The 57,671-nt window shown below is 53.4% G+C and carries 51 protein-coding genes and 1 tRNA gene; 19 read left to right on the forward strand and 33 right to left on the reverse strand.

Annotation, left to right across the window (positions count from 1 at the left end; translation table 11 throughout):
- Positions 1-565: 565 nt before the first annotated feature.
- Together ahpF and ahpC are read right to left on the reverse strand one after the other, a co-directional pair.
- Positions 566-2,179, reverse strand: a complete 1,614-nt coding sequence (gene ahpF, locus JW499_RS16125; RefSeq protein ID WP_205211549.1) for an alkyl hydroperoxide reductase subunit F — start codon at positions 2,177-2,179, stop codon at positions 566-568.
- Positions 2,180-2,271: 92 nt separating this feature from the next.
- On the reverse strand, positions 2,272-2,835 hold the full coding sequence (ahpC, locus tag JW499_RS16130; RefSeq protein WP_205211550.1) for an alkyl hydroperoxide reductase subunit C: 564 nt from the start codon (positions 2,833-2,835) through the stop codon (positions 2,272-2,274).
- A 147-nt stretch (positions 2,836-2,982) separates the two neighbouring features.
- Here ahpC and JW499_RS16135 point away from each other — a divergent pair, with 147 nt between their 5' ends.
- Positions 2,983-3,879: a hydrogen peroxide-inducible genes activator gene (locus JW499_RS16135; RefSeq protein ID WP_205211551.1), complete on the forward strand. Its 897-nt coding sequence runs from the start codon at positions 2,983-2,985 to the stop codon at positions 3,877-3,879.
- Positions 3,880-3,921: 42 nt separating this feature from the next.
- On the opposite strand, the gene trmB is transcribed toward JW499_RS16135, so the two are convergent.
- The 8 genes from trmB to ftsY all read right to left on the reverse strand — a co-directional run bounded on the left by trmB (position 3,922) and on the right by ftsY (position 10,513).
- Positions 3,922-4,650, reverse strand: a complete 729-nt coding sequence (gene trmB, locus JW499_RS16140; protein ID WP_205211552.1) for a tRNA (guanosine(46)-N7)-methyltransferase TrmB — start codon at positions 4,648-4,650, stop codon at positions 3,922-3,924.
- Positions 4,651-4,755: 105 nt separating this feature from the next.
- Positions 4,756-5,553, reverse strand: coding sequence for a thiazole synthase (locus JW499_RS16145; RefSeq protein WP_205211553.1), 798 nt, complete (start codon positions 5,551-5,553; stop codon positions 4,756-4,758).
- 60 nt (positions 5,554-5,613) lie between these two features.
- Positions 5,614-5,814 carry a sulfur carrier protein ThiS gene (thiS, locus tag JW499_RS16150; protein WP_091354657.1) on the reverse strand — a complete coding sequence of 67 codons (201 nt, stop codon included), beginning with the start codon at positions 5,812-5,814 and terminating at the stop codon, positions 5,614-5,616.
- 16 nt (positions 5,815-5,830) lie between these two features.
- Entirely contained in the window at positions 5,831-6,211 is a 381-nt protein-coding gene (locus JW499_RS16155) for a DUF423 domain-containing protein (RefSeq protein WP_205211554.1), read from the reverse strand.
- A 121-nt stretch (positions 6,212-6,332) separates the two neighbouring features.
- Entirely contained in the window at positions 6,333-7,190 is an 858-nt protein-coding gene (rpoH, locus tag JW499_RS16160; protein ID WP_091354653.1) for an RNA polymerase sigma factor RpoH, read from the reverse strand.
- Between the two features lie 284 nt (positions 7,191-7,474).
- Complete coding sequence (gene ftsX, locus JW499_RS16165) at positions 7,475-8,494, reverse strand: permease-like cell division protein FtsX (protein ID WP_205211555.1); 1,020 nt, start codon at positions 8,492-8,494, stop codon at positions 7,475-7,477.
- Complete coding sequence (gene ftsE / locus JW499_RS16170) at positions 8,484-9,146, reverse strand: cell division ATP-binding protein FtsE (RefSeq protein WP_205211556.1); 663 nt, start codon at positions 9,144-9,146, stop codon at positions 8,484-8,486. The genes ftsX and ftsE overlap by 11 nt, the downstream gene beginning before the upstream one ends.
- 77 nt (positions 9,147-9,223) lie before the next feature.
- Positions 9,224-10,513 (reverse strand): signal recognition particle-docking protein FtsY, encoded by a 1,290-nt coding sequence (gene ftsY, locus JW499_RS16175; RefSeq protein WP_205211557.1) that lies wholly within the window; start codon positions 10,511-10,513, stop codon positions 9,224-9,226.
- Between the two features lie 164 nt (positions 10,514-10,677).
- Between ftsY and JW499_RS16180 the strand changes: the two genes are divergently transcribed.
- The 3 genes from JW499_RS16180 (at position 10,678) to JW499_RS16190 (ending at position 13,701) form a co-directional block, all read left to right on the forward strand.
- Positions 10,678-11,913, forward strand: coding sequence for a peptidase M16 family protein (locus JW499_RS16180; protein ID WP_205211558.1), 1,236 nt, complete (start codon positions 10,678-10,680; stop codon positions 11,911-11,913).
- 36 nt (positions 11,914-11,949) lie between these two features.
- Positions 11,950-12,558 carry a 16S rRNA (guanine(966)-N(2))-methyltransferase RsmD gene (gene rsmD / locus JW499_RS16185; protein ID WP_205211559.1) on the forward strand — a complete coding sequence of 203 codons (609 nt, stop codon included), beginning with the start codon at positions 11,950-11,952 and terminating at the stop codon, positions 12,556-12,558.
- A gap of 429 nt (positions 12,559-12,987) precedes the next feature.
- Positions 12,988-13,701 (forward strand): DUF5677 domain-containing protein, encoded by a 714-nt coding sequence (locus tag JW499_RS16190; protein WP_205211560.1) that lies wholly within the window; start codon positions 12,988-12,990, stop codon positions 13,699-13,701.
- Between the two features lie 193 nt (positions 13,702-13,894).
- Here JW499_RS16190 and JW499_RS16195 read toward each other — a convergent pair whose 3' ends face one another.
- The gene (locus JW499_RS16195; protein ID WP_205211561.1) at positions 13,895-15,157 is read right to left on the reverse strand and encodes a M48 family metallopeptidase; all 1,263 of its coding nucleotides are present in this window, start codon (positions 15,155-15,157) and stop codon (positions 13,895-13,897) included.
- A 185-nt stretch (positions 15,158-15,342) separates the two neighbouring features.
- On the opposite strand from JW499_RS16195, the gene coaD reads away from it, so the two are divergent.
- Both coaD and JW499_RS16205 read left to right on the forward strand, forming a co-directional pair.
- Positions 15,343-15,822 (forward strand): pantetheine-phosphate adenylyltransferase, encoded by a 480-nt coding sequence (gene coaD / locus JW499_RS16200; protein ID WP_091354627.1) that lies wholly within the window; start codon positions 15,343-15,345, stop codon positions 15,820-15,822.
- Between the two features lie 40 nt (positions 15,823-15,862).
- The gene (locus JW499_RS16205) at positions 15,863-16,111 is read left to right on the forward strand and encodes a YfhL family 4Fe-4S dicluster ferredoxin (protein WP_091354625.1); all 249 of its coding nucleotides are present in this window, start codon (positions 15,863-15,865) and stop codon (positions 16,109-16,111) included.
- A gap of 54 nt (positions 16,112-16,165) precedes the next feature.
- Here JW499_RS16205 and JW499_RS16210 read toward each other — a convergent pair whose 3' ends face one another.
- Genes JW499_RS16210 through JW499_RS16225 form a run of 4 tightly spaced genes read right to left on the reverse strand, consistent with a single transcriptional unit; the run spans position 16,166 to position 20,731 of the window.
- Positions 16,166-16,678, reverse strand: coding sequence for a DUF501 domain-containing protein (locus tag JW499_RS16210; protein ID WP_205211562.1), 513 nt, complete (start codon positions 16,676-16,678; stop codon positions 16,166-16,168).
- Positions 16,679-16,710: 32 nt separating this feature from the next.
- A complete protein-coding gene (locus JW499_RS16215) occupies positions 16,711-17,679 on the reverse strand; it encodes a M14 family metallopeptidase (RefSeq protein WP_205211563.1) in 969 nt (322 codons plus the stop codon).
- Positions 17,680-17,739: 60 nt separating this feature from the next.
- A complete protein-coding gene (gene recG, locus JW499_RS16220) occupies positions 17,740-19,821 on the reverse strand; it encodes an ATP-dependent DNA helicase RecG (protein ID WP_205211564.1) in 2,082 nt (693 codons plus the stop codon).
- 1 nt (position 19,822) lies between these two features.
- Positions 19,823-20,731 carry a hydrogen peroxide-inducible genes activator gene (locus tag JW499_RS16225; RefSeq protein WP_205211565.1) on the reverse strand — a complete coding sequence of 303 codons (909 nt, stop codon included), beginning with the start codon at positions 20,729-20,731 and terminating at the stop codon, positions 19,823-19,825.
- Positions 20,732-20,784: 53 nt separating this feature from the next.
- Between JW499_RS16225 and JW499_RS16230 the strand changes: the two genes are divergently transcribed.
- A complete protein-coding gene (locus tag JW499_RS16230; RefSeq protein ID WP_205211566.1) occupies positions 20,785-21,648 on the forward strand; it encodes an SDR family oxidoreductase in 864 nt (287 codons plus the stop codon).
- A gap of 37 nt (positions 21,649-21,685) precedes the next feature.
- Here the strand turns inward: JW499_RS16230 and JW499_RS16235 are convergent, their stop codons facing one another.
- The 6 genes from JW499_RS16235 to hemB form a co-directional block, all read right to left on the reverse strand.
- Positions 21,686-22,438, reverse strand: a complete 753-nt coding sequence (locus JW499_RS16235; RefSeq protein WP_205211567.1) for an ABC transporter permease — start codon at positions 22,436-22,438, stop codon at positions 21,686-21,688.
- Complete coding sequence (locus JW499_RS16240) at positions 22,435-23,127, reverse strand: ABC transporter permease (RefSeq protein ID WP_205211568.1); 693 nt, start codon at positions 23,125-23,127, stop codon at positions 22,435-22,437. Before JW499_RS16240 ends, JW499_RS16235 begins: the two co-directional genes overlap by 4 nt.
- Before the next feature lie 68 nt (positions 23,128-23,195).
- Positions 23,196-23,954 (reverse strand): ABC transporter substrate-binding protein, encoded by a 759-nt coding sequence (locus JW499_RS16245; RefSeq protein WP_205211569.1) that lies wholly within the window; start codon positions 23,952-23,954, stop codon positions 23,196-23,198.
- A 73-nt stretch (positions 23,955-24,027) separates the two neighbouring features.
- Positions 24,028-24,801, reverse strand: coding sequence for an ABC transporter ATP-binding protein (locus JW499_RS16250; RefSeq protein ID WP_205211570.1), 774 nt, complete (start codon positions 24,799-24,801; stop codon positions 24,028-24,030).
- A gap of 299 nt (positions 24,802-25,100) precedes the next feature.
- A complete protein-coding gene (ppk1, locus tag JW499_RS16255) occupies positions 25,101-27,326 on the reverse strand; it encodes a polyphosphate kinase 1 (protein WP_232846470.1) in 2,226 nt (741 codons plus the stop codon).
- Between the two features lie 50 nt (positions 27,327-27,376).
- Positions 27,377-28,387: a porphobilinogen synthase gene (gene hemB / locus JW499_RS16260; RefSeq protein ID WP_205211571.1), complete on the reverse strand. Its 1,011-nt coding sequence runs from the start codon at positions 28,385-28,387 to the stop codon at positions 27,377-27,379.
- A gap of 215 nt (positions 28,388-28,602) precedes the next feature.
- Here hemB and elbB point away from each other — a divergent pair, with 215 nt between their 5' ends.
- The 3 genes from elbB (at position 28,603) to JW499_RS16275 (ending at position 32,512) form a co-directional block, all read left to right on the forward strand.
- Entirely contained in the window at positions 28,603-29,256 is a 654-nt protein-coding gene (elbB, locus tag JW499_RS16265; RefSeq protein WP_205211572.1) for an isoprenoid biosynthesis glyoxalase ElbB, read from the forward strand.
- A gap of 111 nt (positions 29,257-29,367) precedes the next feature.
- Positions 29,368-31,116 carry a putative bifunctional diguanylate cyclase/phosphodiesterase gene (locus tag JW499_RS16270; RefSeq protein ID WP_205211573.1) on the forward strand — a complete coding sequence of 583 codons (1,749 nt, stop codon included), beginning with the start codon at positions 29,368-29,370 and terminating at the stop codon, positions 31,114-31,116.
- A gap of 172 nt (positions 31,117-31,288) precedes the next feature.
- Positions 31,289-32,512 (forward strand): GGDEF domain-containing protein, encoded by a 1,224-nt coding sequence (locus JW499_RS16275; RefSeq protein ID WP_205211574.1) that lies wholly within the window; start codon positions 31,289-31,291, stop codon positions 32,510-32,512.
- Here JW499_RS16275 and JW499_RS16280 read toward each other — a convergent pair.
- Positions 32,509-33,453 carry a LysR family transcriptional regulator gene (locus JW499_RS16280; RefSeq protein ID WP_205211575.1) on the reverse strand — a complete coding sequence of 315 codons (945 nt, stop codon included), beginning with the start codon at positions 33,451-33,453 and terminating at the stop codon, positions 32,509-32,511. The two genes, JW499_RS16275 and JW499_RS16280, sit on opposite strands and share 4 nt — an antisense overlap.
- A gap of 136 nt (positions 33,454-33,589) precedes the next feature.
- Between JW499_RS16280 and JW499_RS16285 the strand changes: the two genes are divergently transcribed.
- Complete coding sequence (locus JW499_RS16285; RefSeq protein WP_205211576.1) at positions 33,590-34,558, forward strand: DMT family transporter; 969 nt, start codon at positions 33,590-33,592, stop codon at positions 34,556-34,558.
- A 45-nt stretch (positions 34,559-34,603) separates the two neighbouring features.
- Here the strand turns inward: JW499_RS16285 and JW499_RS16290 are convergent, their stop codons facing one another.
- The gene (locus JW499_RS16290) at positions 34,604-35,074 is read right to left on the reverse strand and encodes an Lrp/AsnC family transcriptional regulator (protein ID WP_205211577.1); all 471 of its coding nucleotides are present in this window, start codon (positions 35,072-35,074) and stop codon (positions 34,604-34,606) included.
- A gap of 211 nt (positions 35,075-35,285) precedes the next feature.
- Here JW499_RS16290 and JW499_RS16295 point away from each other — a divergent pair, with 211 nt between their 5' ends.
- Positions 35,286-38,813, forward strand: a complete 3,528-nt coding sequence (locus JW499_RS16295) for an indolepyruvate ferredoxin oxidoreductase family protein (protein WP_205211578.1) — start codon at positions 35,286-35,288, stop codon at positions 38,811-38,813.
- 30 nt (positions 38,814-38,843) lie between these two features.
- Complete coding sequence (locus JW499_RS16300) at positions 38,844-40,043, forward strand: amino acid aminotransferase (RefSeq protein ID WP_205211579.1); 1,200 nt, start codon at positions 38,844-38,846, stop codon at positions 40,041-40,043.
- Positions 40,044-40,165: 122 nt separating this feature from the next.
- Here the strand turns inward: JW499_RS16300 and hisF are convergent, their stop codons facing one another.
- The 3 genes from hisF to hisB form a co-directional block, all read right to left on the reverse strand.
- Positions 40,166-40,939 carry an imidazole glycerol phosphate synthase subunit HisF gene (gene hisF / locus JW499_RS16305; RefSeq protein ID WP_205211580.1) on the reverse strand — a complete coding sequence of 258 codons (774 nt, stop codon included), beginning with the start codon at positions 40,937-40,939 and terminating at the stop codon, positions 40,166-40,168.
- A gap of 89 nt (positions 40,940-41,028) precedes the next feature.
- Positions 41,029-41,676: an imidazole glycerol phosphate synthase subunit HisH gene (gene hisH / locus JW499_RS16310; RefSeq protein ID WP_205211581.1), complete on the reverse strand. Its 648-nt coding sequence runs from the start codon at positions 41,674-41,676 to the stop codon at positions 41,029-41,031.
- On the reverse strand, positions 41,677-42,270 hold the full coding sequence (hisB, locus tag JW499_RS16315; protein WP_205211582.1) for an imidazoleglycerol-phosphate dehydratase HisB: 594 nt from the start codon (positions 42,268-42,270) through the stop codon (positions 41,677-41,679).
- Positions 42,271-42,520: 250 nt separating this feature from the next.
- On the opposite strand from hisB, the gene JW499_RS16320 reads away from it, so the two are divergent.
- From JW499_RS16320 to JW499_RS16335, 4 genes are all read left to right on the forward strand, one after another.
- A complete protein-coding gene (locus tag JW499_RS16320; protein ID WP_205211583.1) occupies positions 42,521-44,665 on the forward strand; it encodes an AsmA family protein in 2,145 nt (714 codons plus the stop codon).
- A gap of 4 nt (positions 44,666-44,669) precedes the next feature.
- On the forward strand, positions 44,670-45,743 hold the full coding sequence (gene mutY, locus JW499_RS16325) for an A/G-specific adenine glycosylase (protein ID WP_205211584.1): 1,074 nt from the start codon (positions 44,670-44,672) through the stop codon (positions 45,741-45,743).
- A 57-nt stretch (positions 45,744-45,800) separates the two neighbouring features.
- Positions 45,801-46,073 carry an oxidative damage protection protein gene (locus JW499_RS16330; protein ID WP_205211585.1) on the forward strand — a complete coding sequence of 91 codons (273 nt, stop codon included), beginning with the start codon at positions 45,801-45,803 and terminating at the stop codon, positions 46,071-46,073.
- Positions 46,074-46,290: 217 nt separating this feature from the next.
- A tRNA-Phe gene (locus JW499_RS16335) sits at positions 46,291-46,366 on the forward strand.
- An 864-nt stretch (positions 46,367-47,230) separates the two neighbouring features.
- On the opposite strand, the gene JW499_RS16340 is transcribed toward JW499_RS16335, so the two are convergent.
- Positions 47,231-48,106, reverse strand: a complete 876-nt coding sequence (locus tag JW499_RS16340; RefSeq protein WP_205211586.1) for a DUF3800 domain-containing protein — start codon at positions 48,104-48,106, stop codon at positions 47,231-47,233.
- A 603-nt stretch (positions 48,107-48,709) separates the two neighbouring features.
- On the opposite strand from JW499_RS16340, the gene JW499_RS16345 reads away from it, so the two are divergent.
- Entirely contained in the window at positions 48,710-49,471 is a 762-nt protein-coding gene (locus JW499_RS16345) for a PRC-barrel domain-containing protein (protein ID WP_205211587.1), read from the forward strand.
- Between the two features lie 347 nt (positions 49,472-49,818).
- Here the strand turns inward: JW499_RS16345 and JW499_RS16350 are convergent, their stop codons facing one another.
- A complete protein-coding gene (locus JW499_RS16350; RefSeq protein ID WP_205211588.1) occupies positions 49,819-50,649 on the reverse strand; it encodes a phytanoyl-CoA dioxygenase family protein in 831 nt (276 codons plus the stop codon).
- Positions 50,650-50,732: 83 nt separating this feature from the next.
- On the opposite strand from JW499_RS16350, the gene JW499_RS16355 reads away from it, so the two are divergent.
- Positions 50,733-51,644 (forward strand): LysR family transcriptional regulator, encoded by a 912-nt coding sequence (locus JW499_RS16355; RefSeq protein ID WP_205211589.1) that lies wholly within the window; start codon positions 50,733-50,735, stop codon positions 51,642-51,644.
- A gap of 78 nt (positions 51,645-51,722) precedes the next feature.
- Here JW499_RS16355 and JW499_RS16360 read toward each other — a convergent pair whose 3' ends face one another.
- From JW499_RS16360 to JW499_RS16380, 5 genes are all read right to left on the reverse strand, one after another.
- A complete protein-coding gene (locus JW499_RS16360) occupies positions 51,723-53,612 on the reverse strand; it encodes a putative bifunctional diguanylate cyclase/phosphodiesterase (RefSeq protein ID WP_205211590.1) in 1,890 nt (629 codons plus the stop codon).
- A 263-nt stretch (positions 53,613-53,875) separates the two neighbouring features.
- Positions 53,876-55,714 carry an SLC13 family permease gene (locus JW499_RS16365; RefSeq protein WP_205211591.1) on the reverse strand — a complete coding sequence of 613 codons (1,839 nt, stop codon included), beginning with the start codon at positions 55,712-55,714 and terminating at the stop codon, positions 53,876-53,878.
- Between the two features lie 137 nt (positions 55,715-55,851).
- A complete protein-coding gene (locus JW499_RS16370) occupies positions 55,852-56,523 on the reverse strand; it encodes a hypothetical protein (RefSeq protein WP_205211592.1) in 672 nt (223 codons plus the stop codon).
- Positions 56,507-57,094, reverse strand: a complete 588-nt coding sequence (locus JW499_RS16375) for a cyclin-dependent kinase inhibitor 3 family protein (protein WP_205211593.1) — start codon at positions 57,092-57,094, stop codon at positions 56,507-56,509. The genes JW499_RS16370 and JW499_RS16375 overlap by 17 nt, the downstream gene beginning before the upstream one ends.
- A 47-nt stretch (positions 57,095-57,141) precedes the next feature.
- A complete protein-coding gene (locus JW499_RS16380) occupies positions 57,142-57,666 on the reverse strand; it encodes a hypothetical protein (RefSeq protein WP_205211594.1) in 525 nt (174 codons plus the stop codon).
- Positions 57,667-57,671 lie beyond the last annotated feature (5 nt).

The following is a 57,671-nucleotide window of genomic DNA, read 5'->3' on the forward strand; positions in this document are numbered from 1 at the left end:
TTCTTCCTCTGCTCTATCTCTTCCTCGGTGCTCTCTGTGTCCTCTGTGGTAGAACCACTTTTCACGCATCCGTGTTCCCCAACGAGATTACAAAAACAGGGACAGGTATCTTTAAAACACGCTTCTCGTTCATTTTAAATATGGGTTTTATTTCTGATATGGGATAGCCAGAAACCTGCTTGAATGGCTACACGACCCTGATAACCGTGTTTTTCAGCCAGTTCTCCGCCTCAGCTGTTATAAACTGATAACCGATTACCCCGGGCCAAGCGTTTAAAATGCTCAGGCGGCTTGAGCTGCTCGCCGCTGGCGGGCGATTTTTTTGGGATAGAGCATTTCAAATTGCGTCGCGTTGCTGAGCCAGTCTTTCTGATCTATTTCGAGCCTTTTTAATATAGGTGGCAGGTGCATAGCAATTGTTTTGAAGAATGCCTGTCTCTGTTTATTCTATAAAGGCCAGGTCGAGAAGCGCTGTGTGATTGTGTTTGTCATAACGCGTTTTAACCGGCCGATCTGACCGGTTAAAACGTTGTGGAAAAGTACAGTTCTAAGGCGTGCTATCCGCTTACGCGACAGAAGCACTCAGCTCATTCTGCGCTGCGTAGGCCCGGTCAAGCTGCTCGCCTTCCGCCAGCAGGAACTCAAACGCAGACAGTGCCGCTTTAGCGCCCTCGCCCATTGAGACGATGATCTGTTTGTAAGGCACCGTCGTGACATCGCCACAGGCATAGATTCCCGCTTCTGAGGTGTGGCACTTTTCATCAATGATGATTTCGCCTGCTCTGCTCAACTCAAGCAGCCCGTCGAGGAACTGACTGTTGGGCACCAGGCCGATCTGCACGAAGACACCATCCAGTGCTAAGCGCTGCTCTGCCTCGCTCACCCGGTCCACATAGCTGATCGCAGAGACCTTACCGTTGGTGGCCTGAATCTCTTTGGTGGCAACGTTTTTCAGTATCTCGATGTTGGCTTTAGCGCAGGCCTTTTCCAACAACACCTTATCGGCTCTCAGCTCTGGCATAAACTCGAATACGGTGACGCTTTTGACGATACCCGACAGGTCGAGGGCCGCTTCGATGCCGGAGTTTCCGCCACCGATAACCGCCACATCCTTACCCTTGAAGAAGGGGCCATCGCAGTGAGGGCAGTAAGCCACACCGTTACCGATATTCTCTTTTTCACCGGGAACGCCCAGCTCACGCCATTTAGCACCGGTGGCCACGATAATTACTTTGGTCTGTATCTGCTCGCCCGAACTCAGCGAGACCGTTTTAATATCGCCCTGCTTAATATCGGTGACCTTCAGGTACTCTTTGATGTTGATATCATACTCATCCATATGTGCCTGCAGGGCGCTGGAGAGCTGAGGACCGGTAGTTTTGGTCACGGAAATCAGGTTTTCAATATCCATGGTGTCTTTCACCTGACCACCAATACGATCCGCAATCAATGTTACTTTCAAACCTTTACGGGCACTGTAGATCGCCGCACTGACCCCGGCAGGTCCACCACCGATTACTGTGACATCCTGCAGTGGCAGCGTTTTCACCTGCTTTGCCGGCTGCCCCTGAGAAGCTCCCCGTTGTAACAGTTTCTCAATCAATTGCGCCGCATCCACTTTACCATTGGCGAACAGTTCGCCATTCAGGTAAACACTGGGAACGCCCTGAATATCCCGTTCGGCAATAATCTCAGGATAGAGACCACCGTCGATCATCTCCGCAGAGATATTTGGATTCAGCAGGGCAAACTGATTCAGGGCCTGAACCACATCCGGACAGTTGTGGCAGCTAAGGCTGATAAACACCTCAAACCGGAGGGTTTCCTGAATGCTGCTGATGGTCTGTCTGATACTGTCATCCAGCTTCAGATCGGTTCCCGAAGCGTGCAGAATCGCCAGAATCAGTGAGTTAAACTCATGGCCCGCCGGAATACCTGAGAAGCGGATACCGGTGTCCTCGCCATCCGCTTTTAACAGAAAACTGACCGGACTTCTTAAGATCTCCGGCAGATCTGACTCTTCCAGGCTGAGGTTATCGCTCACACCCGCCAGGTCGGTGAGAAAGTTCACCAGCTCCGGACGTTTACTGTGAGCACCGGTCTGCAGAACAAACGTCACCGGCTTTTTCATTAACGCGGTATAACCCTTTACCGTTTGTAAAATCTCTGTTGTTAACATGACGGAAGCTCCTGTTTCCTATAAATCTCTGCTGTGCACCGGCTCAGGTTCGACCGAGCCGGTGCGTTGCGGATAAACGGTCTGACCGGCTGTTATATTTTGCCTACCAGATCAAGTGACGGCGCTAATGTAGCCTCGCCCTCTTTCCAGGCTGCCGGGCACACTTCACCGGGGTGGGAAGCAACATACTGAGCCGCTTTAATCTTGCGCAGTACGTCAGTGGCATCGCGGCCAATCCCTTCTGCAGTGATCTCCATCGCCTGAATGATCCCCTCTGGGTCGACGATAAAGGTACCCCGGTCGGCCAGGCCCTGCCCTTCACGCATCACTTCGAAATTACGGGTGAGGGTACCGGTCGGGTCGCCAATCATGGTGTATTGAATCTTGCCGATGGTCTCGGACGATTCGTGCCACGCCTTGTGAGTGAAGTGTGTATCGGTAGAGACTGAGTAGATCTCTACACCCCGGGCTTCAAATTCAGCGTAATGATCCGCCAGGTCACCCAGTTCGGTGGGGCAGACAAAGGTGAAGTCAGCTGGGTAGAAGAAGAACACTGACCATTTACCCTGCAGGTCCTGTTCTGAAACATCGATAAATTCACCCTGTTTAAATGCACTGGCGGTGAATGGTTTAATCTGTGTGTTGATAAGTGCCATGCTGGCCTCCGGTATCTTTTAAGTGTTTGTGGTTGTTGAAAAGATGAACCCAGTATATGAGCCAGCAATCGATACATAAAATTGAATAAATATATCTTTATGATCTATTATTTAGAACAACAAACCATTTAATGAGATGAAGCACCCATGATCTCAACCAAACAACTGCTCTATGCACTGGCGGTGGAGAAAACACTGCACTTCAAGAAAGCTGCAGAAAATTGTCATATCAGTCAGTCAGCGCTGAGCACTGCGCTGAATGAGCTGGAAAAACAGTTAGGTGTGCAGATATTTGAGCGTGATAACAAGAAAGTATTAGTCACCCCGCAGGGCGCGGATGTGTTGCAGCGGGCACGCAGCATCATGGTTCAGGTGAATGAACTGCAAGCCATTGCAGAGAATCAACAGCAGCCGCTGAGCTACCCGATCACGGTCGGGGTGATACCAACCATTGCCCCCTTCTTACTGCCGGAGGTCTTTCCGCTACTGAGCACGCAATACCCTCACGCCCGGCTGAATATTGTCGAGGAGCAGTCCCATGTGCTGGTTGATATGGTCAGACGGGGTGAGATCGATACCGCTATTTTAGCCATGCCGTTTCCGTGCGACGGCTTGTTAACCCTGGAGTTCTGGCAGGAGGATTTCTACTGGGTTGCGCTGAAAGGCGATAAATATACCGATCAGCAGGAGATTAGCAGCAATGAACTGGCGCAGAGCCATCTGATGCTGTTGAAGGAGGGACACTGCCTGAAGGATCACGCTCTCACTGCGTGTAAACTGCCGGCACAAACCGCCAACCATGGTTTTGGTGCCACCAGTCTGAACACGCTGATACAGATGGTGAAAGGCAGAATCGGCACAACCCTGATTCCGCAGATGGCGCTTAAACAACTGACACAACAGAACCAGTCCCTCAGCGCCATCCATCTGCAGGAACCGGGACCACACCGCCGGATCGTATTTGTCATACGGCCAAACTACACCCGTATGAACAGCATCGACGCCCTCATGGCGTTATGCAAAAAGGCGCTGGAGGGTAGCTGAGTACTTGCCCGGCTCCGCTACTCTATAGTGCGGTCAGCGGCCTTAGGTCCGCTCAAACATCAGGTCCCAGACACCATGACCGAGGCGTTCTCCGCGTTTCTGGAATTTAGTCACCGGGCGCCACTCTGGCTGAGGCGAATACTGCCCCTCACCGGCTACATTGCGGTAACCCGGTGCAGCGGACATCACTTCCATCATATGCTCGGCGTAGTTTTCCCAGTCGGTGGCCATATGGAATACACCACCGACTTTAAGTTTCTTGCGGATGGTCTCAGCAAACGCCGGCTGTACAATGCGTCGCTTATGGTGCTTTTTCTTATGCCACGGATCGGGGAAGAAAAGTTGCAGAGTGCTCAGACTGCCATCGGGGATACAGTTGGCCAGCACCTCAATTGCATCATGACAGAACACCCGGATATTGGTCAGGCCCTCTTTTTCAGCGTTACTCAGCAGACGGCCGACTCCCGGGCGGTGTACCTCGATACCGATATAGTTGTTCTCCGGCTGAGCTTTAGCCATCTCGATCAGCGAGTCGCCCATACCGAAACCGATCTCCAGCACCACCGGGGCTTCCCGGCCAAACACCTGTGCCAGATCCAGCATGCCGCTATCCGGCTCCAGCCCCATCAGCGGCCACTGAGTCTCCATCGCCTTTTGCTGACCTTCGGTCATCCTTCCGGCGCGCAGTACAAAGCTTTTCACGGTGCGCATATACTTTTCTCCGGTCGACTGCTCCGGGGTCTGCTGTTCAGTTTTGTTCTCTTCTGACATCGGTCTGGCTTCTCACTTAAAACAAAGCAGCCTGATCAACGGACCAGGCTGCTGAAATCTTTCATCTGATCAGACCGCCTTGCGACGATCTCATTGTTAAATCAATTATTTACCGACAATCGTGCCTTCCATCGGCGAGGAGGCGCTGGCATATTTCTTCCGTGGCATCCGTCCGGCCAGAAACGCTTCACGACCCGCCTCAACCGCCTTGCGCATCGCCGAAGCCATCAGAATCGGGTTGCGGGCACCGGCAATAGCTGAGTTCATCAGCACGGCCTCACAGCCCATCTCCATCGCCACAGCGGCTTCTGAAGCGGTACCGACACCGGCATCCACCAGTACAGGTACTTTACAGTCTTCCATAATCACATTGATATTATGCGGATTGAGGATACCCAGACCGGAACCGATCATCGATCCCAGCGGCATAATAGAGACACACCCAAGAGACTCAAGCTCTTTCGCGACAATGGGGTCATCACTGGTATACACCATTACTTTGAAGCCATCACGCACCAGAATATCCGCTGCTTTAATGGTTTGAACCACGTTTGGATAGAGGGTTTTCTGATCGCCCAGCACTTCCAGTTTAACCAGATCATGGCCATCCATCAGTTCCCGGGCCAGCATACAGGTGCGCACCGCATCTTCGGCATTAAAACAGCCTGCCGTATTGGGCAGAATGGTGTATTTATCCGGGGAGATCACATCCAGCAGATTCGGCTCATCCGGGTTCTGACCGATATTGGTGCGACGTACCGCCACGGTGACAATCTCGGCACCACTGGCTTCAATCGCCAGACGGGTCTCTTCCAGATCACGGTATTTTCCGGTACCAATCAGTAAACGGGACTGAAAGCTGCGGCCGGCAATAATCAAAGGATCGTTCAGTTGTTCAGACATTATTCTCTACCCAGTTAAATTCTGTAATATTCGCTCAGATACACATCGCGGTCGGACCGGTCAGCCGCCGCCAATCGCATGCACCACTTCTACCCGGTCGCCTTCCTGCAGCAGGGTTTCAGCATGCCGGCTGCGGGGCACGATCTCCAGGTTCAGTTCGACTGCAACACGACGCTCACCCAGTTGCATCGTGTCGATCAGACCCGCCACAGAGGTGTTTTCCTGAACCTCCAGAGTGTCACCATTTACCTGTATCAGCATTGAGATTGATCCATTTTTATTCACTTAACTGCCGGATAGCGATCCGGCCAAGATTTAACCAGCCCGCCAGAAACAGCACGCCGCCCACCGGGGTTATCGCGCCCAGCCAGTGCTGACCCGAGAGCGCCAGTACATAAAGGCTGCCGCTGAAGAACACGATGCCCGCCATAAACAGTACTGCGGTCTGACGTAAGCCCCGTTCGGACTGACGCAGCATCAGCACTCCTACACCAAACAGCGCCAGGGTATGAAACATCTGGTACTGAATACCGGTTTGCAACACTTCATATAACCGCTCGCTCAGCTGTGTTCTGAGCATATGCGAGGCGAAGGCTCCCAGGGCAACGGTGATAAAACCGCTCAGCGCGGTGCATAGAATGACAAAACGGGCAGACATAACAGCTTCCGGAACATTGAGGTGGCTATTCTAACAAAGCTTAACGGTGGCGATAAGCAATAAAAAAGCCGCGCTCAGCAGAGGGCGGCTTGATAACCGGCAACACCAGAAGCCTGGGTGATCAGGCTTCCAGCATCGCTGTTTTAATCTTTTTCATAGCGTTCTTTTCCAACTGACGAATCCGCTCGGCAGACACTTCATAGCGGGCGGCCAGCTCGTGCAATGTGGCTTTCTCTTCACCCAGCCAGCGCTGTACCAGAATATCGCGGCTACGCTCATCCAGCTGCTCCATCGCTTCGCTCAGACGCTGGTTGGAATCAGCTTCCCAGTTAGAATCTTCCAACTGACTGGCAGGATCCTGACTGTGGTCTTCGAGGAAGTAAGCCGGAGACTGATAGGCACGTTCATCATCGTCCCCCACCGGCGCATCAAAGGCCATATCGGTGCTGCTCATGCGGCCTTCCATCTCCCGCACTACCTGCTCATCAACCCCCAGATCACCGGCCATCGCGGTCACTTCATCGTTGGTCAGCCAACCCAGGTTTTTCTTCTTGCTACGCAGGTTAAAGAACAACTTACGCTGCGCTTTGGTGGTCGCCACCTTGACGATACGCCAGTTACGCAGAATAAATTCATGCATCTCCGCCTTAATCCAGTGCACCGCAAAAGAGACCAGACGAACCCCCATGGTGGGGTCAAACCGCTTAACGGCTTTCATCAGTCCAACGTTACCCTCCTGAATCAGGTCGGCCTGGGACAGGCCATAACCAGAGTAGGATTTAGCCACATGGACCACAAATCGCATATGAGACAATACCAACTGACGCGCCGCTTCAAGATCGTTCTCGAAATACAGACGCTCTGCCAGTCCGCGCTCCTCTTCTACCGTGAGAACAGGAATCGCAGTCACCTGACGTATATACGCCTCCAGATTCTGACCCGGAGATAATACTTCAATGACCCGTAGGCTTTTGCCCATTTCTCAACCTCATTACTTATTCATTTCAAGGGTGTCGATATAAGTTACAGCTATGACACTCTTCTGCCAGATTAGTTCCGGCTATATAAAGCCCGCACCGGGTAACAATTAACGCAGTTACCCTTCGATAACCAGTTTAGCGGACCGACTAAGATAACGGCAACATTAGCAGATGGCAAGTCTGACTGTTTAGCCTCTTTACCTATATTTACAATTCGAAGCTTACAGCTAACGACCGGTTGGGTCTTATACCGTAGCATCCACCGTGACCGGTATACGGATAACTACTGCGGCTGAATCTGTCGCAAATGCCGTCCAACGGCCAGCCAGGCACCACACAACCCCAGCAGTATACTGATCAGAAGTAACAGGATTGTTTCAATCAATCCCAGCCCTGCCAGCTCGAACTGACTATCGTAGAGTGACACTAACTGCCCGACCGGGCCATTCAGCAGCAGCAGGCTGAGCTGAATCAGAAACCAGGCAAACACGCCGCCAGCAACACCAAACCAGACACCATCATAGAGGAAGGGACGACGGACATAAGCATCGGTGGCGCCCACCAGTTTGGCGATCACAATCTCTTCCCGCCGGCTCTCGATGGAAAGCCGGATCGTATTGCCCACCACCAGCAATACCGCCATCACAAACAGCGCCGCCAGCACCCAGACCGCCCGTTCAGCCAATACCACAAAGGCCGCCAGCCGCTGTACCCACGCCATATCCACCACCGCGTCATCCACCTGCGGTAATGCCTGTAGCCTGGTCTGAAGCAGCGGCACTGACGCCACCGACAGATCCCGGGGCATCACCATCACCACCGCTGGCAGCGGGTTAGTATCAAGAAAGTTAAACACATCGCCAAAACCGGACATCGACTTAAATTCCAGCATCCCCTGGGTGGCGGTAATCAGCTCCGTGGCAGCGACATCATCACGCAGCAGCAACTCACGACTGAGGGTCTCCGCTTCGGCCTCCGTCACACTCTGTTTCAGATATAGAGCGACCCGGGGGTCACCATCCCAGCCACTCCCAAGCTGCTGAATATTTTTCAGCCCGGTATAGAGCGCACCGGGCAACGCCAGGGCGATCGCCAGCACCGCCAGCGTCATAAAGGTTGTCAGCGGTTGCGCTAGCAACGAGAAATAGGATTGTCGCGCCACCTCTGCATGGTGACGCAGATAGCTACGACTGCGATCAGCCACGTTCAGACGATGGTGCTCGGCGCCCCGGTGAACCCTGGCATCCCGTTTAGTATTCGGTTCGACGCGGACAGCCCCTTTGCGGCGCAGATTATTTTCCATCGCTGACCAGCCTGCCCTGATTAAGGGTTATCACCCGATGGGGCATCCGTGCGATCAGCCCCAGATCGTGGCTGGCAATCAGCACCGTAGTACCCACCTGATTAAACTGCTGAAACAACCGCATTACCTCTTCTGAAAGCTTAGGATCCAGATTTCCGGTCGGCTCATCCGCCAGCAGAAACTGGGGCTTGTGTACAATCGCCCGGGCGATACCGACCCGCTGTTGTTCACCACCAGAGAGCACCACCGGATTGAGTTTCTCTTTACTCAGCAAACCCACCTTATCCAGCGCGGCACGCGCCCGGCGGGCGGCATCTGAAGGGTCAAAGCCACAAATTCGCAGCGGCAGGACGATGTTGTCAAACACTGAGCGGTCAAACAGCAGTTGGTGATTCTGGAACACCACCCCAACCCGGCGACGATGATAGGGGATCTGGCTATTAGCCAGGCTGGCCAGATCCTGATCGCCCACCAGTACACGACCATTTGAAGGGCGCTCCATCAGCATCAACAGCTTCAGCAAGGTACTTTTGCCGGCTCCCGAGTGGCCGGTCAGAAACGCCATCTCCCCCTTATCAAGACTGAAAGTCACCTGACTGAGGGCGTCATAGCCATTGGGATAGCGTTTGGTTACATTGTCGAAACTGATCACAGGCTGATTACCTTAGAGAGAGCTCGAAAACTTATGCTTAACGGTTTTTCAACCGACCTTCAGGACACTCAGCAACCTCAGTCAAACAGAGCGGTGACAAACTCTTTTGCCTTAAAGGGTCGCAGATCATCCACCTTTTCACCGACACCAATATAACGGATCGGCAGATCCAGCTGTTTGGCGATGGCAAAGATAATGCCGCCTTTTGCAGTGCCGTCCAGTTTGGTCAGGCTGATACCACTGACACCCACCGCTTCTTTAAACAGTTTGGCCTGACTCATCGCGTTCTGTCCGGTGCCGGCATCCAGCACCAGCATCACCTCATGGGGCGCTTCGGGGTCAAGTTTCTTCATCACCCGAACCACCTTTTCCAGCTCCTGCATCAGGTTATCTTTGTTCTGCAAGCGACCCGCGGTATCGGCAATCAGCACATCGATATTTTTCGCCTGTGCCGATTGCAATGCGTCATACAGCACCGAGGCAGAATCAGCCCCGGTATGCTGCGCCACCACCGGTACATTATTGCGTTCACCCCACACCTGCAGCTGTTCAACCGCTGCGGCCCGGAAGGTATCCCCCGCAGCCAGCATCACCGACTTGCCATCCGCCTGATATTTTTTTGCCAGTTTACCGATCGTGGTGGTTTTACCCACGCCGTTTACCCCCACCATCAGTAGCATAAACGGGCCTTTACTCTGGCTGAAATCGATCGGTTTTTCGACTGTCTCCAGCAGTGATGCCAGCTCATCTTTCAGTGCGGTATAGAGCGCATCCGCATCCGCCAGCTGTTTACGCTTCACCCGCTCGGTCAGTTTGCCGATGATCTCCGTGGTCGCCTCAACCCCCACATCGGCCAGCAGCAACTGAGTTTCTATCTCTTCCAGCAGCTCATCATCGATCTGCTTGGCCCCCAGAAACAGATCACCCAGCCCTTCGGTCAGATTCGCTTTGGTGCGGCTCAGGCCCGCTTTAATGCGGCCAAAGAAACCGGTTTTCTGTTCAGGTTTCACCTCAGCTTCAGCCGTTGCCGGCTCAACAACCGATGGCAGCTCAACCACGGCCCCGGATTCAGCTTCTGGCTCTGATTCAGTGTCATTGACAGACTCCGCTTCAACAGTTGTCGGCTCAGAAGCCGCTTCCTGCTGCACCGGCGTTTCAGGTTGCTGTTTATCTGCTGTCTCGCGGGCAACCACAACCGCATCTGCGGCCTGCTCCTGAACGGTCTCTTCAACCGTCTCATCAGTGAGATCAGAAGAGTCGGCCAGCGGTTGCTCAGTCACCGCAGTCTGTACACCATCTTCCTCAGGAAGGGCTTTCTGAGTATCATCTTTCTCAGAACTGAAAATTGATTTAAGCTTCTTAAACATGCTTGATTACTGTCCGATGTCAGGCGCTGAAGATGCAAAAAAACAGGGTAGTCCCTGTTCCAACTGCGAGTCGTCCTGTATGTTTCATTTAGGCCGCCTATCTTACCATAGTAAAGAGCGGCTGGGGCACTGAAAACAGGCCAGAAAATGACCAGGAACAACCGATGCCGGAAGCAAAATCCCCACTATTCAACCGAACCTACCTGAAGGTCATTGTCTGGATCGTTGCCATCGCAATTGTACTGCTGACGGCAGGCCAGAACCGATCCAGGGATTTCATCAGTATACAGAAGCTGGCAGAGAGTCCGGTCTACTACGTTAGTCAGGATAAAGCCCCCTACCTCCAGCTGAGATTTCTCCTGCGCACCGGCGCCGCGATCAATGGCGATCAGCAGCTACTGCAACAACTGTTACTGCAACAGCTGCAGCAGCAACTGGCAGGGTTAGCCACACAGCCGCCGTTTAGCCAACTCGGGACAAAATTAGCCTCTGAAGCATCAGATGATCGCATAACCATCGTCGCAACCCTGCCAGCAGACCGCAGCGGGGAGCACGCAGCAATAGCAGAGATGACCACTACGCTGTTACAGCAACTCAGCAATTATCAGCCCGGCGACGATCTTGAAAAACGCTGGGAGCGACTGGAAGCGGAACAGTATCTCAACCTGAAAGATCCTGAAAGCCGACTGCTCAACCACTTCAGCAACCTGCTGAACGGTCCGCTTTCCGTGCACCCGCTGCAACGGTTTGCCGACTTTTACCGCAACAGCACCTCGGAGGGAGCGGTTACCCTGACCCTGCAAGGACCTGCTGTCGTGGCATTAGCCGAAACCCTGGCGCCGTTATTACAAGACAGCAGTATTACTCCCAGCCTTACACCGCCCTCCCTTACGTCAACGCCGGTTCAGCTGGAGCCGGTCAGTAATCAAGCCTACAAACTCTGGGGAATCGCCCTGCCCGGACGCCAGCAACAGGATTTCCTCTCTGAACTGCTGGCGGTGAGAACCCTGCAACAGCTGTTGCAGCAACACCAGGCAACTTCACGACTGATCTGGAAATCACTGGACAAGCAGGGCTATCTCGCTATGATTCTGCAGGGGCCGGAGATCAAGGCCGATACCGATCTGACAGCGCTGCTGGAATCATTGCAGGCGCAACTCAGTGATGAACTGATCGATAAAGCCCGCACCACGCTGCAGACAAACTTCGATACGCTGATGGAACAGACAGACAATCAGTTGGGCTTACTGGACACCATCGCCTTCTATCAGTTACCCACTGACTACCTGAACAGCTTCGAAGACCGACTCAGGCAAACCAGCAACAGCCAGGTTCGGCAAACAATCAGCAGTTTTCTCAACAACCCGGGCCGCTATCAGATAACCCTGCCGGCATACTGACCAATACCGGGTTCGACAGTACAGTAAGGAATCAACATGGCCAGACGCCGCCCAGAGCGAAGCTCGCAGAAAATCAGTTCAGGAAACCAACAACTGCGCATTATTGGCGGTGAGTGGCGCGGACGTAAACTAAACTTCCCGGAGATTGAAGGCCTCAGACCCACCCCAGACCGGGTCAGGGAAACCCTCTTCAACTGGCTGGCCCTGTATATCCCCGGCGGACGCTGCCTTGACCTGTTCAGCGGCAGCGGTGCACTGGGCTTCGAAGCACTCTCCCGCGGCGCCGCCCATGTGACCCTGATCGACAACTCCTCAATGGTGATCCGTCAGCTACGGCAAAATATTCAGGATCTGAAAACTCAGTCAGCAGAACTGATCACCGGTTCAGCACTCGACTGGCTGGAAAAACGTAGTAACGATCTCGAAGTTCAATTCGATGTGGTGTTTATCGACCCGCCCTTCCGCAAAGAACTCGCCGAGCAGTGCTGCCTGCTGCTGGAACAGAAAAGCATGCTGACAGACAACGCCATGATCTACCTGGAAACCGAAAAAGAACTCACTAACCCGAGGGTCCCGGATAACTGGCAACTGTACCGGGAAAAAACCGCCGGACAGGTGACTTATCGGCTTTACAAAAGGAGCTAGACCGCCGCTTCGCGGCTAGCTTATCTAGAACGTGACTTCGTCACTTGCTAGTAGTTAGACGGAAACTTCGTTTCCTTGCTAGAAAAAGCGCTTGTAGCAATCGTCAGGACTACTGGGATATAGTTAAATCTGGTGGGTAACTGAAGTACCCGTATCGTAGTCTGTGATTTTGATTAATCTGTGTAGCTCAGCTAGGCATGTCAACACAGTTCAGGCGGATATTCAGGATGAATACCATAGACCCTTTCCTCCTCTCTGGTAGCCCTTGCCTTTGCATATTTAGTTACATATTCCTGAAATTTACGGCCTCTACGATACATCTTTTACCCGCCCCTGGTTTTTAACGTGCCTTGCAAGGTAGCAAAACTTGCAAGCTCTGGAAGTTTGTATGAGATCAATAATAAATTGTTAGCCCGGTGGGGAAAATGGATGCAGAATAACCAATGGCAAGTCTTTGCGGACGAAGTTTTGAGTCTCACTAAATCTGTTTTGGATAACCTGGAAATCGACCGAGAAGACGGGCTACAGGTTCTCTCGTCAATTCTATTTCGGCGAGTCATTTTTGGCGCGAAAGCTGTCTACTTGCTAGTAAGAAACAAGCTCTATACAGAAGCGCGTATTCAACGGAGAGGACAGTTAGAGGCTCTATTTTCTCTTGGTGCCCTCTATAGGAGCCCAGATATTTTGCAAGACTTTGTCAACAAGGATGTCCACCGAAGAATAAAGTTCTACCAAAATATAAAAAAGACAAGCAAGAAATTCAGGGGTTACCACTTGGGGGACATGCCTGATTCAGAAATAGATAAAGAAATAGAAGAATTGAATTCTAAAAAAGGCCCCCATTTGTCATTAGAGACTCTTTCTCAGAAAGCAGGATTACATGATCTGTTTTTATCAGACTACTCCATGCTTTCGGAGGCGGCCCATCATGCAGCCAAAGATTTAGAGCGACATGTCGAAGTTGACAAAGAGGGCAATATAACAGGTTTTCTGCTAGAAGATCCTGAGACAGATATGTCTAATCTACTATACCCCGCTCTAAGCCATCTATTAATGGCGTGGGATGCGATAAACGATATTTACAGGTTAGGGCAGGATCTCCGAATTAAGGAAACCTCTGATAAGCTTGAAGAGCTGGCCTGAATCAAGGGCTAACCAAGGGCTGCAGCGGACCGCTTTGTGTCGATAGATGACCATCCATACACATAGCAAATTAAGCGTCAAACCTCAGCATTTATCCACAAATCCCGCTTCAAGCCTCCGCGCTAACGGAGGCTCTGACTAGCCGCTAGCAGTCGCGAAGCGACGTTCTAACCACTAGCCACTTAAAAAAGCTTTACCTCGCCGGCATCGCATCATCGACATAATACCGGACTTTCATCGCTTCTATCTGCTTCAGCGTAAGACCGTCGTTGGTTTCGAAGGTCAGGGTGAAGCGCTGGCCCGGGCGGACGGTGCCGGGCTGATGGGCAACATAGCGGTGGATTTTGCCTGCGCTGTCCTGAGCGAGAAAGCCCATGATGACCCCTTTCAGCGGCAGGTTGCCGGAATAGCGCCAGCGGGTAGTCCAGCTGTTATCGGATGCCCGGCGCTGCTGTTCCAGTTTCATATAGCTTTCCACCGCTTTGACAAACTGGGCATATTGCGACTGACGCACCGCTTCCTGTTTCGCTTGCTGGTGATCGACATAGGCGCCCAGCGCCGTGGACAGGATAGCGGATACGCCGCCCCCTTCACCGGCCAGTTCCTGATCCCGGTTCTCCCGCTTCTGCCACAGGCTGTTATTATCCCGCAACTGTGCCGCGTTAGGATTGATCCGCCCCGGCTGATAATACTGTTTGACCCGGTCAGCCAGCGCCTTTGTCTCCGCAGCCCGCTCGGCATTCACCGGGTGATCGTGAGCAAACAGACTGCGGGCGTTGCCTTCCTGCTGATATTGTCGCTGCCAGATGCCGGTGGCGGCATAGGGGTCAAAACCGGCCAGCGCCGCATAGAGCACGCCGATACGGTCCGCTTCCCGTTCCAGCTCGTGCGTATAGGCGGCTTGATAGCCCTGTTTTCGGGCAGCGCTGGATGCCAGGGTACTGATCTGCTGCGTCGTTTGCCGTTCACCGGCGTGGTTGGCGACGGTATGCGCGATCTCATGGCCGACAACCGCAGCCACTTCATCATCATTTAGTTGCTGCATCAGCCCACGGTGAACCACAATATAGGTGCCTCCGGTAGTGAAAGCATTAAACGAATCCCGATCGATCAATATCGGCTGCCAGCGCTCCTGACTCAGATGACTCACCTGATGGATGCGGTCAAAAATACGCACCAGTCGCTGATATTGCCGGCTGTCCAGCGCCGCGTTTATCCTGCGCCCCGCCTTTTTTTCATCGGCCAGCAACTGTTCAACTGCGGCATTCCCCTGACGTATCTGGGCACTGCGGTCCGCCGCGCTGAGGGTTCGCTGTCCGGTAACCCGGTCGGTTTCCGTGATCGATTCAGCGACATCGTAGAGGCCTTTATCGATATTTTGCAGGGTCTGACAACCACTCAGCAGAGCCACACAGCCTGCAATCAGCAGTTGAGCCAGTTGTTGATTTATTCTCATCCGCGCACCTTTGTTTCGTCCATCTCAATAACGATATTCTATAATATTATTAAAAAAAATCTTCTTATAACCACCAAAGATCAATACATTCCATTATTGTATTTGTGATAGCCTTGCAATTCAGCTAATATCGCGCACTTGCGGATTTGCTAATATTCATTCAAGCAGAGTGACGTGAACTCATAATGAACATTGCAGTATACCCGGGTACTTTTGACCCTATAACGAATGGCCACGCTGATCTGGTTGAACGCGCTTCAAAGCTGTTCGATAAGGTCGTTGTTGCCATAGCATCCAGCCCCAATAAAGAACCCTTGCTGCGGCTGGAAGAACGGGTCAGACTGGTAGAAACGGTAACATCGCATCTGGATAATATCGAAGTTGTTGGCTTTGATTGTTTGCTGGCGGAGCTGGTTAAACGGCATCAGGCCAATATTATCCTGAGGGGCTTGCGTGCTGTATCTGACTTTGAGTATGAGTTTCAGCTCGCCAACATGAACCGCAAGCTGGCACCGAAGACTGAGAGCATCTTTCTGACGCCAGCAGAACATCTGTCCTTTATTTCATCGACTCTGATACGTGAAATTGCGAGTCTGGGCGGTGATGTAGAACAATTTGTGCATCCTTCAGTCAATCAGGTACTGAAAGATCATTTCAGACGCTAATTTTTAGTAATTGTAATTACGAGTCAGTGAGGTAGCCACAATGGCATTAATTATCACAGATGAATGCATTAACTGTGACGTATGTGAGCCGGAATGCCCTAACGAGGCGATTGCTCCCGGTGATGAGATCTATGAGATCAACCCTTCAAAGTGCACAGAGTGTGTCGGTCATTATGACACGCCTCAGTGTGTTGAAGTGTGTCCGGTAGACTGTATCCCTAAGGATCCGGACCATGTTGAGAGCGAAGAGCAGCTGATGGAGAAATACCAGAAGCTGACCGGTAAGTAAGCGTTCACATAGTTCAGAAAAGCAGGCCCAGGCCTGCTTTTTTATTGCCTGAATCTACTGCGTCAGTTGCAGTTTATCCAGACCATAGCGGTTATCCAGTAACCGGCCTATCGCCGTGCCCCCCGCTGCCAGATGGAAGGCATACTGCATATGCAGACAGCGCACTTTCTCCCAGTGGCGAATACCGCCGATACCGTATTGGTTGAACAGATCGCTGAATCCCAGTGTGGCTATGCGTTGCCGGTCCCCCTCCGCCATCAGTCGCCAGCGCAGATTCACATAGCGCTGCTGATCTGCCAGATGCGCGCAGCGTAACTCATCGTCGGTTTCGATCTGCTGTTCGATCCGCTTCACCTCGCCACCGGTTTCGATCTCAGCAATCGCCTGATAGAGATCTTTCGAGCTCAACCAGTACAGTGTGGGAAAGGGCTGATCATCCACCAGGGAGCGCATCTGTAATACTGCGGGGATTCCCTGTTGGTTTTGCCAGGCGATCGCTACCAGTCCGCGGGGTTTACGCCCCAACTGCCGTTCGATCAGCTCAAGTTGTTGTTCAGATACGGCCATTAATGCTCCTGGTCCAGGTTCTGCTCTGATGTTTATAGACGTTCAGCAAGGGTAACCACCTCTTCACCGGCCACCGGCACCCTGGCGGGCATAATCAGGGTGCAGTTATCAAACGGCGCGGCAATCAGCGCCTGATCATCGGTGGCGATCAGTTCGCCTTTACTGTATTGCTCGAAACCTTTGACAGACTCAGCAAACCGAAACTGGTCGCTGTTTGCTTGCAACACCCGGTCAATACGGTAATGCCCTGCGCTGTTATCGGGCTGATAGCCCCACTCCGGCAGTTGAACGGATCCGTCCAGCATGCCATGCAGGGCGATGAAACGCAGGGTTATCGCCAGTGCCTGCTGGCTGGTTGATCTGGCAAAGTGCTGACCACACTCCGCCACCAGCGACACGCCACCCGCGCTATGACGCTCATGCTCAGAGATCAGTATCCCGGAGTGATAACTGCCCAGATCATAGAGCAGATGGGGAAAGGGGAAATCCAGCCGGTCGGCAAAGCTGCGGTTGCAGCCTTTTTGTGGATAGATCAGCATTGGTGCAACGGCAAAGGTAGTGGAGTGCAGATCCAGCAGGCTGTCGGCATTCTCCACAAAAGGCAGCAACGCGACCGCACGACGGGCTTCATGACTATCGGGACAGGTCAGCCGGGCAGGCAGCCAGACCCGGTTCATATCCTCATCGAGACAGCGGCTGGCAAACGGACGTTGAGGATCGAATGTTTTGTAAGCGTCAACATTGGCAAAAATCAGCGTCAGCGCCCCTCTGAGGGGGCGGATATCGTTTTCCAGCAGCCACAACAGGGCATTGGCACCACAGATCTCATTGCCGTGGGTGAGCGCCTGAATCACCAGTTCCGGCCCTGGTTGCCCGGAATCCAGCCGATGAACATAATCAACGCCGCAGTTACCCTGTTGCCAGGGACTCAGATCCCGGGGTAACAGCTCAACAGGCGCATCCGATTCAGCAATCGAGAACCGGCAAGGTGGAACAGACATATAAAGCTCTTTCAATAAAGTGTTATCGGGGTTTGTCAGTCAATATCGGGGGAACCGGGGTTATACTGCAGCGTATTGCTCATCACGCCCCAGCCAGCGCTGAATAATGGCATCGCTGAGCTGCGGGTCAGCGGCGAGCTGACTGGCAACCTGTTTCACCCGGGTCAGCAGATCCGCATCCCGCTGCAGGTCGGCAACCTTAAACGACATCATACCGGTCTGACGGGTGCCCAGCACCTCGCCCGGGCCTCTCAGCTCGAGGTCTTTTTCGGCAATCCGGAAACCATCGGTGGTTTCGCGCATCACCGCCAGTCGTTCACGCCCCTGTTGCGACAAAGGCGCATGATACATCAGCAGACAAAAACTCTCGACCGATCCCCGCCCCACACGTCCCCGCAACTGATGCAGCTGCGCCAGCCCCAGCCGTTCCGGGTTTTCAATAATCATCACCGAGGCGTTGGGCACATCCACCCCCACCTCAATCACCGTTGTCGCCACCAACAGATCCAGCTCAGCCGCCTTATAACGGGCCATAATTCCGGCTTTTTCAGCAGGTTTCATGCGCCCGTGAATCAGGCCTATACGCAGCTCCGGCAACGCCTCGCGCAGCTCCTCTGCGGTCACCTCGGCCGCCTGGCATTGCAACGCTTCAGACTCTTCTATCAGGGTGCAGACCCAGTAAACCTGCCGCCCCTGACCACAGGCATCGCGAACCCTTTGCACCACCTCTGGCCGGCGCTGATCAGAGATCACCACCGTGCTGACCGGCGTACGCCCCGGCGGCAGTTCGTCGATGACAGAGCAGTCCAGATCGGCATACGCACTCATGGTCAGGGTGCGGGGGATCGGCGTCGCGGTCATAATCAGCTGATGGGGTGCGCGGTGATCGGTTCGCCCCTTTTCCCGCAACGCCAGGCGCTGATGCACTCCGAAACGGTGCTGCTCATCGACTACCACCAGGCCGAGGTTGGCAAACCTGACCTCATCCTGAAACAGCGCGTGGGTACCCACCACCACCTGCGCCGAACCATCTTCTATAACCTCCAGTTGAGCCTGACGTTTTTTACCTTTCAGTTTACCCGCCAGCCAGGCGACGTTAAGCCCTAACGGCTCCAGCCAGTTGCTGAAACTGATAAAGTGCTGCTCTGCCAGAATCTCGGTGGGTGCCATCACCGCCGCCTGATACCCCCCTTCAACCGCCTGCAGTGTGGCCAGGGCTGCGACCACAGTTTTACCGGAGCCCACATCGCCCTGCACCAGCCGCAGCATCGGGTAGGGTTGCGACAGATCGGCAGCGATCTCTTCACTGACCCGTTGCTGTGCGCCGGTCAGCGGGAACGGCAAAAGCTGCACAAAGCGATTGCGATAGCGGCCATCCGCCACCAGTGTCGGCGCCCCTGACTGACGTGCACGCTGACGCAGTTTCAGTAGCGACAGGTGGTGCGCCAGCAGCTCCTCAAAGGCCAGCCGACGCTGCGCCGGGTGATAACCGTCAAGCAGCTGGGCCTGATCCGCATCCACCGGCGGACGGTGCAGATAATTAACCGCATCATTCAGCGGTGGCAGACGCCACTGCTGGCGCAGGTTTTCCGGAATCAGTTCCGTCAGCGAGCCGTTCGCCAGATATTCCAGTGCGCCATCGGTCAGCGTTCGCAGGCGGGCCTGATTGAGCCCTTCGGTGGTGGGATAGATCGGTGTCAGCGATGCCTCAACCGGTGTGATCACAGAATCATCTACCCGCCGGTACTCGGGGTGATAGATCTCCAGACCACTGGCACCGGTGCGCACCTCGCCGAAACAGCGGATCCGGGTGCCGGTTTTGAGATTATTTTTCTGCGCCGCCGAAAAGTGAAAGAAGCGCAGGGTGATGGTGCCGCTGCCATCCTGCAAACGACACACCAGACTGCGGCGGCGCCCCATCGCGATATCCGCAGCTCTCACCTCGCCCTCAATCACCCCCTCGTCACCGGGGCGCAGGCCTCCGATCGGCATAATCCGGGTACGATCCTGATAACGCAGCGGCAGATGGAACAACAGATCCTGCAGGGTGTAAATATCCAGCTTTTCCAGCTTCTGCTGCAGCGCAGCCCCAACCCCTTTCAGCTCAGTGACCGGGAGTTGCGCGAGGGAACGCTCGTTCATATCAGTTGTGATTATCCGCAACCGGACAACTGTTAAGCGATTCAATCAACAGATCGATCGCTTGTGGCCGGGGAAAACTGGCACGCCAGGCAAGCCCCACTGAACGAACCGGAGGGGGGGCTTTGAACGGCTTGGTAACCACCATATCGGACTGATAATAGCCACCCGTAGCCGATCTGGGTACCACACTGGCGCCCAGGCCGGAGGCTACCATCATGCGGATGGTCTCAAGGGAGCTGCCCTCAGTAATGGTATGCTTATCTGAGGCGTGACTGGAGAGGGTCGGACAGGCTTCCAGCACCTGATCGCGGAAGCAGTGGCCCTCACCCAGCAGTAACAGGTCCTGCTCATGCAGAGTCTGACTATCGATCTGCTCTTTTCCTGCCAGCGGATGATCCTTCGGCAGCAGCATCATAAAAGGTTCATCGTAGAGCGGCCGGGTGAGGATATCCGGCTCATCGAATGGCAGCGCCACAATGATCGCGTCCAGCTCACCGTTGCGAATCTTGGGACGCAGATTTTCGGTGAAATTCTCTTCGATGTAGAGCGGCATCTTCGGCGCCCGCTTCTGCAATTCCGGCACCAGTTGAGGAAACAGGTAGGGACCAATGGTATAGATCGCGCCAACCCGCAGCGGGCTGGCCAGCTGATCTTTACCCTCTTGCGCCAGATCCTTAATCGACTCAGCCTGCTCCAGCACGGTCTGCGCCTGACGCACAACCTTTTGTCCCACCGGGGTGACCCTAACCGCATGTTTACTGCGTTCAAACAGCGCGGTGCCCAGTTCATCCTCGAGCTTTTTAACCGCTATACTCAGGGTCGGCTGGCTGACAAAACAGCGCTCGGCCGCACGACCGAAATGTTGTTCCTGCGCCAGGGTAACGATGTAACGTAACTCAGTCAGAGTCATGCGGGGCTTTCCTTTGTTATGATACCGACTCAACCTGAAACAGGATAAGCACTTTGAAGCATAAGTTAAACAGGGAACAGATTCTAATCGCCGGCTGCGGTGATATCGGCAGCCAGCTGGGACTGAATCTGGTTACCGCAGGGCGTCAGGTATTTGGCCTGCGACGTAATATAAACCAGCTGCCCCCGGGTATCCAAGGAATTGCGGCTGATCTGAGTCAGCCTGACACGCTTCTTAATCTGCCGCAACAACTGGACACGCTTTTCTACGTGGTGGCGGCCGGCTCCCGTGATGAGTCGGTTTACCGAAGGGCTTACCCGGACGGTATGCACAATCTTCTACAGGCATTGCAACAACAGGGCATCCACCCCCGTCAGCTGTTTTTTATCTCCAGCACCGCCGTCTACCATCAGCAAAATGACGAGTGGGTTGATGAGCGCAGCGCTACCGAACCGGATAACTTTTCTGGCAGGATTATGCTGGAAGCAGAGCAGATCGCCCTGCACAGCGGTATCCCGGCAAGCATTGTGCGTTTCAGCGGTATCTACGGTCCCGGACGCAACTATATGCTGAGCCAGGTCAGCCGTGGTATCGGCCACCCCGCAGAGCCCCCACGCTACAGCAACCGGATCCACCGGGATGATTGTGTAGGGGCTCTGCTGTATCTTTATCAGCTATCTAAGAAGCAAACTCTGAAACCCATCTATCTGGCCAGTGATGATCAGCCGGCACCGCTGCATGAGGTCAGCGACTGGCTGGCGGCTCAGCTTGGCGTTGAGATTACCGAGAGATCGGCACACCGGACCATCGGCAGTAAGCGCTGTAGCAATACTCTGCTGAAACAGAGCGGCTACCGGTTCAGATATCCGAACTATCAGACAGGCTACCCGGAACTGATCCGCGCATTTCTCCGGTAACCCCGGTTTACTCATCAGTAAGCCGTTCTGATCAAAGCTATTTCTGATCGATATGAGGATCCCGCAGCTGTGGATCAAGGTCCACGGGGGTCTCCGTATGGTGATAATACTGATAGCGGTTAAAGCGATACTCCATAAAGCGGAACAGCGCAATGATCAGTGCACTGATCGCCAGATAGACCACCCCGGCGGCGAGAAACATCTCCAGCGGCGTATAGGTGCGGGCGATAATGGTGCGGGCCATGCCGGTCAGATCAAGCAGGGTGATGGTGCTGGCCAGGGCACTGCCCTTCAGCATCAGAATCACCTCATTGCCATAGGCTGGCAGGGCGATACCAAAGGCCCGGGGCAGGATGATCCGCCGGATCTGGGTGGATTTATTCATCCCCATTGCTTCCGCTGCTTCTATCTCGCCGGTAGGGATCGCCTGAATGGCACTGCGAAACAGCTCGGCACTGTAGGCGGCCGTGTTCAGACTGAAGGCGATAATGGCACACCAGTAGGGTTGCCTGAGCATCGGCCAGAAAACCGACTCACGCACCGCTTCAAACTGCGAGGCACCGTAATACACCAGAAAGATCTGCACCAGCAGGGGCGTGCCCCGGAAAAAGTAGATATAGGCAAACGGCAGCGCCTTAACCCAGGGCCGTGTTGATGCCCGCATCAATGACAGCGGTATCGCCAGGGCGATACCGATCAGGCCGGAGATCAGCACCAGCTCCATCGTCAGCCAGGCTCCCTCCAGCAAGCGGGGAAAGTATTTCCAGATAACATCCCATTCCCAGGTCATCCGCGGTTCCCCCTGGCTGCAGGATTAGCGAGCCGTTCCATAAACATGGTAAATCCGGTGGTGGCGGCAGTCAGTAGCAGATAGATAAAAGCGGCGACCATAAAGAAGGTAAACGGCTCCTTGGTGGAGCTGATCGCCACCTGAGACTGACGCATGATATCGTTCAGCCCCACCACTGACACCAGCGCGGTATCCTTGAGCAACACCTGAAACAGATTGCCCAGCCCGGGAATCGCCAGACGCCAGACCTGCGGCAGGATAATCCGGAAAAACGTCCGCGGGGTACTCATGCCACAGGCTAAGCCCGACTCCCACTGCCCTTTGGGAATCTCCATCATCGCCATCCGGAACACCTCGGTGGCATAAGCACCAAAGGCGATCGACAGCGCCGCAACCCCGGCCACAAAAGGCCCTATCTCAATATACTCGGTATAACCAAAGCCACCGGCGATCCACATCAACAGCTGGGAGCCGCCAAAATAGATGGTTAATACCAGCAATAGCTCGGGCAGTCCCCGCACCAGGGTGGTATAACCTGTGGCCAGCCAACGGGCAACACGGTTTTTTGACAGCTTAGCCGCCGCCCCCGTCAAACCCAGCACCAGCCCCACCAATAAGCTGGACAGGGCCAGCTGGATGGTAACCCAGGTACCGGATATAAGCAGATGGCCAAAGCCTTGCAAGTCCATGAAGTTCGCCTAAAAAACGGGCCGGTCAGCGCCGGCCCCGGTTACAGAAACAGTTGCCTGACAGGCCATTAATAGATCGAAAACGGGAAGTACTTCTCGTTGATCTTGGCGTAGGTACCGTCGGCAACAATCGCCTTAATCGCGGCGCTGAACTTGTCTTTCAGTGGGTCACCCTTGCGCACGGCAATACCGATCTCATCATTGATATCGATATCGTCCCCGTTGAAGGCAAAACCTTTACCATCATCGGAACGCAACCAGTCATAGGCGGGGAACTTATCCGATAGCAGGGCATCCAGACGTCCAGTAGACAGATCCAGATAGGCGTTATCCTGGGTGTCATAGAGCTTCACATTAACCACATCACCGAGATTATCTTCCAGATACTGGCCGGCAATCGTGGCCCGCTGAGCCCCCACCGTTTTACCTTTAAGGCCCTCTTTAGTGACCTGGACATCGCTCCCCTCTGGAGTCACAAACGCCAGGACATTGGAGTAGTATTTCTCAGAAAAATCGACCACCCGCATACGTTCCTCGGTAATCGACATCGATGCAATAATCGCATCATATTTACGTGCCCGCAGACCCGGAATAATGCCGTCCCAGTCCTGCGCAACAATCTCGCAGTCAGCCTGCATCTGTACGCAGAGCGCTTTGGCAATGTCGACATCAAAGCCGATCAGCTCACCATTGGAATCCACCATATTAAACGGTGAGTATGCCCCCTCTGTGGCGATACGGATCTTATCGCCAGCAGTTGCCAGCTGAGCGGTCAGCAGGCTTGCGGCAATCAGAGCGGCTGTGGCAAACGCTTTTGGTATATTCATTTCTATTTCCCTTCACTCATTGCATTGATTCAGCAAAAACTTACGCTGTTTACACCAGTCTTCGGGCAAAAGCTTAGCTATGACTGGCCATAAATTCCTGTACCCGCTTTGATTTAGGGTGGTTAAACACCTGATCCGGCGGGCCCATCTCTTCGATCTGTCCCTGGTGCAGAAAAATCACCTGACTGGATACATCTTTGGCAAAACGCATCTCATGGGTGACGATCAGCATGGTACGCCCCTCTTCTGCCAGCTCTTTCATCACCGCCAGCACCTCGTTTACCAGCTCCGGGTCCAGCGCTGAGGTGGGTTCATCGAACAGCAGAACCTGTGGGTCCATCGCCAGCGTCCGGGCAATCGCCACCCGCTGTTTCTGACCACCCGAGAGATTGTCCGGGTAGGCATTACGCTTATCCGCCAGACCAACCTTCTCGAGCAACTGCTCCGCCCGGGCGATCGCCTCGGCCTTAGGTTGTTTCAGCACCTGAACCGGCGCTTCGATGATATTTTCCAGAATGGTTTTATGGGGCCAGAGATTAAAGTTCTGAAACACAAAACCGATGCGCGAACGCAGTCGTTCCAGCTGTTTGCGGTTTGCAGCAACCAGGTTGCCATCTTTTGCGGGTTTCAGTTCGAGGCTTTCATCGCCCACGGTAATCTCACCCTGGCTGGGGTTTTCCAGCAGATTAATACAGCGAAGCAGAGTACTTTTCCCCGAGCCACTGGAGCCCAGAATTGAGATAACATCACCATCATAAGCGGTCAGGGAGACCCCCTTCAGCACCGCAAGGTCGCCGTAGGATTTATGGATATCTTTCAGCACCAGGGCTGTTGGGGCATTCGCCATGATCAGGCTTCCGTCTGGTTCTTATTGTTCCGTGGGTAACGGTTAATAACGTGAAGGATAGCACTCAACGGGTCAACAGGTTGACTGGGAGTGTCAGCAGGATCCACTGCCGCTATCACGCATGTTTCCTATCAGAAACTTAATTGAATCAGTCAATTGTCCACAAAAAAGACACGGAAGCAAACAAAAATAGAACGAGAAACAACAGAGCCCCGTTACCGGAGGCCCTGTACGAAAGCGAAGATGAGAGACGGCTGCCTGAAAGACAGTAGAGCAATAGCTACACTGAAGGCTGCCTGTCAGCTGCCAAACTGACTCAGTAGCGTTTCCTGAGCACTGATCAGTTCTTCACCCTCCTCAGGTTTATTGAGCGTATAGCTACCATCGGAGTGCAACATCCAGCTGCGGCTGTTGTCCGCCAGATAGAGATCCAGGTCCGACTTAACCCGCTCCGCCAGTTTTCCGGTCAGCGGAAAGCCGGTTTCAACGCGGTTAAGCATATTGCGCTCCATCCAGTCAGCACTGGAGCAGAGCACGTCAGGCTTACCTTTATTGCCAAAGTAGTAGACCCGGGTATGTTCCAGGAAACGACCGATGATAGAGCGTACGGAGATATTCTCGGAGATCCCCTCAATCCCCGGACGCAGCCGGCACATACCGCGCACAATCAGCTCAATCTTCACCCCTTTCTGCGAGGCCTGATAAAGCGCACGGATCAACTGGGGTTCGGTGAGGCCATTGATTTTGACGATGATATGTCCATGCTTACCATGCCTGGCTTCCCGCTCAATCATCTCAATCATACGTGAGTGCAGGGTAAACGGCGCATTGTGCAGCTTTTTCAGCCGCAGAATCTTGCCCATACCGGTAAGCTGCTGGAAGATCTTGTGCACATCCTCGCCAACATCCGCATCACTGGTCATATAGCTGTAATCGGTATAAAGACGTGCCGTCCCGGAGTGGTAGTTGCCGGTGCCCAGATGCGCGTACCGTACCAGCTTGCCCTCTTCGCGACGCACCACCAGCATCATCTTGGCGTGGGTTTTGAAGTCCACCACACCATAGACCACCAGAGCCCCGGCTTCCTGCAGACGGCTGGCCAGCTGCAGGTTGGACTCTTCATCGAAACGGGCCCGCAGTTCGATAACCACCGTCACCTCTTTACCACTGCGGGCGGCATCGACCAGTGCATCGACAATATCGGAGTTCACTCCGGTACGATAAAGTGTCTGCTTAATCGCCAGCACCTTGGGGTCTTTAGCCGCCTGCCGCAGCAGATCAACCACCGGAGAGAATGACTCGAACGGGTGATGCAGTAACTGATCTTTCTGCCGCAGCACATCAAAGATATTTTTCTGCTTATATCTGCCGGACATTCCAGGGGTAAAAGGCTTCCAGCACAGATGCTTGCAATCAACCAGATCGCGCAGCGCCATCATCCGGGTCAGGTTGACCGGGCCATCAACCCGGTAGGTATGCGCTTCATCCAGACTGAACTCCCGCAACAGAAAACGGATCAGGTTTTCAGGAGTCCGCTTGTCCACCTCCAGACGCACGGCAGCACCATATTTACGGGAGTGTAGTTCACCCCGTAGCGTGCGGGCCAGATCCTCCACCTCCTCAGAATCAAAGGTGAGGTCGGCATTACGGGTAATACGGAACTGATAACAGCCCTCCACTTTCATTCCCGGGAACATCTCATCGGCAAACTCATGGATGATCGAGGAGAGGAAGATGAGGTTATCCCCGCCATCACAGAGGTTATCCGGCAGACGGATCAGGCGGGGCAGAGAGCGCGGCGCAGGGATAATCGCCAGGCCACTTTCCCGGCCAAAGGCATCTTTGCCATCCAGCTCAACAATAAAGTTGAGACTCTTGTTAACCAGGCGGGGGAAAGGGTGAGACGGGTCGAGACCGATAGGGCTGACCACCGGCTGAACTTTCTCTTCAAAAAAGACCCGGATCCACTCTTTCTGCTCATCGGTCCAGTCACGACGACGCTGAAAGTGAATATTTTCATTTTCCAGCTGCGGAAAGATAGTCTCATTGAGTATCTTATACTGTCGCTCCACCTGCGCATTGCAGATCTCGCCGATCCGGTTCATCACTGCCTGTGGGTGCAGCGCATCGGGGCCGACCGATTCCCGACCATACTTTAGCTGCGCCATCAGTTCGGCGACCCGAATCTCGAAGAACTCGTCCAGATTACTGGAAAAGATCAGCAGGAACATCAGTCGTTCCATCAACGGATGGCTCTCGTCCAGCGCCTGCTCCAGCACCCGGATATTAAACTGCAGATGACTCAGTTCGCGGTTGATATACAGTTCGGGGGCTTTCAGATCCAGCGGCAACTCTTCAACCGGCTCGGTCACTGCAATCGCTTCACGACTCTCAACCAGGGCAATCGAGGCTTCACTGGAGAGATCTCGCTGCTCCGTCGCCTGCTCAGCAGCCCCCTCTATCACCTCCAATACGGCCTGATCAGTGGCCGTATCATCTGCCTGCTTGTTCATCTGCTCTGTCATTACTGTCCCCATCAACCACTATTAATACTTATCCCTGCAGCTACCTGATATCACTCATTCAGTAACTGCGCTGCCCGCTTGGCAAAATAGGTCAGAATGCCATCACAGCCGGCCCGCTTAATACAGGTCAGCGATTCCATCATGACACTGCGTTCATCCAGCCAGCCGTTCTGAAATGCCGCCATGTGCATGGCATATTCACCACTCACCTGGTAAACGAAGGTGGGCACTTTCAGTTCATGCTTCACCCGACGAACAATATCCAGATAAGGCATACCCGGTTTGACCATCACCATATCGGCGCCCTCGGCCAGATCCAGCGCCACCTCATGCAGCGCCTCATCACTGTTAGCAGGGTCCATCTGGTAATTAAATTTATTCCCTTTACCCAGATTACCCGCCGAACCGACCGCATCCCGGAATGGCCCATAGTAAGCACTTGCATACTTGGCAGAATAGGCCATTATGCGAGTATTTACATGAGAGTTCATTTCCAGCTCTTCACGGATAGAGCCGATACGACCGTCCATCATATCGCTGGGTGCCACAATATCTGCACCCGCCTGCGCATGGGACAATGCCTGAAGTACCAGCGTATCCACCGTGCGGTCATTTAAAACATAGCCACTGGCATCAATAATGCCATCCTGTCCATGGGTAGTGAACGGATCCAGCGCCACATCGGTTATCACCCCCAGCTCGGGGCAGGCATCCTTGAGCGCCTTAACGGCACGTTGTGCCAGACCATCGGGGTTATAAGCTTCTTCCGCCAGCTCGGTTTTTACATCCAGCGGCGTCACCGGAAACAGGGCGACGGCGGGCACACCCAGCGACACCAGCTCCCGGGCTTCTTTCACCAGCAGATCGATACTCATCCGCTCCACACCGGGCATGGAGGGCACCGCTTCGCGCTGATTCTTCCCCTCAATAACAAACACCGGGTAGATCAGATCATCAGGCGTCAGCACGTTTTCACGCATCAGACGACGGGAAAAATCATCGGCCCGCATACGACGCATGCGGGTTTCAGGGAAAAAACGCTGACTATTTGTAAATGACACAGAAATCTTCCTCCAGAAGCGGCTATTTGACCGGAAAACAGTTACGTTATTATGACAGAAGCAACTTGGTGACGACTACAGATAAAGCACTATACTTGGCCACTGAGGTTTTTAATGCGTGCGGCAACGGTCAGTCGCTTTAAATACGATTATCTGCAGTCATTAGCACCTTTCTGTTGTCACAACCCTGTCACCATACTAAGGGAGTACCGATCATGAAAAAAGTTGCAGTCATTCTATCAGGATGCGGCGTTTACGATGGTTCCGAAATTTATGAGTCCGTATTGACACTGCTGGCACTGGAGCAGGGTGGTGCCCGCTATCAGTGTATGGCACCCAACATTGATCAGATGCATGTCATCGATCACCGCAGCGGTGAGGTGATGGCGGGACAGCAGCGTAATGTGCTCACCGAAGCGGCACGACTGGCGCGGGGAGAGATTATCGACCTGGCGGATGCTAACCCTGCTGACTACGATGCACTGATTATTCCCGGCGGCTTTGGTGCGGCGAAAAATCTCAGCAATTTCGCGGTAGCCGGGGCTGCAGCCGTAGTCACCCCCGGGCTGATCAGCTTTACTCAGGCGATTCATGCAGCGGGTAAACCGGTTGGCCTGATCTGCATCGCGCCAGCGATGACGCCTCTGCTGTTTGGCAAGGGGGCGATCTGCACCATAGGTAATGATAAAGAGGTCGCGGCAGCAATTGAGGCGATGGGCGGTCAGCATCAGGAGTGCGGTTGCAGTGACATAATTATTGATGACACCCGCAAGATTGTAACAACTCCGGCTTATATGTTAGCCGGTAGTATCAGTGAAGCGGCCAGCGGCATTAATAAACTTGTTGATAAGGTGCTGCAACTTTGCTGATCGCTGTTATTATTAGGTGCAATAATTAAACAACATGATAGTGAGTAGTTCTATGCCATCAGTGAAGTTTACCTGTTATTTCAGTCCGCCTGAGGCGCAAAGGTTTAACTGATGGCCTGCTCACTACCACTGCGAATCAGTCTGATTATTACGGTGATCTCTGCAGCCCTGACACTGATTATACTACTGGTCAGTTTTTTCCTGATCGGCGAACTCAATCTGAACCAACTCAATCACCTGCCTCTTAATCGCCTGGCGATACTGGCCGTTGCCTTTTTAGTGCTGCTTCCGCCGGTGTTTATCCTGTCCCGCATACTGGCAGGCAGACTGCTGCGCCCCTTGCAGACACTGACGGAAAAAACCCGCAGCTACAGCACCGACGGTTCACCAGTCAGTTTTTTACTGGACTCTGATGATGAGTTTGCTGAACTCGGGAAAGCCCTGCAGGAGATGCAGGAGAACCTCAGCGACAGCCATGCCCAACTGGAGATGATGGCGTTCCGTGACCCTCTGACCGGGCTGTCTAACCGTCGCGGACTGCATCAGGAACTGAGCAAGCTGATCCTGTGGGCACGCCAGCAGGAGAATCGGATTGCATTGCTGTACATCGATCTGGACCACTTTAAGCAGATCAATGATTCCTCCAGCCATGCCTATGGCGACCAGATACTGAGGGAGATCGCCCAACGACTGCTGCAGGTGGTAAAACAACAAACCCGGCACAGCCAGTTACCCTTTCCGGAAGAACTCTTACTGTCACGTCCCGGCGGCGATCAGTTTATCATCATGCTTCCCGACATCGGTCAGGTAGAGCAGGCGGGTCAGCTCAGCCACCACATTATCGAGGCGATACAGCAGCCCTTCCAGGTCAGCGACAGGTATTTCAAACTCTCCTGCAGTATCGGTATCACGCTCTATCCCGATGATGCTAACAGCGCCGAACGGATGTTAAAGCACGCCGACATTGCTATGTATGAGGCCAAACGCTCAGGGCGCAACCGGTCCCGCTACTTTCTTCCCGCCATGCACCGTCAGGTAGAGGAGAGAGTCATGATCCAGCAGGGGATCAGTACTGCAATTGCTGAAAACCAGCTCTATATTGAGTACCAGCCGATTGTCCATATGAAGAAAAAACGGGTGGTCGGGGCGGAAGCTCTATTGCGCTGGCACCATCCCAAACGGGGCCGTCTGGGACCGGAAACCTTTATCCCTGTTATTGAAGAATCAGATCAGATTGGCGCGCTGACCGTCTGGATTATTGAAACGGTTGCCGCGGAACTCAGACTGCTTCCCAGCCAGAAGGAGGCCACCAAACTATCGATCAACATCTCCTCTGCCATTCTGAATAAACCGGAACTGGCACAACAGGTCAACGATGCCCTGCTCAGGGTAGACGCCCCTGATCACCGGATCTGTCTGGAGATAACTGAAACCAGCCTGATGGAAGATATCGATAACACCCTGCCGCTGTTGCTAAGGTGGAAAGACGCAGGCTACAGCATCTGGATCGATGACTTTGGTACCGGCTACTCCTCCCTCAGCTATCTCGCCCGGCTGCCCATCGATGGTGTTAAAATTGACCGTAGCTTCATCCGTGATTTTGACAACTCTAAACCGGTCATCGAGGCGATAATTGCCCTCGCAGACACCATGAATCTGCTCACCGTGTCAGAAGGTGTCGAACAGGCAGAGCAACAACAGTCGTTGCTGCGCCTGGGGTGTGACTTCGCCCAGGGATATCTTTATTCAGAACCCTTATCGATCAGTCTGCTAACCGATAAACTGGAACAACAGCTACTCAGGGAATCGCGTCAGACGCTTAAATTCAGACCCCGCAGCAAAACCAAACTGCCTTTTTAAAAGCGCCTCACAACGCTCAGAATGCGAGGATTGCTACCCGTTTTGTGGATCGTTTGATGGCGGAATTGACCTGTATCACTTTAGTGACACTTACCTGAAAAGAGACGTAGTTTCCAGCGTTACAAGCCTATATTGTGCAGTCTGATCTCTGATCAACTTCGGAAGCAGAAGGATGAAATACTTAACCGCTATGTATATCTCACTAAGTGAATCGTTGGGTATCTATACACCAGACCAACTCTATGAACTATTCACCAATAAACAGCACAGCATGCCAATATCCCGACACCGGGCCACTATCATGCAGAGCCGGGTGTTTTTCTTCTGCGCCATTTTCGCGGTACTGGTGCCGACCTGGTCATTGATCGATCTGCTGTTCCTGCCCGGAAAACTATGGGGTGAGTTGCTGCTGATTCGCATACTCTCCGGCGCGGCCTTTATTCTGCTCGCCTGGCAGGCACGCAAAGAAGCAAGCCTGCTACGCGCGCGACTACTGTTGGCCGGCATGCTATCGGTAACACCGCTGTTCTATCTGGTCTCCGATCACTGGCTGCAAGCCTATGAACTGAGCGATACAGAACAGGTCGTTGCAGAACTCTATGCGCTGCTGCCCTTTGTCATGGTTGCCGGTCTGACCCTGTTCCCTTTAACTCTGCGAGAGCTGCTGGCCTATGCCGCCCCGATGCTGATCGTCGTGGTAATAGCGGTGATTCCGCAGGCTAAAAACGATATCCCGCAGGCGGTCTCCACTATCTGGCTGTTCACCCTGATCCTGGGGGTGGCGATGTTTGCCTCGCTGAATCAACTGCGCTACATGCTTTCCCAGGTGAATCGCGCCAGCTACGATGTGCTCACCGGCCTGCTGACACGCAGGGCCGGGATCGAGATGCTTGATCTGCAGTACCGCCTGACCACCATGAGTGAAAGCAATCTGTCGATTCTTTATCTCGATCTGGATCACTTTAAAACAGTGAACGATGTATACGGCCATGACGCCGGAGATGTGGTACTGAAAACCGCCGCACAACAACTCTGTGCAACGGTGCGTAAAGGCGACAGTGTGATCCGCTGGGGGGGGGAAGAGTTTATCGTCATATTGCCGACCGCCACGCCTGACGAAGCTAACGATGTCATTACCCGGCTGATGAAAGCAGGCCTGGGCACACGTCCGGATGGCACGCCGGTCACTGCCAGCATCGGTGTAGCGGAAGTTCAGGCCGATACAACAAAAGACTGGAAAGCAATGATTGAGCTGGCGGACCATCGCATGTACACCGCCAAAACCGGTGGCCGGGCGAGAAGTATGGGCATCAATGACACGCAACTGCTATGGCCGGAATGCAGCAACGCGGAAGCTATTCAGAATCCAGAGGAAGTACTGCCAGCAACCAGTTAAGACACCGGAAAGGGGATCAGCTCCCTGACCACCTGGCTGCACAGATTCCGCAGCCAGAGACTGCCCGGGTCCTGATCGACCGCTTTGGGCCAGACCAGATAGTAATCGATATCATTCGATTCGAAAGGTAGCGGCTTAATCGTCAGGCCGAAGCGTTCGGCATACTGAGAAGCCAGCAACCCGCTGGAACTGAACAGCAGCTGGGTCCGTCCCACCGCTTCCAGTGCGGCCATGAAATAGGGGGTGCGCAGAGCAAACTTTTTTTCCTGGGCCAGCTTCCCCAGGGGATCGTTCGCCAGTAACTTAGCCCCGCCACCCAGGCTAACCAGCACATGGGAATATGACAGGTATTCGGCAATACTAACCCGCTCCTGCATCGCCAGCGGGTGATCCTGCGCCATAATCAGCACATACTTTTCCCGGCCCAGCAACTGACGCTCAAAATGAGGCGGCACCTGAATAAAGTTACTGCACAGAATCACATCACACGGCTGTCCCGGATCCTCCAGTAAACTGGATTCAGAAACTGTCGAGGTGTCCAGAGAGGCGTTAGGTGCCTGCTGATAAAAACGCTCAGCAATACTGGGGCCATAGGCCTGGGCCTGATAATGGGTGGTTTGCAGACGGAAGGTTCGGTCACTCAGGTGTGGTACGAACTGCGGTTCGGCGATCAGGCTGGCCAGCTGCTCCAGCATCTGCCGCACCGGGAGTTCCAGTGCGAGCGCTTTAGAGGTGGGAATCATCCCCCGGGCGGTGCGCACAAACAGCGGATCATCAAACCCTTCACGCAGACGGGTTAATAGCCGGCTCATCGCCGACTGACTGATAAACAGCCGGTCTGCAGCGCGCCCGACATTGCGCTCTTCAAGCAGATAGAGCAGGCCGGTCAGACTCTTTATATCCAGTTGCTGAAACTGGCCTGACAACTTAATTCTGCCCATCTGCCCCTCATTCGCTAGTCACTCTATTAAGTATTACCCAATTTATGCATAAAGCTATGAACTATTATGCACTGGAAACAGATCGTAATACACGCCATGCTGCAGACTCTGTTTTTTTTTACCTTCGAGGGCGGACATGACACTGGATCGTCGACGATTCTTATATGGCCTGTTTTTCTGCAGCGTCACCCTGATGTTCTGGGGCATGCTGCCGATCGCCCTGAAGCTTTCCACCGGCTTTATCGATCCGGTCACGTTCACCTGGCTGCGATTCAGTTTTGCGGCGGTGGTGATGCTGATATGGCAGGCCAGGCGGGGCAAACTATCCGAGTTTCGCAATCTGTCTAAAACCAATGTCGCCAGGCTGATGATAGCCGGGACAATGCTGATCGTGAACTACACCTTTATGGTCTGGGGACTGAGTTATCTCCACCCGGGGGCGGCACAACTCAGCTTTCAGCTAGCACCGCTGTTTCTCACCCTGGGAGGCTGGTGGTTTCTGAAGGAGCGGGTGTTCTGGCAACACTGGGTCTGCTTTGCCATTATGGCCACCGGCATGCTGCTGTTTTTTCATCCCGCGATTGAGAGTGGTACCGGGCTGACGGGCACCGGCTTCCTTCTCATTCAGGTGTCAGCACTGGGCTGGACCGCTTATGCGCTGCTGCAGAAATCGCTGTTTAAAGTGTTGTCAGCCTCCAATATCCTGCTCAGTATCTTTGTTTATGCTCTGGTGGTTATGCTGCCCTTTACCCATCCGGCGTCATTGCTGGAACTGGATATTCGGGACCGCTGGGTCACTCTGTTCTGCTGCATCAACACGCTGGTGGCTTACGGCTCATTCGCTCAGGCGATGCGTTACTGGCAAACCGTGCAGGTGAGCGCCTGCGTTGCCATGACACCGGTCATCACCTTTATTCTGACCGAAGCCTGCGTCGGTATTGGACTGTTCCATGATGTCATCTTCTCTGCCGAAGCCGACCGGCTAAGCCTGTCAGGGATGGCGCTGGTGATCATTGCGGCGATCACCGTGCAGTTGCTCAGCCCGTTGCTGGAAAGACGCCGGATAAAGACACTGCAGCAGTTAACGATCGCTACTGACCGCTGAAAAGCAGTACAGGCTATCGTTACTGATCGGTCTTTCAGGGCAATTTTACAGATCAATAGGAATCGCGGTTTCATTTTTAATTTCACGCAGGGCAAAGTTGGACCTTACCTGACTAACCCCCGGCAGGCTGAAGATTTTTTCATTCAAAAAACGGTCATAGGCGGCCATGTTCTGAATGATCACTCTCAGAACATAATCTGCATCACCGGTGACCGCAAAGCACTGTAGAACTTCCGGGTAGCCCTGTACGGCTTGTTGAAACTCCATAGCATGATCCTGCTGATGGCGGATCAGCGTCACCATGATCAGCACGCAGAGGTCATAACCCAGTGCCTCAGGACTAACCAGCGCCGTATACTTTTTCAGAATCCCTTTTTCATCCAGAGCCTTGACCCGGCGCCAGCAGGCAGCAGAGGAGAGACCCACCTGGTCGGCCAGTTGCTGATTAGAGATCCGGCCATCCTCCTGCAGGGCGGCCAGAATATGGCGGTCATAACGATCTAACTTTTCAGTCATAAATTCACACAATCACAGAAAAACAAAATTTTCTTTATATAAATACCAATATAGATAAAGATTCTTTCTTATTAGGCGCGAATGCACAGATACTTTGCAAGCACCTTTCGTAAAAAAAAACCTACACTTTCGGCATCAGATGGGGCGCTTGGTATGGATCAAGAAAGCGTCTCACCGCATAACAATAAAAACGATTGCTGAGGTGTATGGCATGAACCATTACGACAAGAGTCCGGATCAGGGCAATAATGATCTGAGCGCTATCGATACGTCCCTTTCCGACGCAGCGGCGACGCAAAATTTAGACTGCTATACGCTCAATGACCGCTATCTGAGAGACACCGGCCGCGTCTTCCTCACCGGAACCCAGGCACTGGTGCGTCTGCCCATGATGCAACGAGAACTGGACCGCAAACATAATCTCAATACCGCAGGATTTATCAGTGGCTACCGTGGCTCACCATTAGGCGGCTATGACCAGGCCTTGTGGCAGGCAAAAAAACTGCTGCAGGCGCAGGACATAGACTTTATCCCGGCGGTGAATGAAGAGCTGGGCGCCACCCTGGTGCTGGGAACCCAGCAAGTCGAAACCGCTGAAGATAAGAATGTCGATGGCGTGTTTGCCATCTGGTATGGCAAAGGCCCGGGCGTTGATCGCGCCGCAGATGCGCTTAAACATGGTAACGCCTTTGGCAGCTCGCCTCACGGCGGCGTGCTGGTCGTCGCGGGCGATGATCACGGCTGTGTTTCATCCAGCATGCCCCATCAGTCTGATGTGACATTCATGTCGTTCTTTATGCCAACCATCAACCCGGCCAACATCGCAGAGTATTTCGAGTTTGGACTCTGGGGCATTGCGCTGTCACGCTTCAGCGGCACCTGGGTTGGTTTCAAAGCGATTTCAGAAACCGTCGAAAGCGCCGCCTCGGTCGATATTGCTGAGTTACCGGAGTTTATTATTCCACAAGATTACTCGGCGCCGGAGGATGGCCTGCACTATCGCTGGCCGGATCTGCCCGGACCTCAGCTGGAAACCCGGATTGAGAAAAAACTTGAAGCGGTGGCGGCATTTGCCCGTGCTAACCCACTGGACCGCTGCCTGTATAACCTCGAACAGGCCCGTATGGGTATTGTCACCACTGGTAAAGCACACCTTGATCTGATGGCCGCACTGGAGATGCTGGGGCTAACGGAAGCGAAACTGCGCGCGCTGGGTATTGATATCTACAAAGTGGGTCTGGTCTGGCCACTGGAAAAGCATGGTGCTATGAACTTCATCCGCGGCAAGGAAGAGATTCTGGTCATTGAAGAGAAGCGCGGCATTATCGAAAGCCAGATCAAAGAACACCTGTCGGCCCCCGATGAGACCATTAAAATCCGGATCATTGGTAAGCATGACGAGCAGGGCAGACCGCTGGTCCCTTATGTCGGCGAACTTGGGCCGAATATGCTGGCTAAAGTGGTTGCGGACCGCATCACCCTGCTGCTGGGTGAGAACTTCCGCGAGCAACTGGCAGAGATCGGGCTCCGAGGCAGTAGCGTATGTGATCCGCAGGGGGTGCGCCGCCTGCCCTATTTCTGCTCCGGCTGCCCGCACAATATCTCGACTAAAGTCCCGCAAGGCAGTAAGGCTCAGGCCGGTATCGGCTGTCATGTGATGGCCAGCTGGATGGGGCGGCATACCGAATCCCTGACACAGATGGGCGGTGAAGGCGTTAACTGGGTGTCGAAGTCTCGCTATCTGCAAAACAAACATATCTTTCAGAATCTGGGAGAGGGCACTTACTTCCATTCCGGAACGCTGGCAATCCGCCAGGCGATCGCAGCCAACACCAATATTACCTACAAGATTCTGTTTAATGATGCGGTCGCGATGACCGGCGGTCAGCCGGTTGATGGTGTCATTAGCGTACCAGCCATCGCCAGGCAGGTACATGCTGAGGGCGTGCAACGTATCGCCATTATCAGTGATGAGCCGGAGAAATACAGCGACAAGAGTGTATTCCCCTCAGTGACAACCTTTCACGATCGTCTGGAACTGGATGTGGTACAGCGGGAGCTGCGCGAGATAGCCGGGGTCACCGTGCTGATCTACGATCAGACCTGTGCCGCCGAAAAACGTCGCCGACGTAAGCGTGGCCAGTTCCCTGATCCGCAGAAGCGCGTCTTTATCAATCACAATGTGTGTGAAGGCTGTGGTGATTGTTCCGCACAGTCTAACTGTCTCTCCGTGGTTCCCCGTGAGACGGAGCAGGGACGTAAACGTCGTATAGATCAGTCATCCTGCAATAAGGATTTCTCCTGTGTCCAGGGGTTCTGCCCGAGCTTTGTCACCATTGAAGGTGGCGCATTGCGCAAAGGCACAGGTGTCACCACGGGTGAAGCCTTCCAGCAGAAAATTGCCGCGCTGCCACGCCCCCAGCAGGCACCGTTAACCGGTTGCTACAACCTGCTGGTAGGCGGAGTTGGTGGTACCGGTATCGTCACCGTCGGCGCATTAATCACCATGGCTGCCCATCTGGAATCCAAAGGGGCATCGGTACTGGATTTTATGGGCTTTGCACAGAAAGGCGGCTCCGTACTGAGTTATGTCCGTCTGGCATCAGAACCGGATGCGATCCACCAGGTGCGGATTGAAACCGGCCAGGCAGATGCGATGATCGCCTGCGACATGGTGGTGGCAACAACCGATAAAGCACTGACCGTATTGCGTAAAGATCATAGTCGTGCGGTCCTCAATCTGGCTGAAGTTGCCACTGCCGACAACGTGCTCTACCGGGATGCGGATATGGAAGCTACCCGCCGGACACGCATCCTCAACGAGGCGCTGGGGGATGATCGTCTCACAACGATAGATGCCAACCGCCTCGCGGAAGCACTGCTGGGCGATACCGTTTTCTCCAATGTGATGATGCTCGGTTTCGCCTGGCAGCAGGGTCTGGTACCGGTATCACTGGCGGCGTTACAAAAAGCTATCGAGCTGAACGGCGTGGCGATTGAGAAAAACCAGACCGCCTTCAGCTGGGGCCGCCTGGCAGCAGTCGATCCGGCATTTGTTGAACAGGCGGCAGGCGGACACACTCCGGCACAGGTATTAACTCTGCAGCAAAAGATTGAACGCAATGCAGCGTTTCTCAGTCGCTATCAGGATAGCGCGTATGCCGGGCGCTACCGGTCACTGGTGAAACAGATTGCTGAGGCGGAACAGTCTCTGGCGGGGAACAGCACTGCACTGACCAAACAGGTTGCCACACAACTGTTCCGTCTGATGGCATACAAAGATGAATACGAGGTCGCACGCCTGTATACCGAGACAGACTTCCTGCAGGAGGTCGACCAGACGTTCAGCGGCGATTACCGTATTAAATTTAATATGGCACCCCCACTGCTGGCGCGTAAACGGGATAGCCAGGGGCGTCCGAAGAAGATGCAGTTTGGCCCCTGGATTCTGAAAGGTCTGCGATTGCTGGCGCAGATGCGTCGCCTGCGGGGCACACCTCTGGACCTGTTCGGTTACAACCCTGAACGCAAGCTGGAACGACAGTTGCGCGACGGGTATATCGCCCTGATCAACGAGCTCAGTACAACGCTCACCCAGGATAACCTTTCGACAGCTATTGAGCTGGCGGCACTGCCTGCGGAAATCCGCGGCTTCGGGCCAGTCAAAGAGAAGGCGGCCAGAGAGGCGCAGGCACGGTCTCAGTCCCTGTCTCAACAGCTACACCAGGAGCGCGCTTAAGTCCGGCCGGAAACATCTCAGGAGATCACTATGTTTGAACATTTACAACCCCTGCCACAGGACCCGATTCTGTCAATGCTGGCGGACTACCGGGCAGACACGCATCCAAATAAGCTTGATCTGGGCATCGGCGTCTATAAGGATGAGCAGGGTAATACGCCAATCATGCAGGCAGTTAAAGACGCGGAAAGCCGTTTATTAACCATCGGGCAAAGCAAAAGCTACACCGCCCCGGCCGGAACGCCTGCTTATAACCAGCTGGCAGCAGCCCTGGTGTTTAGCCCGGACCATCCGGCGCTCAAAGATCAGCGGATTGTCTCAGCACAAACCCCGGGGGGCTGCGGCGCACTGCGCATGGGGGCCGAGTTCCTCCGCGGCTGTAGCCAGAAGAGTCGCGTCTGGGTCAGTCTGCCAACCTGGGCTAACCATATCCCACTGATGGCCGGTGCGGGTCTGGAAATAGCTGAATATCCCTATTATGACTACGCCACCAAAGGGATTCAGTTTGAGGCGATGTTGCAAACGCTGGAGCAGGCCAGCGCAGGGGACTTTGTTCTGCTGCATGGTTGCTGCCACAACCCCAGCGGCGCTGACCTGAACCGGGAACAGTGGCATGCAGTGGCCGATCTGATGGCACGAAAAGGGCTGATCCCTTTCGTCGATATGGCGTATCAGGGGCTGGGAAATGGTCTCGAAGAGGATGCCTTCGGTGTGCGTCTGTTGGCGCAACGTTTTCCAGAGATGCTGGTGGCGACCTCCTGCTCGAAAAACTTCGGCCTCTATCGTGAGCGAACCGGCACCCTGTTTATAGTGGCCGCCAACCGTGCTGAAGCGGAAACCGCAGGCAGTCAGCTGTTCAGCAAAATCCGCAGTCACTACTCCATGCCGCCGGCACACGGTGCAGCGATAGTGGAAACCATCCTTTCCGATACGGCGCTGACAGCATCCTGGGAGCGTGAACTGGCAGCGATGCGTGAGCGGATTCAGGGGCTGCGTCAGCAGTTGGTTGCCGCAATCACAGCGTCGGGCATTGATGGCGATTTCACCTTTATCCAGCAGCAGCTGGGCATGTTCTCCTTTTTGGGAATCACCCCGCAACAGGTAGAGCAGCTACGCCAGGACTACAGCATCTATATGATCAACTCCAGCCGGATGAATGTTGCCGGGCTGAATCAGGACAGCATAGACTACTTTGTCTCGGCGCTGACTGAGGTGCTAAGCGCCCGCTAGATCCGCCTCTTAAAGCGGACCGTTCAGGCAAACGGTTATTGCCAATCTCTGATCAATAAAAAGCCCGGTAACCGCATCTGTTACCGGGCTTTTTATTGTTTCAGCTATCGGCTGGGCCGATGTCAGAGGCGCACCTCGATGCCCCGCTCCCGCATATACTGTTTCGCTTCCGGGATGGTGTATTCATTGAAGTGGAAAATCGATGCTGCCAGCACCGCATCCGCCTTACCTTCGATACAACCGGCCACCAGATGATCCAGATTACCAACACCGCCAGAGGCGATCACCGGCACATTAACCGCTTCACTGATCGCCCGGGTGACGCCCAGATCATAACCGTTTTTCACGCCATCCTGATCCATTGAGGTCAGCAGAATCTCACCGGCCCCCAGCTTCACCATCTTCTTGGCCCACTCAACCGCATCGATACCGGTTGGCTTACGGCCACCGTGGGTAAAGATCTCCCAGCGGTCCGTTTCACCCGGCTGTGACACCTTCTTCGCATCAATCGCCACCACGATGCACTGCGAACCAAACCGCTCAGCCGCTTCCCGGACAAAATCGGGGTTAAACACCGCAGCGCTGTTGATCGATACCTTATCGGCCCCCGCATTGAGCATGGTGCGAATATCTTCCACGGTACGGATACCACCACCAACGGTCAGGGGGATAAACACCTGTGATGCCATCCGCTCCACAGTATGCACCATGGTATCCCGGCCCTCATGGGTCGCGGTGATATCCAGAAAGGTGATCTCATCAGCCCCCTGCTCATCATAGCGTTTCGCCACTTCCACCGGATCACCGGCATCGCGGATATCGACAAACTGCACCCCTTTCACAACGCGGCCGTTTTCTACATCCAGACAGGGGATAATACGTTTTGCCAGTGCCATGGTGTTTACCTTTAAGAACTCATATAAAACATCAGACCGGAAACCCTGACAGGGATTCCGGTGTTTCTTTTAAAACCGGGCGGTTCAGATCAGGGCTTGCCATCCCAGTTAAGGAAATTTTTCAGCAACTGCAGCCCCACCGTATGGCTTTTTTCCGGGTGAAACTGTGTTGCAAACACATTATCCCGGGCGATCGCCACATCGAAATCAACGCCGTAGTGGCAGTTACCAGCCACCCGCTGTTTGTCAACCGCATCCACATAATAGCTGTGGACAAAGTAGAAACGACTGCCGTCTTCGATCCCCTGCCACAGCGGGTGGTCAAATGTCTGATGCACCTCATTCCAGCCCATGTGCGGCACCTTAAGACGCTCACCATCGCGCTCTTTCAGATCATCGCCAAAGAAGCGCACGGTGCCATCAAAATGGCCCAGACAGTCGACACCACCATTCTCTTCCGAACGCTGCATCAGTGCCTGATAACCGACACAGATACCCAGAAACGGCTTGCCGGAGGCGATCGCTTCAGCCACCTCTTTATCCACACCCAGGCGACGAATCTCCGCCATACAATCGCGGATGGCGCCAACACCGGGCAGCAACACCCGGTCGGCGCTGCGCACTTTCTCCGGATCAGCGGTCACCAGCACCTCAACACCGGGCATCACATGCTCCAGCGCCTTGGCAACCGAGTGCAGGTTGCCCATACCGTAGTCGATCACTGCAACACTGCTCATTTACAGCGTTCCCTTAGTCGAAGGCATCTGATCAGCCGCGCGCTGATCAATCGTCAACGCACCGCGCAACGCCCGGCCAAACGCTTTAAAGATCGTCTCCGCCTGGTGGTGAGCATTAAAGCCCTTCAGGTTATCGATATGCAGCGTCACCCCAGCGTGGTTAACAAAGCCCTGGAAAAACTCCCAGAACAGTTGAGTATCAAACCGCCCGATACTGGCACGGGTGAACTCAACATTCATATCCAGCCCCGGACGGCCGGAAAAGTCGATGACCACCCGGGACAACGCCTCATCCAGCGGGCAATAGGCGTGGCCGAAGCGCAGAATCCCCTTTCTGTCACCCACCGCCTGAGCAAACGCCTGTCCCAGAGTGATACCAATATCTTCCACCGTATGGTGATCATCGATATGGTTATCCCCTTTCGCCACGATATCCATATCGATCAGACCATGACGGGCGATCTGATCCAGCATGTGTTCAAGAAAAGGCACGCCGGTATCAGCATTCAGCTTACCGCTGCCATCCAGATTCACAGCAACAGTGATCCGGGTTTCCAGGGTATTTCGGGTGACGGAGGCTTTCCGTTCAGCCATGATCTTCTCCGCGATGGGTTAACAGAAAAACAGTTGGTACAAACATTCAAAAAAATAAGCTGCCATTATACAACCAATAGCATGTCAATGCGTAGCACCGGGCAGGATTAAGCCCACTAAAAACCGATTGCAACTGACTGATTTCATGTACGGTTAATCTAGGGTCTGTAAAATCGTTCTGCTACTATGCTGTTATAACTCTTGTTTGCCGAGAGATCTGTTTTGCCGAGAGATGGTTCAAGGAGAAATCATGAAAACGTTTTTAAAGGTTTTTGGTGGCCTGGTTGCCCTGCTGCTGATCGTCATCGTTGCGGGCGGAGTCCTGCTGGGGATGTTCTTCGATCCGAATGAATATAAACCAGAAATCAAAAAACTGGCGCTGGAGAAAGGCGGTGTACAGCTGGAGATCGATGGCGATCTGGGCTGGTCTGTATTCCCCTGGCTGGGTATCGAAATCAACCAGATCAAGGTCAGCTACCCCGGCAAGCCGCAGCTGGCTGAGCTGAATCAGGCTCAGGTATCGGTCGAACTGCCAGCATTGCTGTCCGGTAACGTTAAAATGAGCAGCATCCTGCTGGATGGCCTGACCCTGAATCTGGAAAAGGGTCAAGATGGCAGCACCAACTGGGCGGTCTCCGGGGCAGGTCAGCAAACGTCAGGCACAGTGGAAACGCCAACACCCAGTGCAGCAGAAGCCTCTGGAGGTGCCGCAATCGCCCTGGATATAGAGAGCATCGCCATCACCAACGGTAATATCAGCTATATCGATAGCGCTGCAGGCAGCAAGGTGCTGCTGAAAAACTTCACCATGACCTCCGGAAAAGTCACCACCGGCGCATTTTTCCCGGCAGAACTGAGCTTTCAGGCAGAGCAGTATCAGGCTGAACAGAAGCAGCTGACCGTAGATGCTGCACTTAAAGCCGGTTTTTTCCTCGACCTGGCAAATCAGCAATACAAGATCAAAGGACTTGAAAGCACCCTCGGCCTGACCGGCGCGCCATTCAACGGTAAAACCGTTAACGTTAAGCTTAATAGTGATATTTCAAGCGACCTGAACAAAGAAACTGCCAGCCTGTCGGGCATGAGTCTGAGTGCGGCAAATCTGATCGCCAGTGGCGATGTAACGGTCACCAGCTTCAGCAAACCGGTTATTACCGGCAACCTGAAAGTCGCCCAGTTCAGCCTGCAGGAACTGCTGACCGCGCTGGGACAGCCTGCCATTGAAACCACCGATCCGGATGTACTGAAAGCGATCAGCTTTAATGCAGAGCTGGGCGGCGCACCCAATACCCTGGGGCTGAACAAGATGAGCCTGCAGCTGGATGACACCCACTTCAACGGTAACTTCGCCATGAACCTGGCCTCCGGTGCCATCGCTTTCAATCTCAAGGGAGATGAACTCGATGCCGACCGCTATCTGCCACCGGCCAAAGAACAGCCAGCACAGGCTGCTTCCGGCAGTGCCGAAAAATCCTCAGGCTATTCAAAAGAACCCGTAGTGCCGGTTGAGCTGCTGAAAGGCCTGAATATGGATGTCGATCTGGGGCTGAAAAAGCTGCTGATCAACGGCCTCACCCTGAGCAATCTGGAGCTGGACACCAGTGCCCATGGCGGTCTGGTCAATATGAGCAAGATCAACGCCGATATGTACAGCGGTACCCTGCGCAACTCGGTGGTCATCGATGTACGCAAATCACCGACCCGTTTCCACATAAAGAAAAACATCAAAGGGATCCAGATCGGCGATCTGCTGAAAGATATGGCAGATACCGACCGCCTCACCGGGACGTTCAACACCCAGACCGATATAACCGCCCAGGGCGAATCGGTATACGCCATTGTTAACAGCCTCAACGGCAATTCCAATGTCACCATGCCCGATGGCACCGTCAAAGGGATCGATATCGCCCAGACCATCTGTCAGGGCTTTAACAACGTTGCTGCACTGGGGGTTAATGCCGATCAGGTGGACCGTTCCACCCCGTTTGCCGATCTCAGCAGTACCTTCAAATTCACCAACGGCGTGGTTAGCAATAACGACCTGATCACCAAACTGGATGCGATCACCCTGCGCGGCAGAGGCAACGTCAGTCTGCCTGCACAGAATCTGGATTATCGTCTCGGCCTGACTATCGAAGAGAACCTGTTCAAGAAAACCTGTGCCGTGAACAACAACCTGGAAGGGGTTGAGTGGCCGGTAAACTGTAAAGGCAGCTTCGATACCGAACCGGCTAAACTGTGTCGCCCGGATGCCAGCGTGCTCAAAGAGCTGCTGAAACAGAAAGCGAAAAAACAGCTGGAAGGCAAACTGATGGATAAACTCGGTGGCAGTGGCGGCGAAGGAAGCAAAACTGAGAATGCGAAAAAACTGCTCAAAGGATTGTTCGGTAACTAATTTGATGACACCTGAACAATTCGCTAACGCCGTGCTGGTCTGGTTTGACCAGCACGGACGCCACGATCTGCCCTGGCAGGCGCACAAAACCGCCTACTTTACCTGGCTCTCTGAGATCATGTTGCAACAGACTCAGGTAACCACAGTAATCCCCTATTTTGAAAGATTCCGCCAGCAGTTTCCCACGGTCGATGATCTGGCGGCAGCCGATCAGGACGAGGTGCTGCACCTGTGGACCGGGCTGGGTTACTACGCCCGCGCCCGCAATCTGCATAAAACCGCCAAAATCGTCAGTCGGGATTTCGGTGGCCGGTTTCCCGAAACCGTTGAGGAGCTGGAGCAACTGCCCGGCATCGGTCGCTCGACTGCCGGCGCGATTCTGTCGATCTCCACCGGCAAACGGGCGGCGATACTCGATGGCAATGTAAAACGGGTGCTGGCCCGCTTCTACGCCATCGACGGCTGGCCCGGCACCACCGACAATATAAAACAGCTGTGGAGCTTCGCTGAACAGAACACCCCGCATGAACGGGTGGCCGATTACACCCAGGCGATGATGGATATGGGGGCGACTCTCTGCACCCGCAGTAAACCCGCCTGCCTGCTCTGCCCGCTGCAGCAAGGCTGTCAGGCACACCGCCAGGGCCGCGAAAACCAGTTACCGGAACCCCGGCCGAAAAAAGTGATCCCGGTAAAACAAACACTGATGCTGCTGATTGAGGATAGCGAAGGTCAGATACTGCTGCGACAGCGCCCACCAACTGGCATCTGGGGCGGCCTCTGGAGTCTGCCGGAAACCTCCGATCTGCGCGACGCAGAACAGGAGACCGGCCTGCCAGTGGATACTGACAGCGCCACACCACTGGAACCACTGCGGCATACCTTCAGCCATTTCCACCTGGACATCACCCCGGTGAAGATCGCCCTGCGTAAAGCGGGCCGGGAGAGCGAATCGCACAAAGACCTTACAAACCGTGTCATGGAACAGCCCGCCACACTCTGGTATAACTTGCACCAGCCACAAAAGGTCGGCCTCGCCGCCCCTGTGAAAAAATTACTGGGTAAGCTAAAAAGCTAAACCTCTGGTCTGAGCTTGAAGCGTTCACAGCAGCCCGGAATAACCTTGGAGAATAAGATGACCCGCACCGTCATGTGCCGTAAATATAAAGAGGAACTCGAAGGTCTGGACAAGCCCCCCTATCCGGGCGCTAAAGGCCAGGAGATCTACAATACCATTTCGAAAAAAGCCTGGACCGAGTGGACCAACCACCAGACCATGCTGATCAACGAGAAGCACCTGAGCCTGATGGACCCCTCTACCCGTGAATTCCTGCAGCAGGAGATGCAGAAATTTATGGATGGCGAAGACTACGAAAAAGCGGAAGGCTACGTACCGCCGTCAAAATAAACAGTTTTAGCTTGTGGGAGCGGCGTTGGCATGCCCTCCGGGTACCCCGCGCGATATAAAAATCATCGCCGCGAGGGCGCGCCTCCCACACTCCCGGCCGCTGATTTTGCCGTTCCGAAGAGCTGACTTAAGTGCTCATGCCGAGAGAATATTAAAAAAAGCGGACAGCTGTATTGACAGCGCAGCCTGAAATCAGTTTAATACGCACCTCCTGTTTGCCCGGATAGCTCAGTCGGTAGAGCAGAGGATTGAAAATCCTCGTGTCGGTGGTTCGATTCCGCCTCCGGGCACCACTTCAGGTATCATTAAAGCCTCGCTACGTAGTGAGGCTTTTTTGTATCCGCAACACCGCAGGGCGGAACACGAACCGGTTCGATTATTCGTCGCTTCGCTCCTCCCCTTCGGGCCATCGCCGAAGAGCAGGCGATGTTGTAATGGCCTCCGGCCATCGCTCCGCCTCCGGGCACCAATGATTCTGATAAAGCCTCACTTTGTAGTGGGGCTTTTTCGTATCTGGATTATCGCAGGGCGTCCTCGAACCTGGTTCGATTATTCGTCGCTTCGCTCCTCCCCTTCGGGCCATCGTCAAAGAGCGACGATGTTGTAATGGCCTTCGGCCATTGCTCCGCCTCCGGGCACCACTCAGGACTGAATCAGCCTCACTTTGTAGTGCAATGCTGTTCACATAAGAGGAGCAGCATTGCGGCAGTGATGCTGGGCTTTTGGGGTTATGGGTAACTGCGATAGAGAACAATACTGTAGGAGGCGCGCCCTCGCGGCGATTATACAGCTCTCCGATATAGCCTTTGGTACGGTGGTAATTCCACCGGAAAATAAATCTGTCCCCTTTATTGGCTGTCCCCTTTATTGGCTATTCGTCGCTACGGGCCAGATGAAGCTGATTCAGCCTTCACCAGTCGCAGGCTGTTTCTAAGTGAAAGGATCAGCAATTAAATCGCAAGTATAAACTGACTAGAACCCCATACTAGATATTAGTCTCTGTATACAAGACTCCTGTTAATAGTTTAGAGGCAGCCAGCGTCTAATAAGCAAGGCTTCTAGAGCTATGTCACTGTTGCAAGATAGTAAGGCTATACTCTATACTTCATCACAAGTGGATTGGGGGTGCCCGGTCGGCGTTATTGCCTCGGTGAGTTTCATCGGGGCTTTTCGCTTTCTGGAGCAGGGTAAATTTTCATTCCTACTCCTTCATAGCCTTGCCCAACCATATCTCTACCGCCATCACAGTAGAACTTCTCTTTCAAGACGTCAAAGGCCCTATTATCTTGCCCAGGCCTTAGCGTATTCAGACCAATAGGTCGAGCAACCAGATCAGCTAACTGCAGACCTGACGACATCACCTTTTTATCTGAGAAAATAACTTCAAAAGGTAGCGCCTGTCCCAGACGATTATTGCCATCACAGATTCGCCGAAACTCGAGCTCTAACTCTTGATCCTCTCTGTTGCCCCGACATTCCACAACTATATGCGTTTTTTTCTCAAGCTGGCGCTTCTCCTGAAGAAACTCATAAAGCGTTTCAAGACAAAAACCCAACGCGGTGTGATAGGGATTAGAGTCAAGCTCATTCGGTTTTTTCAAACGTTGTTTATCAATAGTACAACTGATCAAAATGAAATTGCTGTACTTGATAATATCCGTCAACTGATTGAGAAAGTCGTGCTTTTCATCTTTGCTTCGGAAAATATTAAAAGCACCTTTTTCCTTACGGATTTCGTTCTCATGTAGCACAATCTGATCATGACCAAAGTGATTAAATTTAAACTTTTCAAGAGCAGGAACAATAGCTTCGCTGTAATGCCTTTTATGGAAAATGCAGAAAGCCAAAACAAAAATTGGGTAGTTTGTATCAACACTTTGAAGGCTGTGATCTCCACTTTCGTCAACGTATACAATGTACTTGCTAAAGGAGGAATCTTGTTCAACATTGTAATTATGAGTAGCTGAATGAATGTCCGTATTGGCTTTATCGAACTCAAATAACGGTAACTGTTGCTCTTCTTTGTCCGACATTCCCTCTACCCCTGCTTGCCCTTCCTATAAAGCATCATAGAATTACAATTTTGCATCATGACCAATAGATATTAGCCTGTTTAATAGGAAAATACATTGGTATAAAGAGCTGAAAACAGGGACCAAAAAGGGGACAGATTTATTTTAGTTGGATCAATAGAGTCAGAAATCAAAGGACAGAGTAAATTCCACCAAGTCACTCTGTCCAGCCCGACCCGCCCCTTTCGGTCTTAGCTTTATCTCTGTGCCCTCTGTGTTCTCTGTGGTGAATCATTGAAGGAAAAAGAGCTGAAGTGCGTTTCACCACAGAGGGCACAGAGATCACAGAGGAGGGGCGTTATCTACAACTTCACCCTCTAAGAATCACTATCAGCAATGTTGTCTACCGCACAGTGAGCGCGCCAGCAAAGACGTACTCTATAAACTGCCTATTCCAACGGAATGGTAGCCCGCAATCCCAGCTTTGCTGTTGTGAAATGAACAGCTTCACCAGAATACCGCTGTATCGAATGCTTAATCAGAGTAAGCCGACAATGCTGCGAAAAGCGGTCTGCTATAGTTTCAGTACCCCTGAGAAAAATTACGTCGAGGAGGAGTATGACCATGTTGCGCAGTTTAAAGGAGATATCGGATTTTCAGTTACAGGGCACCGATGAAGAGATAGGCCAGTGCAAAGATTTTCTCTTTGAGGATCAGTGCTGGGTCATCCGCTACCTCGTGGCCGATACCAACAAATGGCTGCCCGGTGCACGCAAAGTGCTGATCAGCCCGATAGCTCTGGGCCAGCCTGACTGGGACAAGCATCAGTTTCCCGTCAACTTAACCCGGGAAGGGGTTGAGAACAGTCCTTCGCCCGATGATCACCAACCTATATCCCATCAGTATGAAGCGGAACTGTTTAAATACTACGGCTATGGCTTCTATTGGACAGGTGATGGCTTGTGGGGAACCTATCCGCGGCCAACCCCCTTAGTCGATGACAACGTCCTTGAAGATGCGGCAAAACCTAAACCGGAGGACCGGCATTTACGTTCGGCAAACGCCGTCAGGGGGTACGGGATTCAGTCTATCGATACCAAATTTGGCCATATTGATGACTTCATTGTTGATGAAGACAACTGGACGATCCCCTATATCGTCATCGACACCCACAACTGGCTTCCCGGTGGCCGCAAAGTGCTTATCAGTCACGAATCGATAGACGCAGTGAATTGGGCCGACCGCTCCATTACCGTTAAGTTAAGCACTCAAAAAATTGAAGACAGTCCGCTATTCGCAGCAGAGATGTTCAATGATCCCGATTATGAAAACACCATTCGGAACTATTACGGGCTTGATGCCAGGCTGGCAGACAATTGCAGTTAGCAAGTGGGAATATGTAATACCTGCATAGGTGATTCATACTGCCTCTGATAGCCAACCGGAAACAAGGAAGCAGATTTATTTTCTATCGCTTAAGAATATTCATCACTAAATCAGCCCCTTCTCTTTCGAGCAGGTAAAACAAAGTTTTACATCTGGCAACGAGCTAGCCGCAAAGCGGCGGTCTGGCCACTTTTTAGCCCCCTTACCCTTACCTCTGTGCCCTCGGTGTTCTGTGTATGCCCCCTGGGTACTGTGGTGAGTTTTCTCTTGATGCTTTGATTTACCACAGAGAGCACGGAAAAGGGTTATCAGCACGTGACCAGTGCTTATCTTCAGGATTCTCTCACCTACGCCCGATAAAACTCCGGAAAGATTGCATTATCTGCCGGATGACTGCCGGGGCTGACGCGCACCTCTTGCGGGTTTACGCTGGGGTCGGTGCCGGGTCTTGGGTCCCAGATGGCATCGCCGCCTAACCAGCGGGTTGAGAAGGCCATACGGTCCTGAGTGGTTGACTGGTTACCGGGCGAGCCATGTAGCGTCCAGGCGGAGAACAACAGGGCGTCACCCGGTTGCAGATCGAAGCCGATAATGTCGAAGTTTTCCCGCCCGGCTTCGATATCGGGGCAGGGAATTCCTTCACCGGTGCCGGTCCAGGCATTGGCCTTTTCACCCGAGGCGCCAAAGGCTTCTGGCAAGTAAAATACATCCTCATTGTGGGAACCGCGGACAAACTCCAGGCCACTGCCCGCCACTGTTACCGGAGTGAGAGCCAGCCATATGGAGGCGATCTGTTTACCCCGGAATGGCCAGTAGGGCACGTCCTGATGCCAGGGGGTTGGCGTGGTGGTTTCTGCTTTCTTGATCAGCAGATGGTCGAAATAGAAACGCGCGGTCTGGCTCTGCATCGCCTGGGCGGCCAGGCGGGCGCAGCCGGACTCTTTTGCGTACTGATACACCAGATCATTGGAACGCCACAGGTAGCGGTCGGTGAACATACGACCTTTCTCTGCTCCGGGGTTTCCGTCGTTGCAGAGTTTGCCCGGGTGATCAAGCTGGTACTGGCCAAACGCTGTCAGTTTTTCAACCCACTCAGGATCAACCGCGTTGCGCAGACAAACAACGCCATCCTGCTGATACTGGCGGATCTCATCTGCTGTCAAATCTCTCTGGGTCATACCGGTTTCCTCTTATATTTATTGTTGACCCGACTATAGCGCCATCAATATTATTGATTAAGTCGATAATTTTGATACCTGTTATGGAAAAATTTGATTACAGTACGCTGAGTCTCAAAAGCCTCAGGACTCTCAAGCTGATCTATGAGCAGGGTTCTTTGACGGCTGCTGCGATTGAGCTGGGGCAGAATCAACCTGCCGTCAGTTATACACTGGAGCAGATGCGTGAAGCACTGCACGACCCTCTGTTTGTGCGTTCGGGCCGGGGGGTAGCACCCACCAGTCGCTGTCACCAGATCATGCCGGAGATTGAGAACCTGATTCGGGGGATGTCAGAACTGCTCCAGCCAGAGGAGTTTGAGCCAGCCAATGCCGATCTGGATGTCACGCTCTCCTGTAATCAGTATGAACTGCAGGTGATCGTTCCGGAACTGGTGCAAAGAATAAGCAGGCTAGCGCCCAATATCCGCATGACATTTATCCAGTCACACCTCAGTGGCCATCAACAGCTGCAGCGCGGTCAGTGTGATCTGCTGCTTTCGCCGGTGGTGCATGATTACGAAGCGCTTTATCAACGCACGCTGTTTCAGGATCGCTATGTGTGTCTGATGTCTGCAGAACATCCGTTAGCCCGACGGCAGATCAGCCTCGAAGATTATGTCCAGGCCCGACATTTAGAGGTTCGTTACGAAGGGGGCTGGAAGCCTCTCTACCTGAATACCCCGGACCTTCAGGGGGTAAATCTGAATGTCGGACTGCGCCTGCCCAGTGTCTCCAGTTTCATTCCGACCATTGCCAATACCGGTCTGATCATGACTCTGCCGGAACGTTTGGCACGACTGATTGGTGGACCGATGCAGATTAAAGAGCCCCCTTTCAGTTGCCGCTTCGAACTGAACCTTTACTGGAATAAGATCACCCACCACTCGAAGGCTCATCAGTGGATACGTGAGCAGATTATCAATACCTGTACCGGGCTGGATACCACAGAATAAGCAGTAAGGGAGGTAGGAATAGACGACAGAGCTGTTTGTTCAGCCACCGAAACAGTTGCCTGACCGCGTCCCGAGGGGCTATTCTACAACGGAGTCAGGGTTACTCATCAGACTGAGCATCTCCGGCCATGACAGCGGACGGGAAAGGAAATACCCCTGTACCCAGTCACAACCTATCTGTTGCAGATAATCCAGTTGCTCTTGTGTTTCCACCCCTTCAGCAACCACCCGCAACTCATATAGCTCGGCCAGCTCTTCAATAATCCTGACCATTTTATGCCGCGCGACATTGGCTGAAAACAGATCATTCACAAATGACCGGTCAATTTTAAGACAGTCCGCAGGGTAGTTTATTAACTGCCTGAAAGCGGTAAAGCCGGTACCAAAATCATCCAGTGCCAGGGAGATACCCAGCGCTCTAAGCTCACTGAGTATTGTCCTGCTCTTATTGTCGTCCACAACAAAGGCGGTTTCAGTAATTTCAAATTCAATGGAAGAGGGCACCACTCCATAGGTATTGAGGAGCGCTTTCACCTGCGCCGGAAACAGTTCATTATGCAGCTCTACGCCAGAGATATTGATGCAGAGTTTGCCACTGAAACCGGTTGCCGTCTGCAGCTCTACCAGGCGCACCATGGCATTACTGATCACCCATAGATCGATCTCTTTGATCAGACGGGTCTTCTCCGCAATCGGGATAAAGCGATCCGGACCAATACCATCGTGCTGCAGGTTTTCTGCCCGCAACAACACTTCAAACCCGACAATTTCAAGTGTCTGGCAATCATACATCGGCATGAAAACCAGAGAGAAGAAGTTGTGTTTCAGTGCCACCCTCAAAGCACTCTCAATCCGGTCCTGATCGCGCAACTCCCCGGCCAGTGCATCAGAATAATATTCAAAGCGGTTTCGGCCGTTGCCTTTGGCCTGATACATCGCCAGGTCTGCACGATGGATCAGCTCTGACGCGGTTTCTGCATGCTCCGGATACAGGGCGATACCGATACTGGCATATACCGAATGACTGATCCCCTGCACGGGCAGTCCCTCTTCAAATAGCTGCAGAATACGCTCAGCCACCTCCCGGGTTCTGTCGATGAGCTGCGGGCCGTTTACCACGACCACGAACTCATCTCCCGCCATCCGTCCCAGTTCAAGCTGAAAAGATGGAATGAGTTCCTCTGCCAGTTGTCTGAGCCGGGCGCTAAAGGTGCTTAATAATTGATCACCGGTATCATGACCATAGTGATCATTAACCTTTTTAAAATTATCCAGGTCGATATAAAGCAGGCCGACATGCCGATCGGGCCCTTTGGTGTTGTGTAGTAACGATTCCAGCCGGTCCTTTATATTCCAACGGTTTGGCAAGCCCGTCAGAGTGTCAAAAAAGGCCATTTTATGCATATCCGCATCATGCATCTTTATCAGCATCGCTTGTGCACGCTCATCTGAATGCAACGTTGCCAGACAGATCAGATAGAGCGCGGCCAGGGTAAACTCAATACGTATCGATTCGGTCGACGAATAACTTGCCAGTAAAAGTCCCGAAAAGGGGGTTAGCAGAAGCACACCGCAGATAATCAGAAAACAGCCGTACAGCAACACCGCCGTTCTGAAGCGGTTGATGAAGATGTTGATCGCCAGTAGCGGATAGACCCAGAAGATCCCGGTATTTTCCCGTCCACCGGTAATCAGCAAAGTCAGCGACAACACCACGCAGATACTGTTGATAGCGATAATTCCAAAGCGGATATTGTCATGCCGATGCAGCTGATACAGGGCAACATAGCCCAGGCTCATACACCCCAGCAGGATAGCCCCCAGCAGATACATATGATCAACAACCGTCAACGAACCAAATACCAGCAGGAATGAGGTGCCTATCACCAGCAGTAGTTTACATAACAGAATATATCGACTATTCCGGACAGACCGGAGTTCATCGCTGCTTTTGGTGCTATGTATCATCAGGCTCTGTATCTCTTCTATCGATTCTGAATGAGCTCTTAGACACCGTTATTGGTACGCTCACCCCAGACAATTATGACTCTCTGCTGACGCCATGGATAAAGCGGCAACTATATCGGAAGCTTATCCAAAAAGCAGGCATCGATTGCGCCAGACTCACTCATTATGGGCAACCATAAAGAGCACAACAGGGGATTACCCGGCTGGAGATCGAAACCAATGAGATCGACTTTTTCGTGGTCGGCCTCAATATCCGGACAGCGTCACCCAACCGGATAAAACACCGGGATCAGGAAGCTCAGCGATAACCACATGATGATTGTTAGCGGGATACCGACTTTCAGAAAGTCATTAAAGCTGTATCCGCCGACGGTCATCACCAGCAGATTAGTCTTATAAGCCATTGGCGTGGCATAACTCATATTGGCACCCAACAACACGGCCAGCACAAAAGGCTCGACCGGCATGCCAAGCTGATTGGCTATGCCTATCGCTATCGGTGTGCCGATCACAGCGGCAGCATTGTTTGAGACGATATTGGTCATTATCGCCATCATTAACATCAGGCCACTTAACTGCATGGTCACCGACAGATCCGCCGTCAGATAAACAAAACCTGCGGCCATCGCATCGGCGGCCCCGGTTTCAAGCATTGCGAAACCCAGCGCTAATGATGCGGCAACAATCAGGATGATCTGGGCATTAACGGCTTCAGCCATATCTTTCCAGCTGAGGCAGTTTGTCAGTGCCAATAGCAATACGCCGCAGAGGGCACTGATAGCGATAGGCAGAAGCCCCAGTGCCGAAATAGCCACCACAGCGATCATAATCATCAGCGCCAGCGGGGCTTTTTCAGTGTGGGGGATATGGGATGTGGCATCAAGTACTAATATCTTACCCTGCTGTTTAAGCTCTGCGATGGTTTCGCTGGCGCCTTGTACCAGCAATACATCACCCAGTTGTAACGGTGTATTGTCAATATCCGCGACGGTCTGGCGGCTCTGTGGGCCGGCACGATGCAGAGCCAGAACAACCAGTTGATATCTGTCAGCAAAGCGCGTTTTTGAAACCGACGTGTTGAGTAGTGGAGAACCCTGAGCAATGATGATTTCCGCTAACTGCTGCCCTTCCGCCTGCAAAGGGTGATCTTCATCTATTTTTGTCTCACTGTTATACAGGTCGGCATCCAGCAGTTTTTCATAGGCTTTCAGATTTTCAGGAGTGTCACTGACTAACAACTGGTCCCCCGGCTTCAAGGTCAGCTGCCGGGAAGCAACGGTCAGGGCATCGCTGCCAGCCCTTTTCACATATTTAATGCTGACCCGTTGATCAGTCTGTGCCATAACCTCTTCGACCGTTTTACCATCCGAAAAGCCATCTTCATTGATATGCAGTGCGGCAGAAAAAATTCGTGGCGACGCATCCCCAAGCTCGGATGCCCTCTCGGGTAAAATCCTGGGTGCCACCAGCCATAAATAGATAATTGCCAACAGGCTGCTGAGCGCCACCGGCCCGATAAACTCAAACATGGAGAAGGGCGCCATCCCCATACTGACGGCCACCGAGACCACCAGCAGATTAGTCGATGTGCCGATGGTGGTTCCCATCCCGCCGATCAGGGTGGCGAACCCCATCGGCATCAGAATACCTGAAGCGGATGTTTTGGTCTGCAACGAGACGCTGATAAGAATGGGCAGCAATAAGATAACAATAGGGACGTTATTAACAAACGCACTCAGTGCCGCACCAACGATCAGGGTCAGTAAAAAGGACAGCTTCGGCGACACCTGCCATAAACGGGCAAGCGCCCTGCCAACAGGCTCAAGTGCGCCTGTCCGGGCCAGTGCGTGGCCAATGATCATCAGTGCAGTCACCGCAATCAGTGCTTCATGGCCAAACCCGGAAAAGAAATCGACCGCATGAATGGTTTTGCCATCAGAGGTATAAGGAAAGAGCTGAAAACCGGTCGCCAGCGCGGCCAGGACAAATAAACTGGAGGATTCCAGCGGTAACCAGTCCCGCGTGAACAGAAACAGAGCCAGAGCTGTGAGCAATAAAACGGCAATGGCGTGCGTATTCAATACTATCTCGGCGGGCATCATTATCTGCGCTACTCAGTCGGTAAAGGCGTCTGGACCAGTGTAGCAAAGCTAGGCTGATAAAAGACTAGGCATGGTAATAAAGATTGCGGATCAAGGGGTTATCAGAGCCATATCAGCATTAAGAGCACCCAGCACGGTTAACTCAACCTCCCCATCATATCGGCTTTGCGTGCCATCATTTTTTCAGTCAGTTTCTGACTGCCGCCGTTGCCGAGGATAACCCGGCGGATCTGTTCGTCGGGGATCTGAGTGACCACACTGATCGCCTGTTTAATCTCGTCGTCAGTCATATCGCCGAACAGTTTCAGAGCGTGGGGATTATCTGCATCAGTTCGCAGTGCATCCAGCTCCTCCACGGCCGTCCCGAACGCTTTGCCTTTGGGATCGCCGTGGGCACGAAAGGCCAGTGCGCCGCCAACGTCCAGAGTGAGGACTTTGCCATCGATCACCCCCTGATTATCACCATCAAAACCGGCGGCATCCCAGTTGGCGGTCCAGGCGTGTACACCGAACCATTGCTGCGCCTGCTTGCGCTCGCTCTCGCTGAAGTGAGCAATAACTTTTTTGTCGAGGCAGAGCCATTCAGTGGCAATCTGGCAGGGATCGGCGGTGTTCAGGTAGGTGAGGGTTGGGGCACCCGCCAGTTGATACAACCGCGCAGCGATCAACTCATTGCGGGCATGCATCGGCGATTCCAGATCTTTAATGTAATAGCGCTGGCCGCTGTCATCCCGAAAGATACCCGCCGGATTGCTGCCGATCTGACCGGCTATCCGTTTCAGGCAGCGGGTATCAATTAACGGTTTCACAGACGCGGCTCGACTCTTCATCATCAATGGCCAGGGTTTGTCGCACCAGCGTCAGCTGCGAGGGGGTTTCAATGGCACCTTTGCGCGCCCTGCGTACCGTTTTTATCGCTACTTTGGGCTCCATACCCAGCTCTGCCAGCAATCTGGCAGCGATCATCCCGGCCCGGCCAAGTCCGCCTTTGCAATGCACCAGAATATCTTCTCCGTGGCGCAACCGGTTACGGATATCCCGCCCCTGCGAGAGCCACTGCTGCTCAAAAGTTTCATTGGGAACCGAATAATCCTCAATCGGCAGATGCAGCCAGTCGATCCCCCGACGCTGAGTTTCAGTGCCGAGTTGTGGCACCTTCAGCTGCCTGAGTTCAAAGGTTTCCACCAGCGTGATCACCAGTGTTGCGCCCCAGTCGACGATCACATCCAGATCGGCATGCAGATCCCGGGCCCAGGCGCCGGTAATCGCAAAGGGGTCATGCTTACCCGGGCAGAAGGTGATACCGATCCGGCCAAATGAGTCAGTCGCACGGACCTCGGCTATCTGCAGGGGATGGGACTCACTGGTTCTTGTTGCCATAGTCTCTCCAGCGGTTATGAGAACCGGTGATCGGCGGATGGACAGGACTAACCATCCAGCTCCTCCTCAATAAATCGTTCCGCAATCAGCAGAAAGTTACTGCCGCCAATCTCATCGGCGGGGTCCAGCTCCAGCAGTTTACTCAGCACCTGATGAGCCCGGACAACTTTTTCCTGTCTTAGCCGGATGACCCCGAGCGCTTTCAGACTGAAAAGATAGAGCCGGGCAACGGACTTGTCTTCCAGCCAGGGCGCGCTGTCCGCCGTTAACAACCGGTAGTTGCGTCTGAACCCTCCCTGACGGGCCGCTTCCGTCAGTGTCCTCCAGACCTGCCGTTCAGCGTCTCGATAACGGGCGGTTCGGAAGTAAAGCTTGTACAGCGCGATATAGGTATCCAACGCGTCAGGCCAGCGCTGCATCGCACCCAGCAGGATGCGCTCCTTTGCCAGAGGGTCACTCTGATTCGCCGCCTGATAGAGTACCAGCCCCAACTCGTCCGACAAATTGTCAGAAAAGTAACGTTGCTTACCCTCCAGTATCGCTATATTTTCCATCGCCTGCCTGCTCATCATTACAC

Origin of the sequence: Amphritea pacifica (assembly GCF_016924145.1) — a bacterium.
Classification (GTDB): Bacteria; Pseudomonadota; Gammaproteobacteria; order Pseudomonadales; family Balneatricaceae; genus Amphritea; species Amphritea pacifica.

Coding starts and splice junctions, on each gene's coding strand:
- ahpF (WP_205211549.1), bottom strand. CDS start 2,179: ATGTTAACAACAGAGATTTTACAAACGGTAAAGGGTTATACCGCGTTA.
- ahpC (WP_205211550.1), bottom strand. CDS start 2,835: ATGGCACTTATCAACACACAGATTAAACCATTCACCGCCAGTGCATTT.
- JW499_RS16135 (WP_205211551.1), top strand. CDS start 2,983: ATGATCTCAACCAAACAACTGCTCTATGCACTGGCGGTGGAGAAAACA.
- trmB (WP_205211552.1), bottom strand. CDS start 4,650: ATGTCAGAAGAGAACAAAACTGAACAGCAGACCCCGGAGCAGTCGACC.
- JW499_RS16145 (WP_205211553.1), bottom strand. CDS start 5,553: ATGTCTGAACAACTGAACGATCCTTTGATTATTGCCGGCCGCAGCTTT.
- thiS (WP_091354657.1), bottom strand. CDS start 5,814: ATGCTGATACAGGTAAATGGTGACACTCTGGAGGTTCAGGAAAACACC.
- JW499_RS16155 (WP_205211554.1), bottom strand. CDS start 6,211: ATGTCTGCCCGTTTTGTCATTCTATGCACCGCGCTGAGCGGTTTTATC.
- rpoH (WP_091354653.1), bottom strand. CDS start 7,190: ATGGGCAAAAGCCTACGGGTCATTGAAGTATTATCTCCGGGTCAGAAT.
- ftsX (WP_205211555.1), bottom strand. CDS start 8,494: ATGGAAAATAATCTGCGCCGCAAAGGGGCTGTCCGCGTCGAACCGAAT.
- ftsY (WP_205211557.1), bottom strand. CDS start 10,513: ATGTTTAAGAAGCTTAAATCAATTTTCAGTTCTGAGAAAGATGATACT.
- JW499_RS16180 (WP_205211558.1), top strand. CDS start 10,678: ATGCCGGAAGCAAAATCCCCACTATTCAACCGAACCTACCTGAAGGTC.
- rsmD (WP_205211559.1), top strand. CDS start 11,950: ATGGCCAGACGCCGCCCAGAGCGAAGCTCGCAGAAAATCAGTTCAGGA.
- JW499_RS16190 (WP_205211560.1), top strand. CDS start 12,988: ATGCAGAATAACCAATGGCAAGTCTTTGCGGACGAAGTTTTGAGTCTC.
- JW499_RS16195 (WP_205211561.1), bottom strand. CDS start 15,157: ATGAGAATAAATCAACAACTGGCTCAACTGCTGATTGCAGGCTGTGTG.
- coaD (WP_091354627.1), top strand. CDS start 15,343: ATGAACATTGCAGTATACCCGGGTACTTTTGACCCTATAACGAATGGC.
- JW499_RS16205 (WP_091354625.1), top strand. CDS start 15,863: ATGGCATTAATTATCACAGATGAATGCATTAACTGTGACGTATGTGAG.
- JW499_RS16210 (WP_205211562.1), bottom strand. CDS start 16,678: ATGGCCGTATCTGAACAACAACTTGAGCTGATCGAACGGCAGTTGGGG.
- JW499_RS16215 (WP_205211563.1), bottom strand. CDS start 17,679: ATGTCTGTTCCACCTTGCCGGTTCTCGATTGCTGAATCGGATGCGCCT.
- recG (WP_205211564.1), bottom strand. CDS start 19,821: ATGAACGAGCGTTCCCTCGCGCAACTCCCGGTCACTGAGCTGAAAGGG.
- JW499_RS16225 (WP_205211565.1), bottom strand. CDS start 20,731: ATGACTCTGACTGAGTTACGTTACATCGTTACCCTGGCGCAGGAACAA.
- JW499_RS16235 (WP_205211567.1), bottom strand. CDS start 22,438: ATGACCTGGGAATGGGATGTTATCTGGAAATACTTTCCCCGCTTGCTG.
- JW499_RS16240 (WP_205211568.1), bottom strand. CDS start 23,127: ATGGACTTGCAAGGCTTTGGCCATCTGCTTATATCCGGTACCTGGGTT.
- JW499_RS16245 (WP_205211569.1), bottom strand. CDS start 23,954: ATGAATATACCAAAAGCGTTTGCCACAGCCGCTCTGATTGCCGCAAGC.
- JW499_RS16250 (WP_205211570.1), bottom strand. CDS start 24,801: ATGGCGAATGCCCCAACAGCCCTGGTGCTGAAAGATATCCATAAATCC.
- ppk1 (WP_232846470.1), bottom strand. CDS start 27,326: ATGACAGAGCAGATGAACAAGCAGGCAGATGATACGGCCACTGATCAG.
- elbB (WP_205211572.1), top strand. CDS start 28,603: ATGAAAAAAGTTGCAGTCATTCTATCAGGATGCGGCGTTTACGATGGT.
- JW499_RS16270 (WP_205211573.1), top strand. CDS start 29,368: ATGGCCTGCTCACTACCACTGCGAATCAGTCTGATTATTACGGTGATC.
- JW499_RS16275 (WP_205211574.1), top strand. CDS start 31,289: ATGAAATACTTAACCGCTATGTATATCTCACTAAGTGAATCGTTGGGT.
- JW499_RS16280 (WP_205211575.1), bottom strand. CDS start 33,453: ATGGGCAGAATTAAGTTGTCAGGCCAGTTTCAGCAACTGGATATAAAG.
- JW499_RS16285 (WP_205211576.1), top strand. CDS start 33,590: ATGACACTGGATCGTCGACGATTCTTATATGGCCTGTTTTTCTGCAGC.
- JW499_RS16290 (WP_205211577.1), bottom strand. CDS start 35,074: ATGACTGAAAAGTTAGATCGTTATGACCGCCATATTCTGGCCGCCCTG.
- JW499_RS16295 (WP_205211578.1), top strand. CDS start 35,286: ATGAACCATTACGACAAGAGTCCGGATCAGGGCAATAATGATCTGAGC.
- JW499_RS16300 (WP_205211579.1), top strand. CDS start 38,844: ATGTTTGAACATTTACAACCCCTGCCACAGGACCCGATTCTGTCAATG.
- hisF (WP_205211580.1), bottom strand. CDS start 40,939: ATGGCACTGGCAAAACGTATTATCCCCTGTCTGGATGTAGAAAACGGC.
- hisH (WP_205211581.1), bottom strand. CDS start 41,676: ATGAGCAGTGTTGCAGTGATCGACTACGGTATGGGCAACCTGCACTCG.
- hisB (WP_205211582.1), bottom strand. CDS start 42,270: ATGGCTGAACGGAAAGCCTCCGTCACCCGAAATACCCTGGAAACCCGG.
- JW499_RS16320 (WP_205211583.1), top strand. CDS start 42,521: ATGAAAACGTTTTTAAAGGTTTTTGGTGGCCTGGTTGCCCTGCTGCTG.
- mutY (WP_205211584.1), top strand. CDS start 44,670: ATGACACCTGAACAATTCGCTAACGCCGTGCTGGTCTGGTTTGACCAG.
- JW499_RS16330 (WP_205211585.1), top strand. CDS start 45,801: ATGACCCGCACCGTCATGTGCCGTAAATATAAAGAGGAACTCGAAGGT.
- JW499_RS16340 (WP_205211586.1), bottom strand. CDS start 48,106: ATGTCGGACAAAGAAGAGCAACAGTTACCGTTATTTGAGTTCGATAAA.
- JW499_RS16345 (WP_205211587.1), top strand. CDS start 48,710: ATGTTGCGCAGTTTAAAGGAGATATCGGATTTTCAGTTACAGGGCACC.
- JW499_RS16350 (WP_205211588.1), bottom strand. CDS start 50,649: ATGACCCAGAGAGATTTGACAGCAGATGAGATCCGCCAGTATCAGCAG.
- JW499_RS16355 (WP_205211589.1), top strand. CDS start 50,733: ATGGAAAAATTTGATTACAGTACGCTGAGTCTCAAAAGCCTCAGGACT.
- JW499_RS16360 (WP_205211590.1), bottom strand. CDS start 53,612: ATGATACATAGCACCAAAAGCAGCGATGAACTCCGGTCTGTCCGGAAT.
- JW499_RS16365 (WP_205211591.1), bottom strand. CDS start 55,714: ATGATGCCCGCCGAGATAGTATTGAATACGCACGCCATTGCCGTTTTA.
- JW499_RS16375 (WP_205211593.1), bottom strand. CDS start 57,094: ATGGCAACAAGAACCAGTGAGTCCCATCCCCTGCAGATAGCCGAGGTC.
- JW499_RS16380 (WP_205211594.1), bottom strand. CDS start 57,666: ATGATGAGCAGGCAGGCGATGGAAAATATAGCGATACTGGAGGGTAAG.